General features: G+C 55.2%; 50 protein-coding genes and 1 pseudogene (1 of these 51 only partly in view). 21 read left to right on the top strand and 30 right to left on the bottom strand.

Features of this window, described 5'->3' with window-relative positions; translation table 11 throughout:
• The 12 genes from hyfB to fdhF all read left to right on the top strand — a co-directional run.
• A protein-coding gene (gene hyfB / locus HB631_RS19030; protein ID WP_213992757.1) for a hydrogenase 4 subunit B crosses the window boundary here: on the top strand, positions 1-1,745 show its 3' portion. Its footprint begins 271 nt before the window's first position; only the last 1,745 of its 2,016 coding nucleotides appear in the window; the start codon falls outside the window, past its left edge; the stop codon is at positions 1,743-1,745.
• An 11-nt stretch (positions 1,746-1,756) separates the two neighbouring features.
• A complete protein-coding gene (locus HB631_RS19025) occupies positions 1,757-2,707 on the top strand; it encodes a respiratory chain complex I subunit 1 family protein (protein WP_213992756.1) in 951 nt (316 codons plus the stop codon).
• An 18-nt stretch (positions 2,708-2,725) separates the two neighbouring features.
• Positions 2,726-4,165 carry a hydrogenase 4 subunit D gene (locus HB631_RS19020; RefSeq protein ID WP_213992755.1) on the top strand — a complete coding sequence of 480 codons (1,440 nt, stop codon included), beginning with the start codon at positions 2,726-2,728 and terminating at the stop codon, positions 4,163-4,165.
• A gap of 11 nt (positions 4,166-4,176) precedes the next feature.
• Positions 4,177-4,827, top strand: a complete 651-nt coding sequence (gene hyfE, locus HB631_RS19015; protein WP_213992754.1) for a hydrogenase 4 membrane subunit — start codon at positions 4,177-4,179, stop codon at positions 4,825-4,827.
• Positions 4,828-4,831: 4 nt separating this feature from the next.
• Positions 4,832-6,406, top strand: coding sequence for a hydrogenase 4 subunit F (locus tag HB631_RS19010; protein ID WP_213992753.1), 1,575 nt, complete (start codon positions 4,832-4,834; stop codon positions 6,404-6,406).
• 65 nt (positions 6,407-6,471) lie between these two features.
• Positions 6,472-8,157 carry a hydrogenase large subunit gene (locus tag HB631_RS19005; protein WP_218627055.1) on the top strand — a complete coding sequence of 562 codons (1,686 nt, stop codon included), beginning with the start codon at positions 6,472-6,474 and terminating at the stop codon, positions 8,155-8,157.
• 11 nt (positions 8,158-8,168) lie between these two features.
• Complete coding sequence (gene hyfH, locus HB631_RS19000) at positions 8,169-8,720, top strand: hydrogenase 4 subunit H (RefSeq protein ID WP_213992752.1); 552 nt, start codon at positions 8,169-8,171, stop codon at positions 8,718-8,720.
• Positions 8,717-9,496, top strand: a complete 780-nt coding sequence (locus tag HB631_RS18995; RefSeq protein ID WP_213992751.1) for an NADH-quinone oxidoreductase subunit B family protein — start codon at positions 8,717-8,719, stop codon at positions 9,494-9,496. The genes hyfH and HB631_RS18995 overlap by 4 nt, the downstream gene beginning before the upstream one ends.
• Positions 9,489-9,887, top strand: coding sequence for a formate hydrogenlyase maturation HycH family protein (locus HB631_RS18990; protein ID WP_213992750.1), 399 nt, complete (start codon positions 9,489-9,491; stop codon positions 9,885-9,887). Before HB631_RS18995 ends, HB631_RS18990 begins: the two co-directional genes overlap by 8 nt.
• Before the next feature lie 86 nt (positions 9,888-9,973).
• Entirely contained in the window at positions 9,974-10,477 is a 504-nt protein-coding gene (gene hycI / locus HB631_RS18985; protein ID WP_213992749.1) for a hydrogenase maturation peptidase HycI, read from the top strand.
• A gap of 299 nt (positions 10,478-10,776) precedes the next feature.
• A complete protein-coding gene (locus HB631_RS18980) occupies positions 10,777-11,316 on the top strand; it encodes a 4Fe-4S dicluster domain-containing protein (protein ID WP_213992748.1) in 540 nt (179 codons plus the stop codon).
• Positions 11,317-11,375: 59 nt separating this feature from the next.
• A complete protein-coding gene (gene fdhF, locus HB631_RS18975) occupies positions 11,376-13,547 on the top strand; it encodes a formate dehydrogenase subunit alpha (protein WP_213992747.1) in 2,172 nt (723 codons plus the stop codon).
• A gap of 431 nt (positions 13,548-13,978) precedes the next feature.
• Here the strand turns inward: fdhF and HB631_RS18970 are convergent, their stop codons facing one another.
• From HB631_RS18970 to HB631_RS18935, 8 genes are all read right to left on the bottom strand, one after another.
• Positions 13,979-14,605 carry a LysE family translocator gene (locus HB631_RS18970; protein WP_213992746.1) on the bottom strand — a complete coding sequence of 209 codons (627 nt, stop codon included), beginning with the start codon at positions 14,603-14,605 and terminating at the stop codon, positions 13,979-13,981.
• A gap of 207 nt (positions 14,606-14,812) precedes the next feature.
• Complete coding sequence (locus HB631_RS18965) at positions 14,813-16,816, bottom strand: sigma 54-interacting transcriptional regulator (protein WP_213992745.1); 2,004 nt, start codon at positions 16,814-16,816, stop codon at positions 14,813-14,815.
• A 552-nt stretch (positions 16,817-17,368) separates the two neighbouring features.
• Positions 17,369-18,556, bottom strand: coding sequence for a UxaA family hydrolase (locus HB631_RS18960; protein ID WP_213992744.1), 1,188 nt, complete (start codon positions 18,554-18,556; stop codon positions 17,369-17,371).
• Entirely contained in the window at positions 18,556-18,870 is a 315-nt protein-coding gene (locus tag HB631_RS18955) for a UxaA family hydrolase (protein WP_213992743.1), read from the bottom strand. Before HB631_RS18955 ends, HB631_RS18960 begins: the two co-directional genes overlap by 1 nt.
• A gap of 41 nt (positions 18,871-18,911) precedes the next feature.
• On the bottom strand, positions 18,912-19,676 hold the full coding sequence (locus HB631_RS18950; RefSeq protein ID WP_213992742.1) for an SDR family NAD(P)-dependent oxidoreductase: 765 nt from the start codon (positions 19,674-19,676) through the stop codon (positions 18,912-18,914).
• Positions 19,677-19,690: 14 nt separating this feature from the next.
• Positions 19,691-20,707 carry a zinc-binding alcohol dehydrogenase family protein gene (locus tag HB631_RS18945; RefSeq protein ID WP_213992741.1) on the bottom strand — a complete coding sequence of 339 codons (1,017 nt, stop codon included), beginning with the start codon at positions 20,705-20,707 and terminating at the stop codon, positions 19,691-19,693.
• A gap of 15 nt (positions 20,708-20,722) precedes the next feature.
• On the bottom strand, positions 20,723-22,033 hold the full coding sequence (locus HB631_RS18940; protein ID WP_213992740.1) for an MFS transporter: 1,311 nt from the start codon (positions 22,031-22,033) through the stop codon (positions 20,723-20,725).
• Between the two features lie 83 nt (positions 22,034-22,116).
• Complete coding sequence (locus HB631_RS18935) at positions 22,117-22,803, bottom strand: RraA family protein (RefSeq protein WP_213992739.1); 687 nt, start codon at positions 22,801-22,803, stop codon at positions 22,117-22,119.
• 526 nt (positions 22,804-23,329) lie between these two features.
• Here HB631_RS18935 and HB631_RS18930 point away from each other — a divergent pair.
• The 3 genes from HB631_RS18930 (at position 23,330) to HB631_RS18920 (ending at position 24,927) form a co-directional block, all read left to right on the top strand.
• Positions 23,330-24,070, top strand: a complete 741-nt coding sequence (locus HB631_RS18930) for an FCD domain-containing protein (RefSeq protein WP_213992738.1) — start codon at positions 23,330-23,332, stop codon at positions 24,068-24,070.
• 189 nt (positions 24,071-24,259) lie between these two features.
• On the top strand, positions 24,260-24,562 hold the full coding sequence (locus HB631_RS18925; RefSeq protein WP_213992737.1) for a type II toxin-antitoxin system HigB family toxin: 303 nt from the start codon (positions 24,260-24,262) through the stop codon (positions 24,560-24,562).
• A gap of 5 nt (positions 24,563-24,567) precedes the next feature.
• Complete coding sequence (locus HB631_RS18920) at positions 24,568-24,927, top strand: helix-turn-helix domain-containing protein (protein WP_213992769.1); 360 nt, start codon at positions 24,568-24,570, stop codon at positions 24,925-24,927.
• A gap of 96 nt (positions 24,928-25,023) precedes the next feature.
• Here HB631_RS18920 and larE read toward each other — a convergent pair whose 3' ends face one another.
• The 3 genes from larE to larB are packed head-to-tail and all read right to left on the bottom strand — an operon-like array spanning position 25,024 to position 27,819.
• Positions 25,024-25,851, bottom strand: a complete 828-nt coding sequence (larE, locus tag HB631_RS18915; RefSeq protein ID WP_213992736.1) for an ATP-dependent sacrificial sulfur transferase LarE — start codon at positions 25,849-25,851, stop codon at positions 25,024-25,026.
• 29 nt (positions 25,852-25,880) lie between these two features.
• Positions 25,881-27,143, bottom strand: a complete 1,263-nt coding sequence (larC, locus tag HB631_RS18910) for a nickel pincer cofactor biosynthesis protein LarC (RefSeq protein WP_213992735.1) — start codon at positions 27,141-27,143, stop codon at positions 25,881-25,883.
• Positions 27,124-27,819: a nickel pincer cofactor biosynthesis protein LarB gene (gene larB / locus HB631_RS18905; RefSeq protein WP_213992734.1), complete on the bottom strand. Its 696-nt coding sequence runs from the start codon at positions 27,817-27,819 to the stop codon at positions 27,124-27,126. Before larB ends, larC begins: the two co-directional genes overlap by 20 nt.
• A gap of 355 nt (positions 27,820-28,174) precedes the next feature.
• Here larB and HB631_RS18900 point away from each other — a divergent pair, with 355 nt between their 5' ends.
• Both HB631_RS18900 and HB631_RS18895 read left to right on the top strand, forming a co-directional pair.
• Complete coding sequence (locus tag HB631_RS18900; RefSeq protein ID WP_255557117.1) at positions 28,175-29,482, top strand: MFS transporter; 1,308 nt, start codon at positions 28,175-28,177, stop codon at positions 29,480-29,482.
• A 22-nt stretch (positions 29,483-29,504) separates the two neighbouring features.
• Entirely contained in the window at positions 29,505-30,809 is a 1,305-nt protein-coding gene (locus HB631_RS18895; protein ID WP_213992732.1) for a lactate racemase domain-containing protein, read from the top strand.
• A 130-nt stretch (positions 30,810-30,939) separates the two neighbouring features.
• On the opposite strand, the gene HB631_RS18890 is transcribed toward HB631_RS18895, so the two are convergent.
• From HB631_RS18890 to HB631_RS18835, 12 genes are all read right to left on the bottom strand, one after another.
• The gene (locus tag HB631_RS18890; protein WP_213992731.1) at positions 30,940-31,269 is read right to left on the bottom strand and encodes a type II toxin-antitoxin system RelE/ParE family toxin; all 330 of its coding nucleotides are present in this window, start codon (positions 31,267-31,269) and stop codon (positions 30,940-30,942) included.
• Positions 31,238-31,474, bottom strand: a complete 237-nt coding sequence (locus HB631_RS18885; protein ID WP_213992730.1) for a ParD-like family protein — start codon at positions 31,472-31,474, stop codon at positions 31,238-31,240. Before HB631_RS18885 ends, HB631_RS18890 begins: the two co-directional genes overlap by 32 nt.
• Before the next feature lie 561 nt (positions 31,475-32,035).
• Positions 32,036-33,337 (bottom strand): MFS transporter, encoded by a 1,302-nt coding sequence (locus HB631_RS18880; RefSeq protein WP_213992729.1) that lies wholly within the window; start codon positions 33,335-33,337, stop codon positions 32,036-32,038.
• Positions 33,331-34,491: a mandelate racemase/muconate lactonizing enzyme family protein gene (locus HB631_RS18875; RefSeq protein WP_213992728.1), complete on the bottom strand. Its 1,161-nt coding sequence runs from the start codon at positions 34,489-34,491 to the stop codon at positions 33,331-33,333. Before HB631_RS18875 ends, HB631_RS18880 begins: the two co-directional genes overlap by 7 nt.
• A 516-nt stretch (positions 34,492-35,007) precedes the next feature.
• Complete coding sequence (locus tag HB631_RS18870) at positions 35,008-35,196, bottom strand: hypothetical protein (RefSeq protein ID WP_213992727.1); 189 nt, start codon at positions 35,194-35,196, stop codon at positions 35,008-35,010.
• Positions 35,197-35,354: 158 nt separating this feature from the next.
• On the bottom strand, positions 35,355-36,266 hold the full coding sequence (mak, locus tag HB631_RS18865; RefSeq protein WP_213992726.1) for a fructokinase: 912 nt from the start codon (positions 36,264-36,266) through the stop codon (positions 35,355-35,357).
• A gap of 157 nt (positions 36,267-36,423) precedes the next feature.
• Entirely contained in the window at positions 36,424-37,458 is a 1,035-nt protein-coding gene (locus tag HB631_RS18860) for an ABC transporter permease (protein ID WP_213992725.1), read from the bottom strand.
• Positions 37,455-38,474: an ABC transporter permease gene (locus HB631_RS18855; protein ID WP_213992724.1), complete on the bottom strand. Its 1,020-nt coding sequence runs from the start codon at positions 38,472-38,474 to the stop codon at positions 37,455-37,457. The genes HB631_RS18860 and HB631_RS18855 overlap by 4 nt, the downstream gene beginning before the upstream one ends.
• A 38-nt stretch (positions 38,475-38,512) precedes the next feature.
• The gene (locus HB631_RS18850) at positions 38,513-39,994 is read right to left on the bottom strand and encodes a sugar ABC transporter ATP-binding protein (RefSeq protein ID WP_213992723.1); all 1,482 of its coding nucleotides are present in this window, start codon (positions 39,992-39,994) and stop codon (positions 38,513-38,515) included.
• A 61-nt stretch (positions 39,995-40,055) separates the two neighbouring features.
• The gene (locus HB631_RS18845) at positions 40,056-41,048 is read right to left on the bottom strand and encodes an autoinducer 2 ABC transporter substrate-binding protein (protein WP_213992722.1); all 993 of its coding nucleotides are present in this window, start codon (positions 41,046-41,048) and stop codon (positions 40,056-40,058) included.
• 93 nt (positions 41,049-41,141) lie between these two features.
• Complete coding sequence (locus HB631_RS18840; RefSeq protein ID WP_213992721.1) at positions 41,142-41,615, bottom strand: VOC family protein; 474 nt, start codon at positions 41,613-41,615, stop codon at positions 41,142-41,144.
• Between the two features lie 31 nt (positions 41,616-41,646).
• Positions 41,647-42,219: an SIS domain-containing protein gene (locus HB631_RS18835; RefSeq protein ID WP_213992720.1), complete on the bottom strand. Its 573-nt coding sequence runs from the start codon at positions 42,217-42,219 to the stop codon at positions 41,647-41,649.
• Between the two features lie 837 nt (positions 42,220-43,056).
• Between HB631_RS18835 and HB631_RS18830 the strand changes: the two genes are divergently transcribed.
• Together HB631_RS18830 and HB631_RS18825 are read left to right on the top strand one after the other, a co-directional pair.
• Positions 43,057-44,172 (top strand): GntR family transcriptional regulator, encoded by a 1,116-nt coding sequence (locus HB631_RS18830; RefSeq protein WP_213992719.1) that lies wholly within the window; start codon positions 43,057-43,059, stop codon positions 44,170-44,172.
• 175 nt (positions 44,173-44,347) lie between these two features.
• The gene (locus HB631_RS18825) at positions 44,348-46,753 is read left to right on the top strand and encodes a phosphoketolase family protein (RefSeq protein ID WP_213992718.1); all 2,406 of its coding nucleotides are present in this window, start codon (positions 44,348-44,350) and stop codon (positions 46,751-46,753) included.
• 112 nt (positions 46,754-46,865) lie between these two features.
• Here the strand turns inward: HB631_RS18825 and HB631_RS18820 are convergent, their stop codons facing one another.
• Genes HB631_RS18820 through HB631_RS18810 form a run of 3 tightly spaced genes read right to left on the bottom strand, consistent with a single transcriptional unit; the run spans position 46,866 to position 49,497 of the window.
• The gene (locus HB631_RS18820; protein ID WP_213992717.1) at positions 46,866-47,894 is read right to left on the bottom strand and encodes a LacI family DNA-binding transcriptional regulator; all 1,029 of its coding nucleotides are present in this window, start codon (positions 47,892-47,894) and stop codon (positions 46,866-46,868) included.
• Between the two features lie 21 nt (positions 47,895-47,915).
• On the bottom strand, positions 47,916-48,725 hold the full coding sequence (locus HB631_RS18815; RefSeq protein WP_213992716.1) for an ABC transporter permease: 810 nt from the start codon (positions 48,723-48,725) through the stop codon (positions 47,916-47,918).
• On the bottom strand, positions 48,709-49,497 hold the full coding sequence (locus HB631_RS18810) for an ABC transporter ATP-binding protein (protein WP_213992715.1): 789 nt from the start codon (positions 49,495-49,497) through the stop codon (positions 48,709-48,711). The genes HB631_RS18815 and HB631_RS18810 overlap by 17 nt, the downstream gene beginning before the upstream one ends.
• A 296-nt stretch (positions 49,498-49,793) precedes the next feature.
• Here HB631_RS18810 and HB631_RS18805 point away from each other — a divergent pair, with 296 nt between their 5' ends.
• Complete coding sequence (locus tag HB631_RS18805) at positions 49,794-50,561, top strand: glutamine amidotransferase (protein ID WP_213992714.1); 768 nt, start codon at positions 49,794-49,796, stop codon at positions 50,559-50,561.
• Positions 50,562-50,590: 29 nt separating this feature from the next.
• On the opposite strand, the pseudogene HB631_RS18800 reads toward HB631_RS18805, so the two are convergent.
• A pseudogene (locus tag HB631_RS18800) lies at positions 50,591-50,858 on the bottom strand (transcriptional regulator); the annotation flags it as partial.
• A gap of 211 nt (positions 50,859-51,069) precedes the next feature.
• Between HB631_RS18800 and HB631_RS18795 the strand changes: the two are divergent.
• Positions 51,070-51,876 (top strand): hypothetical protein, encoded by an 807-nt coding sequence (locus HB631_RS18795; RefSeq protein WP_213992713.1) that lies wholly within the window; start codon positions 51,070-51,072, stop codon positions 51,874-51,876.
• A 54-nt stretch (positions 51,877-51,930) separates the two neighbouring features.
• On the opposite strand, the gene HB631_RS18790 is transcribed toward HB631_RS18795, so the two are convergent.
• The 3 genes from HB631_RS18790 to HB631_RS18780 form a co-directional block, all read right to left on the bottom strand.
• Complete coding sequence (locus HB631_RS18790) at positions 51,931-54,087, bottom strand: EAL domain-containing protein (protein WP_213992712.1); 2,157 nt, start codon at positions 54,085-54,087, stop codon at positions 51,931-51,933.
• A gap of 201 nt (positions 54,088-54,288) precedes the next feature.
• Positions 54,289-55,977 (bottom strand): alpha,alpha-trehalase TreA, encoded by a 1,689-nt coding sequence (treA, locus tag HB631_RS18785; protein ID WP_213992711.1) that lies wholly within the window; start codon positions 55,975-55,977, stop codon positions 54,289-54,291.
• A 1,090-nt stretch (positions 55,978-57,067) separates the two neighbouring features.
• A complete protein-coding gene (locus HB631_RS18780) occupies positions 57,068-57,253 on the bottom strand; it encodes a hypothetical protein (protein ID WP_213992710.1) in 186 nt (61 codons plus the stop codon).
• Between the last annotated feature and the right edge of the window lie 418 nt (positions 57,254-57,671).

The raw sequence follows: 57,671 nt of genomic DNA, 5'->3' as shown, positions 1-57,671 counted from the left end.
TGGTGACGGTATGCGCCCTCTACTCCCTGGCCTATGTACGCGAGTATCTGGGAAAAGGGGCGGCGGCGATGGGTTTTTTTATGAACCTGTTCATCGCCTCCATGGCGACCTTGGTGGTCATGGACAATGCCTTCTGGTTCATCATTTTCTTTGAGATGATGTCTCTGGCCTCCTGGTTCCTGGTGATCGCCGATCAGGATGAAGAGTCCATCAATGCCGGTTTGCTGTACTTTTTTATCGCCCACGCCGGATCGGTGCTGATCATGATTGCCTTCTTCCTGATGTACCGTCAGAGCGGCAGTCTGGAGTTCGCATCGTTCCGCACCCTGTCCTTAAGTCCCGCCGGCGCCTCGGTGGTGTTCCTGCTGGCATTTTTCGGCTTCGGCGCCAAGGCGGGCATGCTGCCGTTGCATAGTTGGCTGCCGCGCGCCCACCCCGCCGCGCCGTCCCATGCGTCGGCGCTGATGTCCGGGGTCATGGTGAAAATCGGCATCTTCGGCATCATCAAGGTGGGCATCGATCTGCTGGGAGCCAGCCAACTGTGGTGGGGCATCCTGGTGCTGGCGTTCGGCGCGGTCTCCTCGGTGCTCGGGGTGCTGTATGCCCTGGCGGAGCACGATATCAAACGCCTGCTGGCCTGGCATACGGTGGAAAACATCGGCATCATCCTGATGGGGGTCGGGGTGGGCATGGTGGGCATCGCCACCCATCATCCGGTATTGGCCGCGCTGGGCCTGCTGGGCGCCCTTTATCATCTGCTGAACCACGCGGTTTTCAAAGGACTGCTGTTTCTCGGCGCCGGCGCCATTATCTGGCGGATGCATACTCGGGATATGGAAAAGATGGGGGGCCTCGGCCGCCTGATGCCTTTCACCGCCCTGGCCTTTATCATCGGCTGTATGGCCATCTCCGCCTTGCCGCCCCTCAACGGCTTCGTCAGCGAGTGGTACACCTATCAATCCCTGTTCACCATGAGCCATGACGGCGGCTTTATCCTGCGCCTGAGCGGACCTGTGGCTATTGTCATGCTGGCCATCACCGGCGCGCTGGCGGCGATGTGTTTTGTCAAAGTGTACGGCATCAGTTTCTGCGGCGCGCCACGCAGCGAGAAAGCCGCCCAAGCCCGCGAGGTACCCTGGCAAATGACCGTCGCCATGCTGCTGCTGGCCCTGATGTGCGTGCTGCTGGGCATCGCCGCGCCGGCCATCGCGCCGGTATTGGCCGCGGTGGCCGCCGGCCTCGCCCACGGCCATGAAATTACCGTGGCGCAGGGACTGCTGCTGGTGCCGGATCAGGCCCGGCAGGCCATGCTGTCGCCTTTGATGATCTTCATCCTGCTGCTGGTTTTGCCGCTGATTCCCCTGGGAATTTACCAACTGCGCAAAGGCACCCAGCCAGGCTATCGCCGTCGCGGCGATCCCTGGGCTTGCGGCTATGGTTGGGAAGCGGCCATGTCCATGTCGGCGGCCAGCTTTACCCAACCTCTGCGCGTCATGTTCTCGGCGTTGTACCGTCTGCGCCGCCAGCTCGATCCCTCCCCCGGACTGAAGCGCGCACTGGAGCGGACCACCGAAGGGGCCGGTCGCGTCGAGCCGTTCTGGGACGACAGCATTATCAACCCATTGGTACGTATCACCCAGCGGTTGGGCGGGCAGGTCCAGGTATTACAGGGCGGGGATTTTCGCATCTACTGCCTGTACGTGGTCGCTGCGCTGGTCATTCTGTTGCTTGTCACCGCCGTCTAAGGAGAGAGACCATGTTCATACAACCGACGCCGACGCTGACCCTGGGGCTGTTCGCCCTGATCCAGGCCCTGCTGTTGCTGGCCCTGACCCCGCTGATGACCGGCCTCTCCCGCCAAATCCGCGCCCTGATGCATTCCCGGCGCGGGCCGGGCATCTGGCAGGATTACCGGGATATCGCCAAACTGCTTAAACGGCAGGAAGTGGCGCCGGCCCAGGCCGGACCCGTGTTCCGGCTGATGCCTTATGTGCTGCTCGGCACCATGCTGCTGGTGGCCATGACCCTGCCGGTATTCACTCGGTTCTCGCCGTTCGGCGCGGCGGGGGATCTGATTACCCTGCTCTACCTGTTCGCGCTGTTCCGGTTCTTCTTTTCCCTGGCCGGGCTGGATACCGGCAGCACCTTTGCCGGCATCGGCGCCAGCCGCGAGCTGACCCTGGGCGTCCTGGTGGAACCGACCCTTATCCTGGCGCTGCTGGTGGTGGCCCTGATTACCGGTTCCACCAATATCGGCGCCATCAGCGCTTCCCTTACCGCCGGCTGGATCTCCCCCACCGCCACCTTTTTAGCGCTGCTGGCCTGCGGCTTCGCCACTTTTATCGAAATGGGCAAAATTCCGTTCGACGTGGCGGAAGCGGAGCAGGAGCTACAGGAAGGACCGCTGACCGAATACAGCGGATCCGGCCTGGCGCTGGTGAAGTGGGGTATCGGCCTGAAACAGGTGGTGATGGCGGAACTTTTTCTGGCGGTATTCATCCCCTTCGGCAAGGCGGAGGTGCTTACCGCCCCGTCGCTGCTGTGGGGGCTGATAACCGCCGTCATCAAGCTGGTGGTGGTGTTTATCCTCGCCTCCGTGATGGAAAACAGTCTGGCGCGCGGACGTTTCTTATTGATTCCCCGGGTGACCTGGCTCGGGTTCGGCGTTGCGGCGCTGTCTTTCGTCTTTTACCTCACCGGTCTTTAAGGAGCCAGGAAATTCATTATGGAAAATATAGCCCTTGCGACCGTTCTGGTCCCGTTTGTCGGCGCGCTGCTCACCGCCTGCCTGCCCCAGCGTCTGGCGAAATGGGTCTGCACCTTGTTCGCCCTGCTGGCGACCCTCGGCACGCTCTCGCTGGCCTGGGTGTTTTATACCGGTGGTAAAGTTGATGCCACCTACACTCTGTTGCAGTACGGCAACGCCGCCCTGATGGGGATAACCGTCGATCGCGTCAGTACGCTGATTGTTTTTGCCGTGGTATTCCTGGGGCTGCTGGTAAGCCTCTACTCCACCGGCTATCTCACCACCGGCAACCGGGAACATCCCCATGAAGGCACCAACCGCTATTACGCCTTCCTGCTGGTGTTTATCGGCGCCATGGCGGGGCTGGTGCTCTCGTCCACCCTGCTGGGCCAACTGTTGTTTTTTGAAATTACCGGCGGCTGCTCCTGGGCGCTGATTGGCTATTACCAAACGCCGAAAGCCCAGCGTTCGGCCCTGAAAGCCCTGCTGATTACCCATGTGGCGTCCATCGGCCTCTACCTGGCGGCGGCTACCCTGTTTCTGCATACCGGCACCTTCGCACTCAGCGCCCTGAGCCAGATACAAGGACCGGCGGCGCTGATGGTGTTCGGCGGCATTCTGTTCGCCGCCTGGGGCAAATCCGCCCAGTTGCCGTTACAGGCCTGGCTGCCGGACGCGATGGAGGCGCCGACCCCGGTGAGCGCCTATCTCCATGCGGCGTCCATGGTGAAAGTGGGGGTATATATCTTCGCCCGCGCCATCCTGTCCGCCGGCGATGTGCCGCATATCATCGGCTGGGTCGGCATTGTGATGGCCCTTATCACCATGATTTACGGTTTTATGATGTATCTGCCGCAAAAGGATATGAAACGGCTGCTGGCCTGGTCCACCATTACCCAGCTGGCCTATATCTTTTTCGCTTTGTCCCTGGCGATTTTTGGTTCCAAGCAGGCCTTCCTCGGCGGCATCGCCTACATCTTCAACCACGCCTTCGCCAAGAGCCTGTTTTTCCTGGTGGCCGGTACCCTCAGCTACAGCTGCGGGACCCGAATGCTGCCGCGCCTGCGCGGGGTGCTGGGGAAAATGCCCCTGGCGGGCATCGGTTTTTGTGTCGCGGCGCTGGCTATTACCGGCGTGCCGCCGTTTAACGGCTTCTTCAGCAAGTTCCCGATTTTCGCCGCCGGTTTCGCCCTGTCCCGGCAGTTCTGGGTGCTGACGCCCATGATGATTCTGGTGCTGATTGAATCCGTCGCCAGCTTCGTCTGGCTTATTTACTGGTTCGGGCGGGTGGTGCCCGGCAAGCCCAGCGAGGAGGTGGCGCAGGCCGCCCCGGTTCCGCTGGCCATGAGTGTTGTGCTGGTGGTTCTGATCTGGATGTCGCTGTGTTCCAGCTTTATTGCCGTCGCCTGGCTTGGATAAGGAAGAAGAAGATGACCGGATCTCTTATTGTCAATAACCTGGCGGGACTGATGATGATCACCTCGCTGCTGGTGATCGGCGCCAAACGTCCCGTGGTGTCCTGCTGCTGGTATGCCCTTCAGTCCCTGGTACTGGTGGCGATATTCTTCACCCTGGCGGAAACCCTGCATACGCATCAGCTATTGCTCTGGTCTCTCAGCGCCCTGATCACCAAGGTGATACTGGTGCCGTTGATTATGGCGCGGGCGTTCCACAAGCTGGCAGACCCCGGCGCGGACGGCGGGTTTATCTCCCCCCCGATGCTGATGCTGGCGGCGGCGGTGATTGTGGTGCTGAGCTGGTTCGTGGTGGCCCCGGTGGCGCTGCCGCTGGTGGCCACGCTGAAACCGGCCCTGGCGGTGTCCCTCGGCCACTTCCTGCTCGGTCTGCTCTGCATCGTCAGCCAACGCAATATTCTCAAACAGGTGTTCGGTTATTGCCTGATGGAAAACGGCTCGCACCTGACCCTGGCGTTGCTGGCCAATCGCGCGCCGGAACTGGTGGAAATCGGTATTGCCACCGATGCTATTTTCGCGGTGATCGTCATGGCGGTGATGGCGCGCAAAATCTACCGGACGCTCCATACGCTCGATGTGTCCCAACTGACGGCGCTGAAGGGGTAATGAGATGAGTAATACCGCTATGATGTTCATATTGCTGGTCACACCGCTGATTTTCTCTTTACTGGCCTTCGCCTGCCGGTGGCTGGGTAACGGCGCGCGAGGCACGGTGACCGCCTTGCATAGCCTGGGGATCGTCCTGCTGCTGGCGGAAGTGGCGTGGGTGGTCACGCGGGTGGCCGCGGAAGGAAGCGTATTGGCGGCGCACCAATGGCTCTATCTGGACAGCCTGAGCGCGCTGTTCCTCTCTATTCTCGGTATCATTGGCTTTATCACCGGGATTTACTCCATGGGTTATATGCGCCATGAGGTGGATACCGACGAAATTTCAGTGACCACCCTCTGCCATTATTACGGTTTTTTCCATCTGTTCCTGTTCACCATGCTGCTGGTGGTGAGCAGCAATAACCTGATCCTGATGTGGGCGGCGGTGGAAGCCACCACCCTCAGTTCGGCGTTCCTGGTGGGACTGTACGGCCAGCGTTCGTCCCTGGAAGCGGCCTGGAAATACATCATTATCTGTACCGTCGGCGTCGCTTTCGGCCTGTACGGTACCATTTTGATGTATGCAAACGCCGCCAACGTGATGCCCGATGCCGGTCAGGCGATATTCTGGACCGAGGTGCTGAAACACACCGCCCGTCTCGACCCTACCCTGATGCATCTGTCGTTTGTTTTTGTACTGATTGGTTTTGGCACCAAGACCGGTCTGTTTCCCATGCACGCCTGGCTGCCGGACGCGCACAGCGAAGCCCCCAGCCCCACCAGCGCCCTGCTGTCGGCGGTGCTGCTGAACTGCGCCCTGCTGGTTATCCTGCGTTACTACATTCTGGTAAGCGGCGCCATCGGCCCGCTGTTCCCCAGCCGCCTGCTGCTGGTATTCGGCCTGTTGTCGGTGGCGGTGGCGGCCTTTTTTATCCTGGTGCAGCACGACATCAAACGGCTGCTGGCCTACTCCAGCGTCGAAAACATGGGGCTTATCGCGGTGGCCATCGGCATCGGCGGGCCGTTGGGGGTACTGGCGGCGCTGCTGCACACCCTCAATCACAGCCTGGCGAAAACCCTGCTGTTCTGCGGCTCCGGCAACGTGCTGCTGAAGTACGGCACCCGTGATATGGGCGCGGTGAAAGGCATGCTGCGGGTGGTGCCCTTGACCGCCGTACTGATGGCCGGCGGCGCGCTGGCCCTGGGCGGTATGCCGCCGTTCAATATTTTCCTCAGTGAATTCATGACGGTCACCGCCGGTTTGGCGTCGGGCCATATCCTGCTGACCCTGGTGCTACTGCTGTTGCTCACCGTGGTACTGGGCGGCCTGGTGCGCATGATTGCCCTGACGGTCTTCGGTAGCCAGCCCGACGCCGTCAGCAAAGGAGAACTGGGCTGGCTCACCACGGTGCCCATGGTCGTGCTGCTGGTGCTGATGCTGGGAATGGGCACCTATATTCCCCGACCAGTGATCCACATGCTGGAAAACGCCGCCACCATCGTCCTGCAGCGCGACGCCACGACGTTCAACTGGCCCTGGGCCGTGCCAAATGCCGCCGCCGTTACCCCCCATACCCCGTCTGGAGAAGTAAAGTGACTGATAACATTTCCAATAACCTCACCGATGCTCCTTCCGGTGCCTTTAGCGAAAAGAAAGGCGGCCTGGGTTACCTGGCGCAGGTACATGAAAAATTCCCGGCGGCAATACTGGCTGAGGAGTGGCAAACCGCCAATCAGCTCACCATCACGGTGAAGGTTAACGCCCTGCCGGAGGTGGTGGAGTTTCTTTATTACACTCTGGGCGGCTGGCTGCCCGTGCTGTTCGGCAACGATGAACGCACCCTGTGCGGCGACTATGCCGTCTATTACGTGCTGTCCATGGAACAGGGGGAAAAGTGCTGGATCACGGTGAAAGCACTGGTGAGCGCCATCACCCTGGAGTTCCCGTCCGTCACCCCTCGGGTACCGGCCGCGGTATGGGGCGAGCGTGAAATCCGCGATATGTACGGCCTGATCCCGGTGGGCCTGCCGGACGAACGTCGGCTGGTGCTGCCGGACGATTGGCCGGAAGATCTCTACCCGCTGCGTAAAGACAGCATGGACTATCGCCAGCGGCCGACCCCCGCCAGCGACAGTGAAACCTATCCCTTTGAAAACGCGGCCCCCGGCGAGACCCGGGTGGTGCCCATCGGCCCGCTGCATATCACCTCCGACGAACCGGGCCACTTCCGGCTGTTCGTGGACGGCGAACAAATCGTCGACGCCGATTACCGGCTGTTCTATGTCCATCGCGGCATGGAAAAGCTGGCGGAAACCCGGATGGGTTACAACGAAGTCACCTTCCTGTCCGACCGGGTCTGCGGCATCTGCGGATTCGCCCATAGCGTGGCCTATACCAGCTCGGTGGAAAATGCCCTGGGTATCGTGGTCCCACCCCGCGCCCACGCCATCCGCAGTATCCTGCTGGAGGTGGAGCGTCTGCACAGCCATCTGCTGAATATCGGCCTCTCCAGCCATTTCGTCGGCTTCGATACCGGTTTTATGCAATTTTTCCGCGTGCGGGAAAAATCCATGACCATGGCGGAGCTGCTCACCGGCGCCCGTAAAACCTACGGCATGAACCTGATCGGCGGCGTGCGGCGCGATATCCTCAAGGATCAGCGCCTGAAAACCCAGTTGCTGGTGGCGGAAATGCGCAAAGAGTTCGTTCAGCTGGTGGATATGCTGCTCAGCACGCCGAACATGGCGCAACGCACCCAGGGCATCGGCATATTGGACCGGAAGACCGCCAGGGATTACAGCCCGGTGGGACCGATGATCCGCGCCAGCGGGTTTAACCGCGACCTGCGTTTCGATCATCCTTATGCCAATTACGCCAATCTGCCGAAAACCCTGTTTACCCAGGATAATGGCGATGTCTATTCCCGCCTGATAGTGCGGGTGAAAGAAGTGCTGGACTCCATGTCCATGATCGAATACGGACTGGATAACCTGCCCGGCGGACCGCTGCTCACCGAGGGCTTTACCTATCAGCCGCACAAGTTCGCGCTGGGATTTGTCGAAGCGCCGCGCGGCGAAGACGTGCACTGGAGTATGCTGGGGGATAACCAGAAACTGTTCCGCTGGCGCTGTCGCGCCGCCACCTACGCCAACTGGCCGGTGCTGCGCTATATGCTGCGGGGCAACACCGTTTCCGACGCGCCGCTGATCATCGGCAGCCTCGATCCCTGCTACTCCTGCACCGACCGCGTGACGCTGGTGGATGTGAACAAACGCCGGGCGAAAACCGTGCCCTATCAGGAACTGGAACGCTATGGCATTGAGCGCACCCGTTCGCCGCTTAAGTAGAGGCTTGGACAATGTTTAAACTGTTTAAAACCATCCTGAAAGCCGGTGAGCCCACGGTCAAATACCCGTTCAAGCCGCTGGAGGTCTGTCCCGGCTTTCGCGGTAAACCGAAGTACGACCCCACCCAATGCATTGCCTGTGCCGCCTGTACCAGCGTTTGCCCGGCCAACGCCCTGACCATGGAAACCGATATCGCCAGCGGCGAGCGGCGCTGGCAGCTGTTCCTGGGGCGCTGCATTTTCTGCGGCCGCTGTGAAGAGGTCTGCCCCACCCGCGCCATCGCGCTGTCGGAAGAGTTCGAAATGGCGGTGACGCAAAAAGCGGATCTGTACGTTACCGCCACCTTCGCGTTACAGGCATGCCGGGTCTGCCATCAACCGTTTATCGCGAAAAAATCCGTCGAATACGCCATGGCGTTGCTGGCCCATTCGGGACTGGACGACGGGGCTGTGGAGGCGCTGCGTCCGCAGTTCGAAACCTGTCCGGATTGCAAACGCCATCAAAACCTGCACAGCAACCGTAATCTCCGGTTGCGGCATACTCCGGGGAGAGAGACCCAATGAGCCTGGACATTCCGTTGAATCATCATGTCAGCGTTCCCGTGACCCCCGATGAGCACACTCTGGCGCTGAAAAAGACTCTGCTGAAGGATATCAAGCGTTCGGCCTACGTCTACCGCGTTGACTGCGGCGGCTGCAACGGCTGTGAAATCGAAATTTTCGCCGCCATTACGCCGCTGTTCGACGCCGAGCGATTCGGCATCAAGGTCGTGGCGTCGCCGCGCCATGCCGATATCCTGCTGTTTACCGGCGCGGTCACCCGCGCCATGCGCACCCCGGCCCTGCGCGCTTATGACTCGGCGCCGGATCCGAAAATCTGTATTTCCTACGGCGCCTGCGGCTGCGGCGGCGGTATTTTCCACGATCTCTACTGCGTGTGGAGCGGCAGCGAAAGCATCGTGCCTATTGATGTCTGGATCCCCGGCTGCCCGCCGACCCCGGCGGCCACCATTTACGGATTCGCGGTAGCCCTCGGCCTGCTTGAGCAAAAGCTTAAAGGCGAAACGCATATTGAACAGCCGGGGGAGAAAGCCTCGCTGCTGCTGCCGGATGTACCGCTGCATACCCGGGTGATTATCGAGCGCGAAGCCCGGCAGCTGGCGGGCTATCGGGAAGGCCGAAAAATCAGCGACAACCTGCTCGGCCTGCTGGCGGGAGCCACCGTTCCGTTGTTGGCACAGCGGGTAGAGGAGTGGCTGCGGCGCGAAGACGACCCACGCTTGCGGGAAATCGTGCAGCGACTGCTGCACACATTGCAGGGTGAAATTCATCATGGCTGATGTCTATATCTGGTCGTTGCGCCAGAAGTTCCTCGACAGCGATGACGATATGCCGGCCCAGGCGCAGCAGGTGATGTATTACTCCCTGGCTATCGGCCATCATGTGGGGGTGATCGATTGCCTGAACAAAGAGCTTACCTGCCCCCTCGAGCAGTACCGGCAATGGGTTGAGCTGCTGCCGGAGGGCGAGGCGCGGCGCAAAATGCACGGCCTGATGACCTTCGGCGAAATCATCATCGACAGCAGCCATACCGACCTGCTGGCCAACGCCCTGGCCCCCTTGCAGTCCGATGCGCCGGCGCCGTTTAATGAATGGAGCGCCCGGCTGATGGCGCTGCTGGGGGAAATCTCCCGCGAGCCGGCCATCTATCTTATCGTTAGAAGGGTATAAATTTGTGCGTAAGCATATGAGTATGGTGGCAAAATGCTTGGTCGGGCTTGATGTCATTGCGCCTTCTTCACCATAGGGAGCTGGAAATGAATGCTAATACTACCGATCTCAGCGTCGTGCTGACCGTCGGCAACAGCATGATGGGGGATGACGGCGCCGGCCCGCTGCTGGCGGAACTGATGACCCGACGGCCGGTAGCAGGCTGGACGGTGGTGGATGGCGGCGCCACGCCGGAAAATGTCGTCCACCGCGTACGCGCCTTGCGGCCACAGCGGGTGGTGGTGGTGGATGCCGCCGATATGACGCTGGTGCCGGGAGAGATCCGGCTTATCGATCCGGCGGATATCGCCGGGATGTTTATCATGAGCACCCATAACCTCCCGCTCAGCTTCGTTATCGAGCAACTAAAGGAAGATATCCCTGAGGTCTGGTTTGTCGGCATTCAACCGGATGTGGTGGCCTTTTATTTTCCCATGACCGAACCGGTTACCCAGGCGGTGAACCGTATCCACCAGCGTCTGGAGCAGTGGCAAGGGGACGGCGGTTTCCCGTGGCTGGTACCTGATAGCCCTCTTGATGGCAATGAGTGAACGGCCCCGTGGCATCCGTTTCAATATCAGCAGCTATAGCAGCATCGGCATCGGCATCGGCATCGGCATCGGCACTGTGACGAAGCAGTATCGGCATCGTCAATTTTGTCGATATGACGATAAAGAGCATGATTTTCAAGATATGTTCGTTGCGCCCTATAAAAATTATTATATATATCAATATTTTAAAATAATATCGTTTCCCTTGCAAACTGGCATAAACCCTGCTTTATATATGGATATTAATAGCCTGAGGCGGGCCGAGTAATAACCCGCGTCGGACACTCGAGGAAAAATGAATGAACCGGTTCGTTATTGCTGATCCGCAAAAATGCATTGGCTGCTTTACCTGTGAAGTCGCTTGTGTGGTCGCGCATAACGGCAACCGTCCCGGCGCGCTGACCCCTGAAAACTTTTTGCCCCGGCTAAAAGTGATTAAAGAGTGGAATATCAGTACGCCGGTACTGTGCCGGCAATGCGAAGACGCCCCCTGCGCCAATGCTTGTCCGAACAACGCTATTATTCACGCCAAAGACCATATCCAGGTATTGCAGGAAAAATGTATCGGTTGCAAAACCTGCGCCGTGGCCTGCCCTTATGGCGCCATGGATATCGTGACGCGGCATGTTTACGATGAACGCAATCCATTATCGGGACACAGCATCAAGGCTGAAGCTCAGAAATGCGATTTATGCGAGGGCCGTGCCGAAGGCCAGGCTTGCATTAGCGCCTGCCCCACCGACGCATTGGTATTGATGACCAATGAAGCCGTCGAAAGCATAAAACTGAAAAAACGGCAGCGGGCCGCGTTGGAAGGCTTCGGCGCCAACCTGTTCTGACCGCTGATTAATCAAACACGGGATTTATGAACAAAAAATCCCTCAAGGGGTATGGCATAATGCATAAAGCACTTACCGTATGTCCGTACTGCGGCTCCGGCTGCAAAATCAATCTTTTGGTTGAAAACGGCAGCGTCGTCGGCGCCGAGGCGGCCAACGGTTATACCAATCAGGGCCAACTGTGCCTGAAGGGCTACTACGGCTGGGATTTCCTCAATGACACCCGCCTTTTGACGCCGCGGCTGCGCAGCCCGATGATCCGCCGCGAAAAAGGCGGCAATCTCGAAGAAGTCTCCTGGGATGAGGCGATCGAATTCACCAGCTCGCGCCTGCGCCATATCAAGGAAAAATATGGTCCCAACGCCATAATGCAAACCGGGTCGTCCCGTGGTACCGGCAACGAAACCAACTATGTCATGCAGAAATTCGCCCGTGCGGTCATTGGCAACAACAATGTCGACTGCTGCGCCCGGGTCTGCCACGGACCGTCGGTGTCCGGTTTACAGGTCACCCTGGGTAACGGCGCCATGAGCAATTCGATTTGTGAAATCGAAGATACCAAATGCCTGCTGGTGTTCGGCTACAATGCCGCCGATTCGCACCCCATCGTGGCGCGGCGCATCCTCAAGGCCAAGCAAAAAGGCGCGAAAATCATTGTCTGCGACCCTCGGCGCATTGAAACCGCCCGACTGGCCGACCTGTGGCTGCCGCTGAAAAACGGTTCCAACATGGCGCTGGTGAATGCCTTCGCCAACGTACTGATCAACGAAAATCTGTACGATGCGGATTATGTGGCGCGCCATACCGAAGGCTTCGAAGAATACAAAGCCATCGTCGCCAAATATACCCCCGAATATGTGGAAGAGATTACCGGCCTGCCGGCGCAGCAGATTCGCGAGGCCATACGCATGTATGCCGCAGCGCCCAGCGCGACCATCCTTTGGGGCATGGGCGTCACCCAGTGGGGCCAGGCGGTGGATGTGGTTAAGGGATTGTCCGGACTGGCATTGATGACCGGCAATCTGGGTAAACCCAATGTCGGCGTCGGCCCGGTGCGCGGTCAGAACAACGTACAGGGTGCCTGCGATATGGGCGCGCTGCCGAATATGTTCCCCGGCTATCAGCCGGTCACCGACCCGGCGGCCCGTGAAAAATTCGCCCGCGCCTGGGGGGTTGAATCCCTTCCGGCCGAGCCCGGGTTTACCCTGACCGATGTACCGCACAAAATTCTCAGCGGCGAGATCAAGGCCAACTATGTCATGGGTGAAGACCCATTGCAGACCGAACCGGATTTGTCGGTGATGCGTCAGGCGTTCAGTGAACTGGAACTGCTGATCGTGCAGGACATCTTTATGACCAAAACCGCGTCGGTGGCGGATGTGATACTGCCGTCCACGTCCTGGGGCGAACACGAAGGGGTCTATACCGCCGCCGATCGCGGTTTCCAGCACTTCGAAAAAGCGGTGGAACCGAAGTTCAACGTCAAGACCGACTGGCAGATTATCAGCCTGATGGCCACTGCCTTGGGTTATCCGATGTTTTATAATAATACCAAGGAGATCTGGGACGAACTGCGGGGCCTTTGTCCGTTATATGCCGGCGCCACCTATGAGAAGCTGGCCGGATTCGGTTATGTTCCCTGGCCCTGTACGGAAGAAAGCAGTCCGGGCACGCCGTGGCTGTATGAGGGCAATAAATTCGACCGTCCGGGGGGTAAAGGTTTGCTGTTCGCCGCCGAATGGCGGCCGCCCCTGGATCAGGTGGATGACGCGTTCCCCCTGGTGCTCTGCACCGTACGGGAAGTGGGTCATTACTCCTGCCGTTCAATGACCGGCAACTGTACCGCCCTGGCCACCCTGGCTGATGAACCGGGTTATGTGCAGATCAATCCCAAGGACGCCGAAAAGCTGGGCATCCGCGATCAGCAATTGGTCTGGGTCTCTTCCCGGCGCGGAAAGGTCATTACCCGCGCGGCGGTGAGCGAACGCATTAACCTTGGCGCGGTATACATGACCTATCAATGGTGGATAGGCGCCTGCAATGAGCTGACCATCGACCATCTCGATCCTATTTCCAAGACGCCGGAGTATAAGTATTGCGCGGTGAAACTGGACATGATCGACGATCAGCGCTGGGCGGAAAACTATGTGCAAACCGAATACAGTCATCTAAAGGCCCGGCTGCGTAATGCGGTGGATGACGCCATCACGCCTGTCATCACTCCTGCCTAAAACACCTCTCAGGCCCGAGTGCATCGGGCCTGGTTCCTCGTGGGTAGCGCTCCTTTTAACACGCTTGATTTAAGCTTCATTGATTGCGGGCCTAGCGTGCCGTGTGGCGCTCGGGCGGGCGGAAAAACCACGCCCGCTTCGACCACATCGGCGCGCTCTCCCTTTAACACGCTTGATTTAAGCTTCATTGATTGCGGGCCTAGCGTGCCGTGTGGCGCTCGGGCGGGCGGAAAAACCACGCCCGCTTCGACCACATCGGCGCGCTCTCCCTTTAACACGCTCGGTTTAAGCTTCAGTGATTGCGGGCCTAGCGTGCCGTGTGGCGCTCGGGCGGGCGGAAAAACCACGCCCGCTTCGACCACATCGGCGCGCTCTCCCTTTAACACGCGCTCACTTTTACACACTCGTTGTGACAGTCGGTGACGGCAGTATTATTGATGCTGCGTGGCGACGCTCAGTCCCTGCGTGATAAAAATGGCGCCGACAATTTTGCCCTGCCTGCGGCGCAGCCAGGTGAGACGTTTCACTATGTGGCTCAAGGGGCGGATTGATAACGCGATAAGCGTCGTATAGAGAGAACTGAGCGCGACGAAAATCAGCCCCAGAACGGCGAATTGCATGAGTACCGGCCCTCGTTCGGGATGGATGAATTGCGGCATGAACGCCAGGAAAAACAGGGCGGTCTTGGGATTAAGGACTTCTGCCGGCACCGCCTGCAAATAGGCTTTCATGGGTGTCACGGTGGGCAATTTCATTAACGATGCATCGTGCTGCTTCTCAGCGATGGCCCGGATGCCGAGATAGATAAGATAGGCGGCCCCCACATATTTGACGGTGTTAAAAGCCAGCGCGGAGGTCATCAGCAGTGCCGACAGCCCAGCCGCGGCACATAGCGTATGCACAAAGTCCCCACTCGCGATGCCCAGACCGGTCATGATACCGGTCTTGCGCCCGCCTTGGACAGTCCGACTCAGCACCAGCAGCACAGCCGGGCCGGGAATCAGGAACAGGCCCATGACAACGGCAACAAAGGTGCCCAGCGTGGAAAAATCGAACATCACCTATCCCGTAATATGTCAGGTAACCCATTGGCGAAGTCTAACACGGCCGAAGGGTCCGTTTCGATAAGCACGCTTAACTAAAAGACCGCCAAGCTCGTTTCGATTTGCTTGCGTAATGCACAGACCGGCAGGTTCGTTTCGATTTGCTTAAGCTATTAAAAGCCCCAGGCAACGAGTCCGTTACACCAAGCTTAAGTAAAAAAGTCACCACGCCTGCGGCGAGATACCCAGCCGCTGCATCCTCGACAGCAGCGTTGTGCGTTTAACACCCAACTTCATGGCCGCGCCGCGCGGACCCGCCACGATACCGTTCGCCTCGCGTAAAGCCTGGATAATGCGCTGGCGCTCCGCCTCGTCGTTTTCCACCGGGACGGACTCCGTACGGTGCCTGGACGTCGGCTCGGGGATATGAACGACCGGCGGCAATGCGGCGGGCTGCAATCCATCCAGCTGTAGGTTGAGCGTCGTGCCACGGGTCAAGATCACCGCCCGCTCAATGACATTCTCCAGCTCGCGGACATTACCGGGCCAGGCCAGCTGGCTGAGCCGGCGCAGCGTCTCGCCGGGTATACTGTCGATGGTGCGGTTCATCCGCCGGGCAATCTTCTGGGTGAAAAATTTCGCCAGCAGCGGAATATCTTCCGGCCGCTCACGCAGCGGAGGGATGAGAATCGGGAAGACATTCAGCCGGTAATAGAGATCGCTGCGGTACTGACGCTCCGCCACCATATCCTTGAGATCGCGGTTGGTGGCGGCAATCAGCCGGACATTCACCGGTATCACCTTACTGCCCCCCAACCGTTCGATTTCCCGCTCCTGCAGCACCCGCAGCAGCTTGGGCTGCAACTCCAGCGGCAAATCCCCCACTTCGTCAAGAAACAGCGTTCCTCCTTCCGCCAGCTCAAAGCGGCCGTGACGGGTGGTGGCAGCGCCGGTAAACGCCCCCTTCTCATGGCCGAACAGATCGCTTTCCAGCAAGCCGGAAGGGACCGCGGCGCAATTCATCTTCACCATGGGTTTACCATTGCGTGCGCTGTGTTCGTGAATTGCCCGGGCGATCAATTCTTTGCCGGTGCCGGTCTCACCGAGGATCAGCACCGTGCTATCGCTGTCCGCCACCATTTGCACCTGTTCAAGCAGCGCCCCCATGGCCGCGCTTTTCCAGATAATTTCACCAAAGCTGCCGCTGTTGTACATCTGCTCGTTGAGCCAGATATTTTCATGTTCCAAATTGTCCTTCAGACGGGTAATTTCGTCATAGGCGCGGGCGTTGTCCACCGCGATGGCGATGCGGGCTGTCACCTGGCTCAATAAGCGCAGATTGGCCTCGCTGAAAATATCTTTGTGATGCTGCGACAGCTTCAGGATGCCCAGCGGCTTATGGCCGAACATCATCGGCAACAGGCACAGGGTATGCACCCCTTCCCCCAGCATAGCGGCCAGATGAGGATCTTCCTCCGCCCACTGCGGCTCATCCCGCAAATTAATCACCAAAGGTTCGGTTTGCGCCAACGCTCTCTGGGCCAGTGCATTACCCGCCATGGGCACACGTTTTTGCTCGCGCCGCATGGGTTTGCCGGTTTGATAATGGGTGACATACACATTCAGGCTGGCATTTTCACCGCTGTTTTCCCGCAGAGCCAGGCTGATATAGTCGATGCCGAAAAAACGATGGATCTCCTTCGACACTTCTGACGCCAGCGCGTCCATGTCCAGGCAGGAGAGCACGGAATTGGTCACATCCACCAGAATCCGGTGATGATCCCGTTCGTGTCGCAACCCCTCGTTTTCAAGACGCAAGGTCTCCTGGACGTCGAGATTTTCCAGCGCCACCGCCAGCAGTTGCGCCAGACGGCGTAACAACCCACGTTCATCCTGGCTGTAATGATACCCGTCGGTACGGGTGAAGATGACATCGCCCAACCGGCGGCGGGGAGAAACCACCGGCAGCACGCAGCGGCTGTGATTTTCCGGCAGCTCTTGCTGGAGATCCGGCTCGGGTCCCGCCCGCGGCCCATCACGGTCGCAACCGTAATGACGGCGCGGCAAGGACAGCACCAGGTCGATTAACTGGCAGGGAATCGGCAGCGGCATCAGGGCGGATAATATCGAGGAGACGTCCCGCAGAAAAAAGATTTTTTGCGAGATCCGGATTATCGCTTCCTGCCATTGGCCGTTTATTTCAGTGTCATTCGACGTTTTCAGCATCAGTATTGCTTCGTGGCCATCATCATCATTCCTTGTTTTATTTTAATGGAGTGCGGCGGGAAAGAATATTCGGCCGGTTCATTAATTTGATCTGATGCGGTGTTTCATGACTCATATCTGCCTATGGGCGACATTAGAGCCGCAAAAGCAATTCGCTATATAATTAATTACATAGCGGTTCTCATCTCCTAATCCATTAGCGGTAGATGTAAATAATTCTTATTACATAAGGCGATTTTTTGCCGGCCTTCAGGTTTACCACGAAAAGCAATCAGGAACTTTTCTTTTCAATCTTTTTGGTAGGGGGATGCGGTTTATTTTGATGAGCCGGCTTTTATGTTTCTACTTTATATGAATAAAAGTCCGAATACCGAATTGTAAATAATACTGAATAGGGGGATATGGCGGATTGATGTCTTATTTGGCAATCAGGCGGAATGCTGATATTTAACTGAAAAACCGTGCCGATTATTCAGAGGTTATAACGGCCGCACATCATACGGTCCGGCGTTTGGGATTGACCCAAACACCGTACTGGGTGTCATTCTCATCTCAGGCGATACGGCAACCGGTCTTCTCATAATCAAAGGCTTTATAGGTCAGGACAAATTCGCTGTGTCCCAGCCGTTCGGAACAGCTCAGACCCTGGCCGGCGACATCGCGGATGCATTGCAGAATGTCTTGCGCCACGTCATCCAGGGATGCCCCTTCGCTGATAATGCGCCCGGCGTTGACATCCATATCATCACTGAGGTTGCGGTAAGTCTGCGGGTTATTGCAAATCTTGATAACCGGCGAGATGACCGATCCCACCACCGATCCCCGGCCGGTCGTGAACAGTATAATGTGGCAACCGGTGGCGATGAGCTCGATGATTTCCGAGGTATCGTTAATATTGGGATACCCGAAACGCGGCTCACCGTCGGGCACCACATCCATCAGATACAGGCCCGGCCGCGGGGGGATTTCCGTCGGCAAGATCACGCCGTTGATGGGACTGTCGCCGGACTTGGTGTAAGCGCCGAGGGACTTCTCCTCCTGTGTGGTCAGGCCGCCCACGGCATTGCCGTTGGAAAAGCTGCCAAGCCCCATAGTGGAGTAATAACGTTTGGCCTTGCGCATCGCCAGATCGATTTGTTCGCGGGCCGTTTCGCTGGCCGCCCGCGTCATCATATGATCTTCGCAGCCGATGAGCTCCCCGCTCTCTTCAAACATGCACCTGGCACCCTGGGTCAGCAGGTAATCGAATGCCCGGCCCACCGCCGGATTACCGGTAATACCGCTGGTGCCGTCGGATCCGCCGCAAATGGTGCCGATAATCAAATCGCTGAAGTCGATTTCACGCTTAGGGACCCGGGCAATCTCCTCCAACATATCCGCCACCAGGGCTTTGCCGCGTTTAATGGTTTCCAGAGTGCCGCCGTTCTCCTGGATAACCAGCAGATGACAGGGACGCCCGCTGGCCTGAACGTCCCGGGCCAGCCGATCGCGATCGAAATTCTCGCACCCCAGGGACACAATCAATACCGCGCCGACGTTACTGTGGGTCGCCAGATTCTTTACCAGCCGGTAACCGTAGTCGCTGGGATAGCAGCCGGAAAAACCGAAGAACTGCACGTCCGATCGCTGGAATGATTCGGCGATGTTTTTCGCCACATGGCTGGCGCATTCCACCATAAAGATGACCTGAACCGAGTTGCGAATGCCTACACTACCGTCCGGCCTGATATAGCCTTGCATTATGCGTGCTCCCCCGAGGCCGAATAGCCGGCGTCGTTTTGGTGATAACCTTCGATGTAGTTGCTCTTCAGATTATGGGAATGGATATGGCTGCCCCGGCTGATGGGCTGGGTTGCCGATCCGATGATCGCGCCGTACTTGACGACCTGAGCGCCGGTTTTCATATCGGCTATCGCCAGCTTATGTCCCAGGGTCACGTCATGGAGGGCGGTAAATTCGCCGCCGTCATAATTTACCCCATCCCCCTCGGTGATATCCTCCAGCGCCACCACGCAATTATCTTTCGGGTTTAACAACAGTGCTCTTTTGCTCATGGGATACTCCTGGGTCGGGAAGCTGAGCCCGTCCGGTTAAATCAAAAGCCGATCAGCGCTCCGCCGTCCACCACCAGCACGTGGCCGCTGACAAACGCCGCGGCGTCGGAGGCCAGGTAGGTGGCGGCCCAGCCGATGTCTTGGGGTTTACCGAATTTTTTCATCGGCGTGCGGCCGAGAATTTTATTTTTCCGCTCGTCATCCCCGGCGATGGCCTTACGCAGCATCGGCGTGTCTATCCAGCCTGGGGCGATACCGTTTACCCGGATCCCGGCGCCGGACAGTTCGGTGGCCAGGCTGTGTATCAGCCCGAGATAGGCGGATTTCGCCGCCGCGTAGCCGCTGACATAGGGCTGCCCCAGGAAAGAGGTCATGGAGGCGATAAATATCACGCTGCCGTTGCCATGCTGCTTCATATGGGGAACCAGGGCCTTGGTGAGCGCAAAGGCCCCCACCACATGCACATCCAGCACCGATTCAAACTCCGCCACCGTCATCTCTTCAATGGGCTTTTTGCAGTGGTTGCCCGCATTGTTAACCAGAATATCAATTTGCCCGTGGGTGGTGAGCAGATTGTCCACCCAGTCCTGGGTCTGATCGGTTTCACCGATATCAAACGACGCCCAGGCAGCATCCGGACCAAGGATTTCCGCCGCCTGGCGGGCGGCGTCGCCGTTACGCCCGGCAACGATCACCTTTGCCCCGGCGGCGGTCATGCATTCCGCCATGGCATAACCGAGACCGCTGGCGCCGCCGGTTATAAGGGCGGTTTTGCCGGCCAGGGAGAAGGCATTATTGATTGTCATGGATGTCCACCTCCTTAAAGATCAATCAGGATTTTGGTTACCGCACCGGGATCGGCGGCCCAGTCAACAAAGGCCTTATCCGCCTTTCCCAGCGGATAATGGCCGGTAATCAATAAATCCAACGGATAACGCCGCTGTTCCATTAACGCCAGTACCGCCCGAAAATCCGCCACCGTGGCATTACGCGAGCCGCGGATATCCAGTTCCTTCAGCAAAAAACGCGCGCTGTCAAAGGTCACCGGTTTCTTGGCATAACCGACGTACACCACCCGGCCGGTAAACGCCACCAGATCAACCGCCTGCTCTATGGTGCTGCTCAGGCCCACCGCTTCGATCACTACCGCCGGACCGCGCCCGTCGTCCAAAAGAGACATGGCCGTCGCGATATCGGCCTCGCCGCTGTTGTAAAACCGCTCGGCGCCGCAGGACAACGCCACGTTGCGCTTACGGTTATCGATATCGATGGCCACCACCCTGGCGCCCATGGCGGCGGCGGCGGTAATCGCCCCCAGGCCAATCACCCCGCACCCGATAATCGCCACCCATTCGCCGACGTTTATTTGTGCTCGCCGGGCGGCATGCAGACCAACGGACAAGGGTTCCACCAGCGCCAGCTCATCGTAGCCCAGCTCATTGCATACCAGCACTTTACCTGCCGGAACCGCCAACATCGACAGCATGCCGCCCCGGCGCTGCACGCCGAGGGTCTGGTTATTTTTACAGGCATTGGGCCGATTGTTCAGGCAGGCGCTGCACACACCGCATTCGGTACAAGGCAATGCCACCACCCGATCCCCCGGCCCGCAGTTAGTGACTCCGGCCCCTACCGCCGCCACCCGGCCGCCGATTTCATGACCGGGGATGCAGGGATAAACCGCCAGCGGATTAAACCCGCGCCAGGTATTCAAATCCGAACCGCACAAACCCACCCGCTGCACCTCAATGAGCACCTCACCTTCCTGGCAACCCTCCGGCGGCGGGATATCGGTAAAATGGGTGCGACTTCCTGTATCTATCACTAATGCTTTCATACAGAAATCCTCGGTTTATTTCGACATCGTTTTGATAAGCGAACGCCGCAGAGGTCGCAGCCTGTCTTTATCGGTGGGTATCGGCTTGACGAACAGCGCCACCCCTAACGCCCCCACCACGCCTACCGCCCCCGCCAGGATAAATGCCGCGATAAAGCTGCCGGTATATTGCACGATCACGCCGGTCAGGATCGGCGCGATCATGCCCGAGGTGTTGGCCATCAGGTGGACAAATCCGCCCACGCCGCCGACCTTGTCCGGGGAAATATGCTCGGAAATGATTGACCAGGGCGCGGCGGCGGCGAAGTACATGAAAAAGATCCCCAAGGCCATCAGGCTGACCGCACTGTTCACCGACGTCACGCTGCCGGCGAAACTTAAACAGATAGCCGACAGGATCAGTCCCCCCACCAGCATGATTTTTCTCGAAAACATGAGGTTATGCGTTTTACGGAATATCCAATCGGAGGCGGCGCCGCCAATGGCGATACCGATACTGCCGATAAGCCATGGAATGGCGGAGGCGATGCTGATTTCCTTGATATTCAGACCCCTTTCCATCGATAGATAGCTGGGGAACCAGGTCAAAAAGAAATACAGGATGTAGTTGATTGAAAAGAACGCCAGCCCGGTAAAAAGCACAATGGGCTGGGTGAGGTAGAAACGCAGCGGCAGCTTATGCCTGTCCCCCTGCCCGGCAAGGAGGGTCTGCTGTTCTTCATCATACTTGGACACCTCCTGAGCGGAGGTATGGGGATTGGAATGGGGCCGGTCGGTAAAGGATCGCAGCCAGAAAAATGTCCAGACAAAACCCAGCACCATCAGGATAATGAATGAAATACGCCAGTTCCACATTACGGCGATAACACCCACGATAGGCCCGGCAATGGCTCCGCCCAAGGGATTACCGGCATTGGCGATCCCCACGGCCCGCGATCGCTGGCTCAGCGGCACCCAATTGCTTATGCATTTGTTGATGGTGGTGCTGATGGGCCCTTCGCTCATGCCGAACAGCAGGCGAACGATAAACAGCATGCCATATCCGAACGCCAAACCGGTCAGGCCGCAAAACAACGACCATGACACCATGGCGATGGCAAACACTTTTCTCGGACCGTATATATCCGACAAATGACCGCCGACAAAATTAAACAGGGCATAACCGAAGAAAAAGCTGCTAAGCATCACCCCCACTTCGGTGGGAGAAAGATGGAGATGATCCTTGATATAGGGCATGGCTACCGAGAATGCCGCCCGATCCAGATAATTCACGATGCCGGCGATGAATAACAAAAATATGATTTTTGAATAGTGTTTCTTGAACATTACCTGGTCTCCTTAATACCGGAAATGCACTGTTCCCGGTATGCGGTGAACGCCTGGTGTATTGAGCGCGCCGGCTTTAGGCGCTACATCACGCCGAATTTATCGAATGCTTCCACGGTGCTCATGCCGTCTTTAATGGCGCGACGGACATCGCTTTCTGTGGTCACTTTTTCCAGCGCAAGGGAAATGGCTTCCCCCTCGATTTCCCGCGGGATAATCAACAAACCGTCGCGATCACCGTACACGATATCCCCCGGCTTGACGCCCACGCCGTGAAATTCGATGGGCACCCGGAAGTCGATGACCTTACCCCGTGGCCCCTGATCTTGCGCATAGGTACCCTGGGAAAAGGTCGGCAGACCGAGTTCCAGAATTTCCGCCGAATCGCGAACAAAACCGTCCAGCACCGCCCCGGCGGCATGCAAATGCATGGCACGGGTGGACATCAGTCCACCCCATAACGCATAGCGCAGGGAACTGCCGGTGGTGATATACACTTCATCTTCCTGCAACGAGTCCAGCGCCTCGAACATGATGCCGAAGGGCTTTTCACCGATAGCGGTGCGGCCTGAGGTGGAGCGCTGTTCATACACATCGGCTTCCAGTACCGGCATGGCCCGCCCGGCCACCACCATATCCGGATGCAGGGGTTTGATGGCCGGAGAAACGAACTGATGCAGATAGCCCAGGGTATCGAGGATGTCCCCCACCACGGCGGTAAACAGCCGGGTACGCATCAGTTGAAACAGCTCTTTATCGTTTTTCCACATAACAAGTATCCTGTGCGGTTGTCGGTAACGGTCATCTTCGGGAAGAGACAGGGAGTACGGCGCTGAGAGGAAGAGTATATTTTACGAGGAAACCTGTCAAACAGGTTTACAGGATCGTTAACATATTTGATAATATGATCACACTTTCCATTAACGTTCGCCGCCGGGCCGGCCCCGTTGCATAAGGTTAATGACCGACCGCACCGGGTGGCTGGTGTTTGGCGGGCATTTACCGGACAATAGGGCGCATTGACGCCGGGCGGGAAGAAAACGATGATATCTGAGTTTGACGACAAAGTGCCCGGTCGGTACAGGCTGCTAGATCGTAAACACGCCGTAAACACATCCCTGTGGGCTCGATCCGCGCCGTCCCTGGCGCGGACGGTTTACTCTTCTAGCAGCCTGTACCGCCTTATCGAGTCCCGAGCATGTTTGTCAGCAATCTAATATCGGCACTGTTTTCGGTATTAATCACCGGACTGAGCGGTATGACGCATACCGTTCATCAAGAGGGAATTGAGTCGCCATGACCACTAAAAAGCTGTTGGAACACAATACGCTGTCGAGCCAGGTGCAAAACTACATCCTGGAGCTGATTCCCCGGGAAAACCTCACCGCCGGCATGGCGGTGCCCAGCGAAATGCAGATTATTCAAGACCTGGGGGTTAGCCGCGGCGTGGTGCGGGAATCATACCGATCGCTGTCGGCCCTCGGGGTGCTGGAGATCAAGAGCGGCAAAGTGCCGCGCATCAAACACTTCGACGCCAGCGTTTTACAGCTTATATTCGGTTTCGCTTCCGCCACCGAGCAGGTCACGGCGTCGCAAATTCTGTCGGTGCGCCGCTGGCTGGAAATCGGCTGTGCCGAAATGGCCGCGGTTAACGGCACCGAACAGGATTTCGTCTTATTGCAGCAAGAGATGCGGCTGATTCGCGAGAACTTCCACAATACCGAAAGCTTTGTGGAGCATGACATCCACTTCCACCTGGTGCTTTCCCAGGCCTCAAAAAATCCGCTGTTCATAATTTTGCTGCAGGCCCTCCACGCCCAGCTGAAACAGTCGGTTTATGCCGGGCTGGAGGCGCAAAAAGAGCATTTACAATATGAACAGCGCATCGTTGAGTTGCATCAGAAGATCTGTGACTTTGTCTGCGCACGGGACGCCGAGAATGCCAAAAAAGCCATGATGGAGCATTTCGATACCGCAGTGAATTCACTCATTGAGCAGGGTAGCGAAGTGGCCGGCAAAAGCGCCTCGTCGGTGTAAATGCGGGGGGATATAGACAGGCCAATAGCACAAGTTGGGCACGAAATTTTCAGGCTGCTTAGCTTCGACCCGTCCGCTGCATTCTTTTCGTACCGACATGATGTGTTTTTATGAAATTTTTATTCGCCTTTGTCCCATGATGGGATATACTGCTTGCATACCCCCCAAATTGGGACTATATTTCATCAAATGAAGATCATCGCTATTTCCACATTAAAGCTATTCTGGGGACGTTATCCTGACTCAGAACAGCCATTGAAGGCTTGGGTAGATGAGATAAAAAATGCTGACTGGAAAACACCGGCGGAGATAAAACCACAATACCGTAACGCAACTATTCTTAAAAACAACCGGGTTGTATTTAATATTAAAGGTAATGATTATCGGCTGATTGTGTCAATCTTTTATCCTGCTGGTTGGGTATACGTGAAATTCATTGGTACACATAAGCAATATGATGCCATAGAAGCCAACACTATCGAATTGGAGTAAAAATGATGAACGTTAAACCTATTCGTAATGAACAAGATTATCAGGCAGCTTTAAAAAGCATTTCACCAATGTTTGATAATCAACCTGATATGGGTTCACAAGATTTTGACTATATGGAAGTGATGGTTTTATTAATCGAAGCCTATGAAGCCGAGCATTACCCCATTGCTTCTCCTGACCCTATTGAAGCCATCAAATTTCGTATGGAGCAGCTAGGGCTGACGGCAAAAGATTTAGAACCCGCTATTGGTCGCATAAACCGCGTTTATGAAATTCTCAATGGAACCCGAAACCTGACACTGCCGATGATCCGAAAACTGCATAAACAGTTTGGCATCCCGGCTGAAAGCCTTATCGGGGTTTGATGTGTAGCTACAGTTCAAAAACCTACCAGACTGCGGCTAGATGACATATATTTGGTTGTTTGGCGTTACGCGGCACAGTTCCACGCCAAGATCCTCTTATTCTGCCACACCGGCCTCCCCTTGCGTCACCAGTATCCGGTTCATACTGCCGCTTTGATAACCGCCGAGATCCATCGCCACCCACTTGAAGCCCAGCTCCCGCAGCCGCCAGGATACGGCGTCGTGTTGTGCCAACAATAACGGCATGGCTTCCGGCTCCACCTCGATGCGGGCCATATCGCCGTGGACGCGCACCCGGACCTGTCGGATGCCCAATGAACGGATATAGCGCTCCGATTCCTCGATACGCCGCAGCTTCACCAGGGTGATCTCCTCGCCGTAGACCACCCGCGACGACAGGCAGGCATAAGAGGGTTTATCCCAATTGCTCAAGCCCAGGTGCAAGGCCAGCTCCCTGATCTCGGGTTTATATAAATCCGCTTCCTGCAACGGCGCCCGCAAATGGTACTCCCGCGCCACCTTGACGCCGGGACGGTGTTCCCCCATATCATCGGCAATCAGGCCGAAGGCAAGATGATGATAACCTTGCAGCTCCATCAGCGGCAGGATGTTCACAAACAGGTTCTTTTTACAGAAATAACAGCGATTGGGGGAGTTGTCCGCATAACCGGCGATGGCCAGTTCGGAGGTGGATATCACCTCATGGCGGGCGACCAGCTCGGCGGCCAGCCGTTGCGCCGCCAGCAACTCTTCCCTAGGGTAGGTTTCACTGTCGGCGGTTACCGCCAGCACCCTGTCCCGCCCCAGGGTATCCAGCGCCACTTTCAGCAGCAGGGTGCTGTCCACGCCGCCGGAAAAGGCAATCACCACATCTCCCAGCGCCTGCAACGATTGTTTCAATGCTTCATATTTTTGTTCCAGCATAATGGACTCCTCAAGACCGTCTTAACGCTTTATATTTTTGTAGCAGAATCAGTGACTACCTGGCTGGTTTTCAGACAGGCGGCCGCCCAGTCGGCATTGGCCGATTGCCGGACCGTGCCCCATACCAGGTCAAAAGGCACCCGGTGGTTTTTGGCCGCCAGCCGCACCTGTTCATATTCCGGGGCTGTGTGATAAACCCGCTGGCCGCGAAAGCCAATCTTTACCGCGATATCGCCGTAGGGGGTGGTTACGTACTCGATACGCCGCTGCAGGATGAGTCGACTGTGGCGGGTTTGGCGCACGCCGAAGGTGGAGGTTTCCAACAGCAGGATTTCTTCCAGCATAGCGCTATCCTCCGGTCGGCATAACACCGTCACCAAGGTGCCGGGACGATTTTTTTTCATATAGACCGGCGTGTAATACACATCCAGGGCCTGCTGTTCAAACAGCCGTTCCATGACGTAACCGAGATTCTCGCCGCTGATATCATCCATTTCGCACTGCAACGTCACCACCGTTTCCCGCTCCGGCCGGCTCTCCGCACTCTCGCACACCATCACCCGCAGGATATTGGGATGGCTGAACCGCTTTTTACCGGCGCCATAACCGATGGCGCTGAGGGTCACCGCCGGCAATGCCCGGAATTCGTGCACCAGAGCATTAATAAACGCCGCCCCGGTGGGGGTGGTCAGCTCCCCTTCCACCGGGAAATCCGCCAGGGGAATGCCCAGCAGCAGTTCGGCGGTCGCCGGGGCCGGAATAGGATAACAGCCATGGGCCATTTGCTTCTTACCGCCGCCCACCGCCACCGGCGAGGCGATGATACGGTCAATATCCAGGCTCTCCAGCGCCAGGCAAACGCCGATGATGTCAATAATGGAATCCATCGCCCCTACCTCGTGGAAATGCACCTCATCCGGGGGTATGCCGTGGATTTTGCCTTCGGCCCGGGCCAGAGCGCTGAAGACCGCCGTCGCCCTCTGTTTCACTCTCAGCGGCAACGAACTGCTTTCAATCATCGCGAGTATGGCCGAGGCCCGGCGGTGATGGAGATGCCGCCCCGGCGCGCTCAAAGGCGTCGGTCCGGTATCGGCGAGCGGGAAAAAAAGCTGCAGAGTTTTGGCCTGAATGCCGTGCTGATTAACCGTTGAAACCCCCAACACAAAGGGATCCACCGGCAGGCCGTTTAAATGGCTGATGACGTAGTTAATATCCGCCCCGGCGTCGATAAGGGCTGACAGCGCCATATCCCCGGCAATACCGTATTGGCAATCAAGATAGAGCAGCGGCATGCAGGCTCCCCTCATAAACCAGCTTCATGATCAACGCCGCCTGATAGGCGGCGCCAAAACCATTATCGATATTCACCACGCTCACCCCGGCGGCGCAGGACGTGAGCATGGTCAGCAACGGCGCTACCCCCTGGAAGTGCGCGCCATAACCCACCGATGTGGGCACGGCAATAACCGGAGAGCCGGTAAGGCCGCCTACCACGCTTGGCAAAGCGCCTTCCATGCCGGCAACCACAATCAACACGCTGGCCTGAGCGATTTCGTCGCGATAGGCCAATAGCCGATCGATGCCCGCCACGCCCACATCGTAGCGGCGGCGGACCCGACACCCCATCCATTCGGCGGTGAGCGCCGCCTCCTCCGCCACCGGAAGATCCGCGGTTCCGGCACATAACACCATCACCTCCCCGGCAAAGCGGATTTTGGCGCCGCCCTGGCAAAGAATGCGCGCCCCGGCGTCGTAGCGCGCCTGGGGAAAGGCCGCCATCACCTGCGGCGCCTTGCTTTCGTCAAGACGGGTCACCATGGCTTTGCCATGATGGCTTAGTAAGCGATCAAAAATACCCACTATCTGAGCGATGGTTTTGCCCTGGCCGAAAATGACCTCTGGAAAACCGGTCCGGCTTTCGCGGTCGACATCCACTTTGCAATAACCCAGGTCTTCAAATGTTTTCATAACGGCTCACTCGATGCTTTTGTGATTAGTTTCGCAATTCAAGAAAACAGCGGACGTTAACCTCACAACCTGTTTGACAGGATTACAGGTTATTCATAATCTCATTAACAGACAAGACATCTTTCATTAAAAAATTATTATCAATGAGAGACAGTTCACAAAATCCGCAGTGAGTATCAAAGGGCTAACTGCTGCGGGTGATGAAAGCGCAAAGAGACCTAAAAAGAGCCAAAGAAATACAGTGACGATAGCGAAGTTAATAGATTGAAAATTAATGACAATCAGTCCGTTGAAGTATGGCGAGTCAATAACAATAAACGACAGTCGCGAACCAAACCTAATGAGAGGCAATGCTATGCTCAATGATCCGCACGTTATTCCCAACAAAAGATGGGTCAGGATCCTGCCGCCGATACTTCTGGTCTATATCGTCGCCCTGATGGATCGAGTGAATATCGGTTTTGCCATCGCCGGCGGCATGGATAAAGACCTGGGCTTATCAACCACCTTTGCCGGACTGGTGGCGGGTATCTTCTTTATCGGTTACCTGCTGCTGCAAATACCCGGAGGACTGATTGCCGCCCGGGGCAGTGCCAAAAAATTCATCGCCTATACCATAGTAGGTTGGGGCGCCACCTCGATTCTGATGGGTTTTGTGGAAAAAGATTGGCAGGTCCTGACGTTGCGCTTCATTTTAGGGGTGGCGGAAGGCGGCGTCTTTCCAGCGCTGCTGATCATTATCTCCAACTGGTTTCCCAACGCCGAACGCGCCCGGGCCAATGCGATCTTTATCGGCGGCATTGTCTTTATCGCCAACTTTGTCAACGGCCCCATTGCCGGCTGGATTATCGGCCGCTGGAGCTGGCGTGAATTATTTATTATCGAAGGGGTAATGTCGCTGTTATTGCTGTTTATCTGGTTCCCGATTATCAGCAATCGGCCGGACGACGCCGAGTGGATAAGCGAAGATGAACGCAATTATATTAACAACAAAATCAAAGAAGAGCAGGAAGCAAGCATTCACACCGGCTCGCTGATGGAAATCTTAAAACAAAACAGCCTGTGGAAACTGGTGGTGATTTATTTTTGTTATCAGACCGGCATTTACGGCTTCAGCTTCTGGCTGCCGACGATGATTAAAAATCTCACCGCCATGGGCATCGGCGCGGTGGGTTTTTTATCCACATTACCCTATGTCGCCATGCTCATCGGCACCTATGCTATTTCGTCGCTGTCGGATAAAAGAAACAACCGCAAATTTTTCATCGCGCTATCCCTATTGGGATTTGCGCTGTTTTTGATCTGTTCGGCACAATTCAGCCACTATATCTGGGTGTCATTTACCTTTCTGGTGCTGTGCGGACTGTTTTATGAATCTGCTTCCAGCGTGTTTTGGACCATACCGCCGGTGTTGTTTCCCCATCATCTGGCCGGCGGCGCGCGCGGGGTAATTAACGCCCTGGGTAACCTGGGGGGGTTTGTCGGCCCGTTCATGATTGGCTGGATGACATCGCAATACAGCCTTTCCACCGGCATTTATTGCCTGGCGGGGATATTGCTGGTGGGATTTTTAACCACATTAACACTGCCGGGGCGCCTTACCCACCCAAAGTCGCCTGAAGCCGCCGTCGGGTTACCTAAAGCGACGAACACCAGCCGTTAAACCGGAACATAAGGTGAGGTTCATGTTTGAGAACACCGAAATAAAACTGCAGGACGGCTTCGATATCGCCTGGCCGCGATTGCACCGGGTGAAACAGAAATTTGACGCCGCCCGGGTGGAAGATATCCCCGCTAAAGTGGCGGCGGAATTTGCCAAACCCGCCGTTAACGCTAAAATCCGGCCGGGGATGCGGGTGGCCCTGACCGCGGGCAGCCGGGGTATCGCCAATTTACGTGAAATCATTACCGCTGTCGTGCACGAAGTAAAACTACGGGGCGGAATTCCGTTTGTGGTTCCCGCCATGGGCAGCCATGGCGGCGCGACCGCCGATGGCCAGCGGCAGGTCATCGCCGGCTTCGGTATTACTGAAAGCAACGTCGGCTGCCCCATTATCTCCGACATGGACACGGTGGAACTGGGACAGTTGGAAAACGGGCTACGGATTTGGTTTGATAAAAATGCCTATGAAAGCGATGCGGTAATCGCCATCGGGCGCGTGAAACCCCATACCGATTTTAAAGGTCCGGTGGAAAGCGGCATTCAGAAGATGATGGTTATCGGTCTGGGTAAACATAAAGGCGCCAGCTCCATACATCGCCATGAGATTCCCTCCTTCGGCCGGTTGATGCCCATTGCCGCGAAACTGGTGATGGAAAAGGCGCCTATAGCCATTGGCATCGGCCTGGTGGAAAATGCTTACGACCAGACCTGCGATATCGTCGCGCTGCCGGTGGAAGACATCGCGGCGGAAGAACCGGCTATCCTGGCCCGGGCCAAGACCCGCCTGCCAAAACTGCTGCTGGAAAGTATTGATGTGCTGGTGGTGGAACGGTTCGGCAAAGAGGTCAGCGGCGCAGGGATGGATCCCAATGTCACCGGCCGAAATTCCACCAATGTGAAAGAAGGATTTATCGCGCCCCCCATCCAGAAAATCTGGGTACGCGACCTGACGGACGAGTCCCATGGCAATGCCGCCTGTATCAACAACGCCGATATCATTACCAGCGCGTTTTTTAATAAAATCGACTTCTCGGCGTTTTACACCAATGTGATTACCTCCTCCAATCTAAACGCTGGCAAGCTGCCGCTGATCCTGCCCAACGATCGCATTGCGCTGGCGGTGGCGATCAAAACCTGCAACCGCATTGAATTCGATAGGGCCAAGGTGGTGTGGATCAAAGACACCCTTCATCTGGAATATATCTATGTTTCAGAGTCATGCCTGGCGGAATTGAAAAAGCGCGAAGACGTGGAGATAACCGGCGAAACGGTGAAGTTAAGCTTCAATAACCGGGAAGAGGTGAATACCCGGTTTGATTTTGGCTAATAGTGGCTTTATTGATGCTTCCCTGCCATGCAAACCAGCTGTGACAGCTTATTGCTGGTTTGCATTCCACGATGTCAGATTATTTCCCCACTAATGACAAAAACGACGCTAGGGAACTGAGATTGATTCACTATTCAATCAACTTGAGATCAGCCTTTCGGTGAAGTTTTTGCTGAAGATAAAAATTTTCATGGGTACCCAGACTCAGCAGGTAAAGCTCCAGTTTGTTCTCTAACCAGCTATAGCCAATAAGCATTAATTGGGTATTTAATGAAAACTTATGCACCCTGAGGAAGCGCAAATCCCCTTTTTTCTGTTCGCCGATGCTGGGATCGGCGATGATTGCATCAATCTCGTCCTCAATGACTTTAAGCACATCTCGGGGCAGCTTTGCCAACGCCTTGGTGAAGCGGCGCGTCTCGTAAACATCAATCCTTTGACCGGTTTGTCCTTCTGGCATAGCGGGTTACCTTATTGTTTTCAACTTCACTTTGCGCGAGCAATGTTTCAACGATAAAGCTGTAGGGCAAATCAGGGTTATCTTCCGCGATACGACCTATTTTGGCCCAATGCTCAATTTGCTTGGGTATGCTTCGGCTTGCCGCCTCAGCATGAACCTTGATGTCGCTAACAAAATCATCGTCTAAACGTACACTGGTTGACATGACGTAAGCCTCTTTCGGAATAGATTATTGCCTGCGTCGGAGGAACGCAAACTTCAGATTGCGGCATTCGATCCGCGTCGCATCGTCGCATAAACTAAAATGCCACATTAGGTCGCGTTATGCAATCTAATGCGTCATTTTTTGCCATTGCGGTCTTGTGATATCGGCTCTGCGGCGACAGTCAACAGATTTAAGCGAAGCTTGAACCGAGCCGTGTTAAAGGGAGAGCGCGCCAATGGGGTCGAAGCGGGCGTGGTTTTTCCGCCCGCCGGAGTACCCCATGGTGCGGTAGGCCCGCGATCACCGAAGCTTGAACCGAGCCCTGTTAAAGGGAGAGCGCGCCAATGGGGTCGAAGCGGGCGTGGTTTTTCCGCCCGCCGGAGTACCCCATGGTGCGGTAGGCCCGCGATCACCGAAGCTTGAACCAGGCCCTGTTAAAGGGAGAGCGCGCCAATGGGGTCGAAGCGGGCGTGGTTTTTCCGCCCGCCGGAGTACCCCATGGTGCGGTAGGCCCGCGATCACCGAAGCTTGAACCAGGCCCTGTTAAAGGGAGAACACTTCTCAGGCGGCCTGCAATCGGATGCTGTCCACCTTGCGCTGACGGACAAACAGCAGCATCACCACAATGCCCGCCACCGCCAAAATGCTGGACAGGATAAACGCCGATTGATAGCCACCGCCGTACTGAATCAGAAAACCGGTGATGCTTGGCGACAGGATACCCGCCAGATTCGCCAGCAGATGCACAAAGCCGCCGGCGGAGCCGATACGGGAGGCAGGGACGATATCCTGCAACAGCGACCAGCAGGCCTGCGGCGTCATATAGGCAAAAAGACTGGCGACGGTAATCAGCGCCACCGCCGACCCCAGCGTGGCGGCATAAGCGGTCATCAGCACACAGACCGCGGCAATGGCCAGGCCGCAAATAATCACCACCTTGCGGGACAGCAGGAAATTATTGGTTTTTTTGAATAAGGCGTCACACACCAGACCGCCGCCCACAAAGCCCAGAGTAGCCCCCAGCCAAGGCAACACGCCGATGATGCTCATGCTTTTGATATCCAGATGTTGAAAATCCGTCAGATAGCTGGGCAGCCAGGAGAGAAAAAAGAACTGGATATAATTGAAACAGAAAAAAGCTGCCGCCACACCCAGCACCGGCATCGATAATACATAAAACAGGATGCCATGTTTTTTCTGCCGTGACAGGTCGGAGGGCAGCACCGGCGCGGCCGGATTCGCCGGGCGATCGGCGGTGATCAGCGCCACTTCCTCTGCTGAAACCCGGCGGTGTTGTTCAGGCCGATCGCGGAAAAAAATCAGCCAACAGCCCAGCCAGATAAATCCCAGCAGGGCAATCACCAAAAATGAAATGCGCCAACCGAAGTTAAGCCCCACCAGCCCGACAATCGGCGCGGAGATAGCCGCGCCCAGCGGTTGGCCGGCATTGGTAAAACCCACCGCCCGCCCCACTTCCTTACGGGGAAACCAGTTGGAAATGGATTTATTGGTGGTGGTGCCCATCGGGCCTTCGCCAATGCCGAACAGGATACGCACGATCATCAAATAGCCAAAGCCGGTGGCAAGAGCAGTGGCGCCGCAGAAAAGAGACCAGACGCCGGCCGCCCAGGCATAAACCCGCCGCGGGCCGAATTTATCCGCGCCCCATCCGCCGATAAAACAGAACAGGCAATAACCCACAAAGAAAAAGCTGAACACAATACCCATTTGCGCATCGCCGATGTGCAAATCCTTTTTAATCAGCGGCGCCATGACCGACAGCGCCGACCGGTCCAGGTAATTCAGCATACCGGCGAAAAACAGCAACAGCGCCACCACCAAACGATATTTATGTTTCAGCATGAGGTCATCTCCGACGATAGGGTGCGATGGGCAATACAATAACGGCGCAGGATATCTTCAGCGGGCCGGAAGCCCAAACCGGGGGTATCCGCCAGGCGCAGGCGCGGCTGGAAATCAAGTTCGGGATACAGCGGCTCGGGCCACTGCAGATAAGGCACTTCCAGCGCCACGTCTTCCTGCAGAGTGGCCACCAGATGCGCGGTGGCCATCAGCGCCGCACCGTAATAAAAGCAGTGCGGCACCACGTTTACCCGATACTGCTGCGCCAGACGATAAACCTCCAGCGCGGCGCTGATACCGCCGATTTTCGCCACGCTGGGCTGCGCGACGCTTACGGCACCGGCTTCAAACAGTTGCCTGAAACCCTCGACTCCCTGGGCATTTTCCCCGGCGGCCACCGGTGTGCCACATGCCTTGACCGCTGCCAGTCCGGTTGCATCGTCCGGCGGCCAAACCGGCTCTTCCAGCCAGGCCAGCTCCAGTTCGTTTAGCATCCGGGCTTGCCGGCACGCTTCCTCCACCGTCCAAGGGCAATTGACATCCACCATTAACCGCGCGTCCGCCGGTAATGCATCACGGGCCGCCGCGATGGCCCGGTACTCGGTTTCATGGAGTTTAATGGCCCTAAAGCCTTTATCGTAAGCGCGCATGGCATGGTCAGCCACCTGCGCGGGATCGTTACCGTAGCTCACCAGGCTGGCGTAGACGCCGATCTCCCGGCGAGGTGCCCCCAGCAACTGCCAGAGCGGTACGCCCGCCGATTGTGCGCACAGATCCCACAACGCGATATCCAGTGCCGACAGGGCGAATTGCACCGGTCCACTGCGGCCAAAGGCGTGAAAAGCGCGTTGCGCCCCATCCATTAGCCGCGCTATTCCCTCCGGCGTGTCCGAAAATGTTTGTCCGAGGAAATAACGTCCCACCGGTCCCTCCAGCGCGGCAAAGGTTACCGGGTTGGAGAGATGACCGAAACCCTCTCCCCACCCCTGCAAACCGCCGTCGGTTGTCAGCCGCACCAGCAGGGTTTCCATACGGGTCAGCTCCGGAGAGGCGGCGTTATAGGCATCCTCCACCGCGCCATCTTGCCGATCGCTGCTTCTACCGGAAGTAAAAGGCATCGCCAGGCGCATCACTTCGATTTGAGTAATTTTCATCACGGGTGCCTCATGGTAAAAATCCTTTGGGCAATCATTTCAGGATGGGCTCAACCCGGTCTTTGGACCAGGGTTTATATTAAGAATGTTAACGCATTGTCATATGAGTGATTATAGATGGCGGGAATTGAGGCGACACCGGTCAAGGGCACAGCATTAAAGCGGGCGCGGGCAATTTCTTTGTGCAAATGTACGATACGAAGAGAGCTAAATCACGAAATGACCAGAGGCGCCGCCAGTGGGCAAACAGGCGTTGCCCAGGGGACTCACAGGCGTTCAGTCAGGGGGAAACCAACGTGAGCCGGGACTACTCCGTCATCGGCAAGGGGGTAAAACAGGCCGGACCGCGAATATTCGGCCGAACCGGTCAAGAAACGCTGCCCGGCGTAGCGGCCCAGATGCATTCTTCACTAAATAACTGGAGCTCGTTGACAAACTATCCGGTCGGGATCCTTCCCGCCTTTTGACTTCCAATACGCTTATAAACAGTCTGAAATCCGTTTTCGGCTCTATCGGTCATTCATCCTGATGATTGTTGTGCGCATCCTGGCTCTCTTTGGCAGCTGCCCTGGCCTTATCCGCCATGGCATCCTCCTGTTCCGGCGTAAGCAGCGCGTCCGCTTCGAGAATTTTTGCCAGGCCTTCGCTAATGGTCACATCTTCGGGCTTTTGATCGGCCGGCACGGGTTTATTTGGGGTTGTCATAAAACGTTACTCCCTACTTATCATGATGTGCTAAGCATAGCCTTAATTTTGGTAATGGCTTTAGTTATTATGGCCCCTTCCCCAAGTAGGGCCGAACGATCGGCCCATTAAGAATAGGCTCGTATGAATGGGTCCATAAAGAATCGGCCTATTAAGAATCAGCCCATCAATTTCGGCAACCAGGCTGCGCCACGTACACCGCTTGAATCGCCGTGTTTCGCTTTATGGATCGGGGTGGAAAATTCCCCGCCGAAAATCCACTGCGGCATCAGCTTCGGCAGGGTGGTGTATAATCTGTCCACATTGCTCATGCCGCCCCCCAGTACGATAACCCCCGGGTCGACAATATTCACCACCCCGGCCAGCGCCTTTGCCAGCCGCATTTCATACTGCCGCAGCGCCTGTTCGGCGGCGGCATCGCCGGCATCGGCCAGGCGCGCCACCTCTTCTCCCGGCAGGGATTTGCCGCTGATACGCCGGTACGCGGTGGTGAAACCGGTGCCGGAAATGAAGGTTTCGTTGCACCCCACCTTGCCGCAGTAGCAGGGCACTTCGCGCTGGTACACCAATTCCACTTCGTCGGGCCAGGGCAAGGGATTGTGTCCCCATTCACCGGCGATGCCGCTGTGTCCCTGATAAACGCGGGTATTGATGGCCAATCCTCCGCCGCAGCCGGTGCCGATAATGACCGCGAACACGATTTCCACCCCGGCTCCGGCGCCATCGGTGGCCTCCGAGATCGCCAGGCAGTTGGCATCATTGGCTACCTTGAACGGTCGCTGCAGCAGCGCGGTTAAATCCTGCTGGAAAAAGCGACCGTTCAGCCATACCGAATTGGCATTTTTAATTTTTCCGGTTAACTGCGAAACCGTACCGGGAATACCAATACCGATGGTGCCCTGCCGTCCCGTCTCCCGTTCCGCCAACAGGATAAGATCCCGAATCGCCATAAGCGTTTGGTCATAATCGTTGCGCGGCGTCGGCACCCGGTGCCGGTAAAGCTCCCGCCCGTCCGCGTCAAGAGCGATGACCTCCGTTTTGGTACCCCCCAAATCAATACCGATATACATAGATAAGCCTTTATTTTTATACGCCGTTTGCGGCAGATAATAACGATGCGCCGGGACAGTGACAACCGATACCCTACCGGGGTGTTTACAACCGGTGGTATCGAAGATGCCCCCCCGATACCATCACGAGGAGATGACAACCGATGTCACGGCGGTGTTAAACCCGGCGGCGCAGTTTCATTCGCCGGATGAGTGTGGAGAACAGCCCGCGGCACAGCACGATAATAATAATGATACCGCCCCAGGTTGCCGTGATCATAAACGGATCCAGGCGTAGCAGATTCAGGCCGCTGGAGATCAATTGCAAAATGATCACCGCCAGCACCACGCCGGATACCCGGCCAAATCCGCCAAACGGGCTGACCTTGCCTAGAAACGCCGCCAAAACCGCCACCAGCAGGTAGGAATCGGCATAACTGGCCTTGACTGAATTCAATTGGCCGATCATCACCAGTGCGGTAAGCGCGGCAAAACAGGACGACAGCACATACTGGATAATCGTGACCTTGAGGATGCTGATATTGGAAAAACGTGCCGCCACCGGATTGGAACCCATCATATAGAGGTTAAAACCAAACCGGGTCTTATTCAGGATCACCGACGCGACAATGGCGGCGACCACAAACAGGAACAGTGAATTGGGTACGCCGAAACTTTGGCCGTTGCCGATATTCACCAGTGCCGCGGGAAAGCCGGTGATGGTATAACCTTTGGTGAAAACCACGTTCAAACCTGAAATCAGGGTCATGGTGCCCAACGTCACCAAAATATCCGGTATTTTCAACAAGGCGATCAGTAAACCGTTAATCACCCCCACCACCACGCAGGCCGCCAGTCCAAGCGCAATCGCCACGGCAATCATTTCCCCCGATGCCAGCTTCATGCCCTGGGGGGCAAAGGATTGCAAAAACAAGGCGATCACAATGCCGTTAAGGTTGGTGGTGGCGATAATCGACAGGTTTATCCCTCCCGACAACATGGAAATCATCATCCCCAGCGACAAAAAACCGACGATGGGCAATTGATACGCCATGGAACTGAAATTCTGTACGCTTAAAAACTTGGCGCCGTTCAGGAAATACATCAAAACAAATACCGCCGCCAACACCAGATACAAGGAGGCGTTTTCACGGATAATCGGCGACAACGGCACTTTACCCGATTGTTTTTTTCCAACTGCTATCGCTTTCATGAGGGCTCCTTGATATCCACCAGCACCCGCACGCGGGAGCGCCGTTGCCTGATAACCTGCAATGCGTTGATGGCAACGCTGAATAAAATCACCAGGCCGGTAAACACGTTGTAGTAATACGGCGATATTTTCATCAGGGTCAGGCTGTTACTGAGAATGGCGAACAGCAGCACCCCCAGCAGAGTACCCGCCACGCTGCCGCGGCCGCCGGTGACCGACGCCCCGCCCAATACCACGGCGGCGATCACCTGTAATTCCGAACCGACGATGGAATTGGGAATGACCGTTTGCACAATCGATACCTGGACAATACTGGCAAAGCCGGAAATGGCGCCCACCAGGGTGTAGATAAACAGCGTGGTTTTTTTCAGGTTGAAACCCACCCGCTCCGCCGAGACGGGATTACCGCCGATGGCGTACACGCTGCGTCCCAGCACGGTATGTCGCAGGAATAAATGCATGCCAAGCGCCAGCAGGAACCACAGGCAGGTGACAAAACTGATACCGTACAATGCGCCGTTGGCGGCATGCAGCGGGAAAATTTTCAGCTCCGCCAAACCCAGGAACGACGGCGGGATATCGTAGATCAAATCACCCTGGGTCACGACGTATAACAGACCGTAAAACAGGCTGTTGGTGGCAATGGTGACAATAATCGCGGTAATCTTGAAATAGTAAATAATCACGCCATTGAGCGATCCCATTACCGCGCCGATAATGATACTGCACAATATCGCCAGATAGATGTTATCCAGATTGGCCTGCAGGAAGTAATAGACCACGGCGTACTGCACCACCTGGGCGATGGCGGTAAATGAGACGTCGAATCCGCCGGAAATCAATACCAGCAATACGCCGAGGGCAAAAATGCCCAGTACGGTATTGGCTTTAAGTAAATCGGCAATATTATCCAACGACATGAATGCCGGATTGATATAGGTAATGGCAATGGAGAATACAATAATCAGCAGAAGCAACAGCAATTCCCGCGATTTGAAAATCTTGGACATATCCATAATAAAATAACCTCACCCGCTTCTTTACACTGACAACATCAGACGTTTTCTATTTCTTGCTGCAGCGTTTCATTATCAATGGCGTCGGTGGCATATTCCTTACCGAATCGGCCCCGGTTCATCATGATAATCCGGTCGCAATTAGCCAACAGCTCGGGCAGTTCGTCGGAAATAAACAAGATACCCATGCCCTCGGCGGCCTTCTGCTTCACCGTTTGGTAAATATAACTTTTAGCCCCCACGTCAATACCCACCGTCGGGCTGTCCAGAATGAAAATACGCGGATGGGTGGCAAGCCATTTCGCCAACACCACTTTTTGCTGGTTGCCGCCGGAAAGCATTCTGATCTCTTTATCCATACTGTCGTATTTCACCTGCATGCCTTTCAGCAGGCCGCTCACCGCCCTGCGCATCTTGCCGCCGTCCAGCAGCCCCAGCGGATTGAGGTATGATTTCAACGAGCAGAGTGCGGTGTTGGCGGCGATACTTTGCTGCATAATCAGACCCTGCAGCAATCGGTCTTCCGGAACATAGGCGATGCCGTTGGCCACCGCGGTGCCGACATTACCGATGGTCACCGGCCGGTTCTCGATAAAGATTTGTCCCTTTTGCGCCGGCTCGATGCCGAACAGCGCCAAAGCAAGTTCGGTGCGGCCGGCCCCCAATAGCCCGGCGATGCCCAATACCTCGCCCTTATGTAAATCGAAGCTTATCTCCTGAAAGCTGTTCTTCTTGCACAGGCCGCGCACGCTAAGCAACACATCAGACGTGGCATGGGATTGCCGTGGGGGAAAGGTCAGCTCATAACCCAACATCAAGGCTTCGATTTTCGCGGTGGTGGCTTCGCTGCCGGCCACCGTGTCGATTAATTTGCCGTCGCGCATGACGGTGATGCGATCGCAGATTTCCAGCAGCTCATTAAGCTTGTGGCTGATAAAAATAAACGAAATTCCCTGCGTTCGCAGGCGATTGAGGAGGGCAAACAGATGCTTGATTTCGGTACGGGTCAGCGCCGTGGTGGGTTCGTCCAGAATAATAAGCCTGGAGTCATTGACCAGCGCCCGGGCAATGGCCACCAACTGCTGTTTGGCGATGGGCAAATCGTCCACATCCGCCTCAAGATCGATATTGATACCCAACTGCTGGATAATGGCGTTAACCTTGTCTTTATAGGCGGCTGAAAATACCAGCGTTTTATTATCATTCACCATCTGGCTGATATAAATATTTTCCAATACCGTCAGGTTGGGAAACAACGATAAATCCTGGTAGATGATGCCGATTCCCTGTTTTACCGCCTCGATGGCGGAATATTTATCCATTTGGCGGCCGTTGATACGCAGGGTGCCGCGATGGAAATCCAGCACGCCGGCGACGATTTTCATCAGAGTGGATTTGCCGCAGCCGTTTTCTCCCACCAAACCGTGAATTTCCCCCACGTTGATGTCAAAACTGACATCATTAAGGGCGGTCACCCCGTCGAAGGTCTTGGTAATATGCTCAACGGCAAGAAATTGCATTGTATGTCCTCCGGCAGTGAACAGGGGCGCCGGCGCTGTCAGCCCCTGTTCGGTATCCCGATTAGAAATCGTATTTGCTGTAGTTGTCTTTGGTGACGGTGAGCGGTTTATCAAAAATAATGTTTTTACCGTTGATATCCGGTTTGCCTATCCCGGGGATTTCCAGCCCGTTTTTAATCTGGTCGCGCTTGCCTTCAACGATCATTTTAGCGATATAGGTCATGGAATACGCGGCATCCCCCGGACTCCACAGAATCAGCTCGGTCAAAGAACCGTCCTTCAGGAATGACGCCCCCTCTTTCGGCGAGGTGGTGCCCATGACGGTCAGTTTGCCCACCAGTCCCTTCTCGCGCAGCGCTTGCGCCGCTCCTGGCCCGCCCTGGCTGCCGAATGAAATCACCCCTTTCAGGTCAGGATAGGTGGATAACAGTTCGAGGGTCTTCTGGCGAGAGGCGTTGCGATCCTCGCTCACCGGGAAACGATCGGCCACCAGCTTCAGATTGGGGTATTTCGCCTTCGCTTCCTTTATCGCCGCATCCGCCCAGGTATTATGGGCGGGCACGGTTAACGAACCGACATAGATGGCGTATTCGCCGCTGCCGTTCACATGCTGGGCAAACTGATCCATCATGTATTTGCCGAATTTTTCATTTTCGATCATTTCCACGTCAAAATCGGCGTTGGCCTGATTCACCGACTCATGGGTAATGACCACAATGCCTTTATCATGGGCGCGGGCGAAAACCGGTTCGCAGGAACTGGCGTTATTCGGCACCACCAGTACCGCATTCACACCCTGGCTGATGGAGTCTTCGATAATGCGGACCTGTTGCGCTTCATCCGGCGACGCGGGCGCCTGCTGGTAAACATTGACGCCAAAATCCTTGCCGGCTTTTTTCAGCCCTTTTTCATAATCGTTAAACCAGGCGGAACGTAATTTCGGAATGCCCACCATGGTTAATTGCTGATCGGCGGCGGCATTGGCGATAATCGGGTAAGTATTAATGGCGGCGCCAAGCCACAGGCACAGCGCAACCGCGTTGAAATTTTTCATGATTATTCCTCATCATTAACAATATATTATGCCCTTAATATTTCGAGCCGCAGGAAAGCCAACGCACCTGAAACTGGAATTATGACGGGTATATCAGGCGGGATACCGGCTTTCTGGTTCAGGTATGGCACCGGCGTTGCCCAATTCGATCACCGCGCCCTGGAACCGCTCTTCGGTATCAAGATAATAAAAAACATCGTCACCGATATTGCCGCTTTGCACCACCTGGTAGCCGCGCTTTTCATATTCGGCTATCGCCTCTCGGCAATCTTTAAAATAAAGTTTCATATGGTGCAAACCATAACCGTGTTTTTCGATATATTCGTCATAGATGCTATATCCACTTATAGGCTGCATGAGTTCCATTTGAACGCCGTTAACCCAGCATACGGCGATTTTATAAATATGTTCCGCCGGTTTACCACGATAAAGAGAGTTTTTGATATTATGCGGTCCATAGGTATATACGTCCCATGGGCCGATATGACAAACATGATAATAATGCTCCATCGCGTCATCCAGGCTTGAAACAAGATGAGCAATTTGTATTATGTCACCATCTTTCATAATCGGGCCTTTTGGCTAAATAAATTCAATGTTAGGCAAATTTGTGCGGTAACCCTTCCAGATTAGTGTGACGCTTTTTCATCTCATCGAGGGATATACCGGTTTTTTCAATCAACAGCATGGTAATAATATCAACAAACAAAAATAACGATTGTTCCAGCAAAGACGACATGGGTTGAATGGATGCCACTTCCTCGGCGCCGCCAAAAATCTGGCCCGGCACTCTTACCGTCAAGTCGGCATAACCGCCGTGTTCGTTTTCCGGATGCGCGGTGAGCAAAGCGATGCGGGCACCGGCTTCCTTGGCCAGTTTAATGACATTGAGTTCGACATTGGTTACCGCGCAATGGCCGATGAGCAGGTCTCCCGCCCCGATACAGGGCGTGGTGGTGTCATAGACCACATAGCTGTCAAATCCCATATGTTTCAGCCGCATAGCAAAAGCGCGCACGGAAAGTTGCATTCTACCCATAGCATACAACTGAATTGTTTTTGCTTTACATATTTCATCCATGAGCTGGTTGATTTCAGTTTCATCCACCGCCAGTAGCGTCGTTTTGTTTTCAGCTATAACCTGTTCAACGAGGTTCTTGTAGGTATACATCAAAAAAATCCTCTGTTTAAAATTATATCGGCATGGGCGAATTAACTTTACATATTGACAAATTTGTAAAATTAATTAGTTAATATGTGCATACAACATACGATAAATTTGCAGCTTAACCTTCGATATTGATCACATATTCTTTGCAAATTTGTTAAAAATATTCACTATTTCGTCATTAAAGTGATCACGCTCACATTAATAATTCAAATGCATTACAGCCTCCTCGTTTCGCCGCGGCGAACCACACATGGGACGAAGAATAGATAAAATAATGTTTTAAAACAATATGTTATAAAAATAACATTGGAAGAAGGCAAAACCACTGAGTGAGAGTACTTATCCCATCACGGCATTCCCGACCACCCGGTGCGGGTCATAGCCCTTTCCTGTTTATCTGACGGCCCAGATACGCCCGAAGAAGGCTGATTACAACAAGGAGAGGACTAAAATGAGGCGGAACGGCTAATAGCGGCCGGCGACTTGCCAAGGTTTATCCCATAGCGTGGCAACCGTCACCAGGATCAAACCATTGAAGAGAAAGCCCTAAGGGAATGGGAATCAGATTGTGACCACACTCGTGTTAAAGAAAAAAATCTTCATTTAGTGTGCGCGGGATGGGTTTATTTTTATTCCCTGCACGATAATCCCATTAGCAGCGCGAAGATCGGGTGGCATAAATTTTGACCAATTTACCCGCTTGATTTTACAACTTTTATCATTTATGGTGTTTTTAAATATTGGCTGGTTCAGGTTATATCATGTCGGTGTTATTTCCCGGCCCTTGGATAGTTTTGGGTGACCTAATTAATTTTGGAACAGGCGAAAAAAATCATCATGACAAAAAGAGGTAAACTGGACGCGGTATTTTTGACGATAAAACAGCGTATCCTTGACGGGATCTACGAAGAAGATCAACGTTTACCCTCGGAAAAAATTTTATGTGATGAATTTTTCGTCTCCAGACCCACAATATCCAAAGCCTTGGCCAAATTAAGAGAAATGGGCCTGATTAGCAGTACCCAAGGCTCCGGTCATTACGTCTGTGTTCAACACCAGGAATCTCTCGTCACGCCGCAAGAACTGACTCTGGGTATATTATCCCCCCGTCTGGAAGCCAATGAAAGCGGCTTCCTGTTCGAGCAGATATTCAAATCCATGGCGTCATTATCGCAACAGTTTAATTTCTCCCTGGTCTGGAACGGTGTCGTCACCATGGGTTCGGATGCCAGTAAACAGAAAATCATCATTACCGTTGAAAAGATCATCGATCGTTATATCAAAAATAACGTTCATGGCATATTTTTTATTCCTATTGAATTTCACCCCTTTGCGGATGAAATCAACGATCTTATTCTTCATAAACTCTCACAGTGCAATATCAAAGTGGTGCTGGTGGACAGCGATTTGGCCGCCTATCCCAACAGAAGCGCCTATGATCTGGTGGGTATAGATAACATTGCCGCCGGTTATTCTGTGACCCACCATTTGTTGAAGAACAAAACGCGGCGCGTTGATTTTCTGTGTGAAAACTACTCGGCGCATACGGTTTCCATGCGCATCATGGGATATAGGCTGGCGTTGCTGGAAGCCTCCCTGCCCGCCATGGGCGAGTGGGTGCATGAGGGTGCGGTGGGGGATAAGGAGTTCATTAACCGGATACTCGATTCCGGCGCCACCAATATTGTATGCGCCAATGATTTCACCGCCATGAAGCTGTTATCCGTCTGCACTCAAATCAACCGCAAAGTGAACGTCGTCGGCTTTGACGATAATGAATATTCGGCTTTGCTCGGGATTCCCTTGACCACCTATAAACAACCCTTTGGCGATATCGCCGAAAGCGCTATTTTCCTGATGCTTAACCGCATACAGTTTCCTCAGGTGGCCCCCCGTCATATACAGCTGCGCGGCGAGCTGATTATCCGATCTTCCTGTGGGACGAGGGGCTGAGGGGGCATTAACCGATAAGGAGTCCATCCATCAGGAATTGAATAATCAGGATTCGGCTTATGAAAAGAAATGCACTCGGCGTACCTGCCTGGGCCCCCCTACTCGGGCATAGAGGGAGATACCGGTCTAGACTTGTGCTATTCCGTATCACCTATGTATGCCGAGGAGACTTCATATGGAAACCACCGTTGTTGGGTCCGTTCCTTCCACACCCGATGCTCATGAACTGGCGCTGATGGACCGCTATTGGCGGGCGGCAAACTATCTGTCGGTGGGACAAATCTATCTTATGGACAATCCCCTGCTGCGTCAGCCGCTGCTTCCTGAACATATCAAGCCTCGCCTGCTCGGCCACTGGGGCACCACGCCCGGTCTCAATTTCATCTATACCCATCTCAACCGCATCATCCGCAACCGCGACGTGGATATGATGTTTATTTGTGGCCCGGGACACGGCGGACCAGGCATGGTGGCCAACACCTGGCTTGAAGGCACTTACAGCGAAATTTATCCCGACGTCAATGAAAACGCCGAGGGCATGCGCCATTTATTCCGCCAATTTTCGTTCCCCGGCGGCATCCCGAGCCATGCGGCGGCACAGACTCCCGGCTCCATCAATGAGGGCGGCGAACTGGGCTACTCCCTGGTGCACGCCTACGGCGCGGTATTCGACAACCCCGGTCTTATCGCCGCCTGTGTCATCGGCGACGGCGAAGCGGAAACCGGTCCGCTGGCCGCCAGCTGGCACGGCAATAAATTTATTAATCCGGCACGCGACGGCGCCGTCCTGCCGATCCTGCACCTCAATGGCTACAAAATAGCCAATCCTACTCTGCTGGGGCGATGCAGCGATGAAGATCTGCAACAGCTGTTTCAAGGCTATGGTTATCAGCCGATTTTTGTCGAAGGCGATCAACCCTTGGATATGCACCGCAAAACGATCGCCGCTTTCGATCGGGCCTTCGACGCCATCCATCGGATACAACAGGACGCCGTCGCCGGCAGCGCACCCGGGCATAGGGTGCCCCATTGGCCGCTGATTATTTTTCGCAGCCCGAAAGGCTGGACCGGCCCCAAGGACGTGGACGGTAAAAAGGTGGAAGGCTTCTGGCGCGCCCATCAGGTGCCGGTGTCAGGCTGCCGTGAAAACGATGCTCACCGGCGGATTTTGGAGCAGTGGATGCGCAGTTATGATCCGGATGATTTATTCGACGCCGAAGGCAGGCTTAAAGACGAATTGCGTCGGCTGGCGCCCGAGGGCGCCCGGCGCATGGGGGCCAATCCCCATGCCAACGGCGGTCTGCTCAGAAAGACCCTGCACACACCGGACATCGGCGACTACCGAGTGGCGATAACACAACGGGGGGGGATCCAGGCGGAATCCACCAAGATCTTCAGCGAGTATTTGCGGGATATCTTCCGGCTGAATGCGGATAATGCCAATTTTCGCTTGTTCGGCCCCGACGAGACGGCATCCAATCGGCTAAGCGCGGTATTTGAAGCCACCAATCGGGTCTGGATGGAGGAGACCAAGCCTTACGACGAGCAGTTGGCAATGGACGGCCGCGTGATGGAGGTCCTGAGCGAACATCTTTGCCAGGGCTGGCTGGAGGGCTATCTGCTCACCGGCCGGCACGGATTATTTACCTGCTATGAAGCCTTTATACATATTGTCGACTCCATGTTCAACCAGCACGCCAAGTGGCTGAAAGTCTCCCGTGCCCTGCCGTGGCGCCGCCCCATATCCTCCCTGAACTATTTATTGTCCTCCCATGTCTGGCGGCAGGATCACAACGGCTACAGCCACCAGGATCCGGGTTTTGTGGATCTGGTGGCCAACAAGAAAGCCGATATCGTGCGTATCTATCTGCCCCCCGATGCCAACACCCTGCTGTGGGTTGGCGATCACTGCCTGAATACCTACGATCGCATCAATGTCATCGTGGCGGGCAAACAGCCGGAGCCGCAGTGGCTGTCCATGGACGAAGCGGTCAAGCACTGCAAGGCAGGCATGGGCATCTGGCACTGGGCGGGCAACGAAGACGGCAAAACGCCGCCGGATGTGGTTATGGCCTGCGCCGGAGATGTGCCCACCCTGGAGACATTGGCGGCGGCTGAACTGCTGCGCCGCCATGTGCCGGCCCTGCGTATCCGGGTGGTAAACGTGGTGGACCTGCTGGCGCTGCAATCACCTGATCAGCATCCCCATGGCCATTCCGATGAAGATTTCGACGCGCTGTTCACCCCGGATCGACCGGTGATTTTCGCTTTTCACGGTTATCCGGTCCTGATCCATCGCCTGACCTATCAACGCAAAAACCATGACAACATCCACGTACATGGTTTCATGGAAGAAGGCACCACCACCACGCCGTTCGATATGGCGGTGCTCAATCAGCTGGACAGATTTCACCTGGCCATCGCCGCCATAGAGCGCTTAGCGGGGCTGAAAGCGCAACACCCGGCCGCCGCCGCCCTGGATCTGTTCCGCGCCAAGCTGGACGAACACTATCATTATGTTCGGGAACACGGCGACGACCTGCCGGAAGTGCGGGATTGGCAGTGGCAAAACGCCGGATAATTGGCCTAACCCACCAAAAAGTCCGGGATTGGCAATGGCAAAAAATTGGCCGACCGGACTAAACCCACCGGGAAATCCGGGAGGGTCGCGGGGAAAAGATCGCCGGCCAGAGTCAATCCACTGAACGGCGGATACAGAGCTCGGTGGGAAAATCGCATTGACCTGGCGCATCCGGGATGGCGCCGATACGGTGCAATAACAGAGATGCGGCGGCGCGGCCCATTTCCCGTCCCGGTTGGCGCACGGTAGTCAGTTCGGGATTCAGCAGACGCGCTTCGGGAATATCATCGAAGCCGGTGACGCTGATATCTTCCGGTACCCGTACATGCAGCTCCAGGCAGCGGCGGATAAAACCAATGGCCATCAGGTCATTGGCGCACAGCACCGCCGTGGGCCGCACCGCCATTGCCAGAATCTCATCCGCCGCCCGGCGTCCTGCCTGCTCGGTGTAATCGCCGCGTACGATCGGCACGCTGTCCGGCGGAATGCCGGCCCCGGCAAAAGCCTCGCGAAATCCCGCCTGGCGTTGCTCGCTGGTCCATAACCCCCGTGGACCGGTCACCACCGCCAGGCGGCGGTGGTGCTTTGCCAGGACATATTGCCCAAGGGCGCGGGCGCCGATAAGATTTTGCGAACTGATAAACGGCACGTCCAGTCCGGGCAGGTATTCATCCACAAACACCACCGACCCTTTTTGCGCCAGGGCAATAAGCGACGGACTGGGCAAGCCGGTGCCGGAGAGATAAATCACCCCATTGAGCCGCTGGGTCCGCAACACCTGGGCGTAATACTCTTCCCGTCGGGTATTCGACCAGGTCATACACAGCACCAGCAGGCAATCGACGGTATCCAGCACGCTCTGGATGCCCTGGGCCACATCGACAAAAAACCCATTGCCCAAATCCGGCACGACAAAACCGATGGATGAGATGCGTTGATGCTTAAGGCTTCTGGCGGCGCTGTTCGGCTCGAAATTCAGCTCGGCGATGCAGCGCAGCACGTGGTCCCGGGTACCTTCCGCCACCGGCCGGGCGCTATTGTTGATAACAGCGCTGACGGTGCCGATTGAAACCCCGGCCAGCCGCGCCACGTCACGAATGGTGGGCCGTAATGCCCGGGTGGTTTTGAGGCTGTCATCCATGTTAAGCAAACCTATGCAAGGTTAGGGGGTACGGCGCCAGTAGCGCCGCGACCAGCGGCGGGCCTTGGACGAGGCGAGCCACGGCGTCGCCAGGTACTCAAGCAGGATCACCAGCAGGAAACTGAGCACGCCCAATAACGCCAGGAAACCGATGGCGGAAAATGTCCCGGCGGTGTTTAACCGCGAGTTGGCCTGTAACAGATAGGCCCCCAGGCCGCCGCTGGTGGAGGCGGTCCATTCGCCGATGACCGCGCCGGTCACGCTGAAGGTGGCGGAAAGTTTCAAGGCGGAAAATAACGGCGTGTAGGTGGCCGGCAGCTTGACATAGCGGAAGATGCTCCAGCCGGAGCCGCCCATGGACCGCACCAGATTCAGCATATCGCGATCAACGGAGTTCAGGCCGTCCAGCACGTTAACCACCACCGGAAAAAACACCACCAGCGCCACGATAACCAGCTTGGGCGCCAGGCCGAATCCCAGCCAGATAGTCAGCGCGGCGGAAATGGCAATCACCGGCACCGCCTGGCTGGCAATGAGAATTGGATAGAGCACGCTGCGGATCCAGCGGGTGGAATCCATGATCACCGCAAACATGAAACCGGCGCCGGCACCGAGGATAAACCCCAGCAAAAAGGTGGTGAACGTACTTTGAAAACCCACCCATAACACCGACCAGTCCGACAAAACGTGCCGCCAGGTCATTTCCGGCGAGGGCAGCACATAGGGAGGAATGTGGTAGAAACGCACCGCCATATCCCAAATCAGCAACACCAGCAGCAACGCCGCCAAAGGTCCCCCGAGGGGCAACAGTACTTTACGAACGCGTTTCATCGGCGGGCAGGTCCTGTTGAAGGTTTTCACTGTAAATAAGGCTCAGGATCCGGCGTTTTAATCGGATGAATTCCTCACCGGTCAGGCAGGACAGCGGCCGCGGCCGGGGGATATTCACGGTAAATATCTCCTGGATGCGGCCGGGCCGCGGCGTCATCACCACCACCCGATCCGCCAGGTACACCGCCTCGTCGATATCATGGGTAACAAAGACCACCGTCCGCCGCTGCTCCGCCCACACGGTTAATAGCCACCGCTGCATGGATAAGCGTGTTTGCGAATCCAGCGCGCCGAAGGGTTCATCCAATAACATCACGTCATGCTCCATCGCCAGAGTCCGCATCAGCGCCACCCGTTGCCGCATTCCGCCGGACAGGGCCGCCGGATAGTGATTGATAAATTCCCCCAGGCCGTAACGTTCCGCCAGCGCCGCGCCCGCCGCCCGCTGCCCCCGGCTGGCGCCGCCTTTGATAATGGCGCCGAGCACGATATTGTCGATAACCGTCATCCAGGGCAACAGCAAATCCTTTTGCAGCATATACCCCACGTGGCCGCTGTGGCCGGTAACATCATGGTCATCAATGAAAATAGCGCCGCTGTCCACCGGCAATACGCCGGAAATGAGGTTGAACAAGGTGCTTTTACCACAGCCGGACGGCCCCACCACGCAGACGAATTCCCCCGGCGCGATATCCAGATCCGTGGGCGCCAGCGCCGTTATGGCGCCAAAGCGCCGGCTGACCTGACGAATCGATAACTTGGCGGTTGTCATGGCTTGGCCCCTTTTCTATCCTGATGTCATAGGATAATGCAATCAACCACTTCCATTGAACTAACAGTATTTCACAACCCTCGCCGCCGAACCAGAGCAAACCGAAGGATAAAATGAAAATTGAAACGGTTCAATAATTTATGAAAAAAATACATTAAAATATTTATTTTAACTTGATTTATAATTATTAAAATGACAATTTTTATAATTGAACCGGTTCAACTTTAATTCATCATTGCAGATCAAAAAAATGCCGGTCGGCTTTTTTATTTACCATGCTCGAGGAGGGCTTCACAATGAGTCGGAAAAAAGTACTGTTGGTGGGTGAGACATGGGTCACCTCGGCCACGCATTTCAAGGGTTTTGATCAGTTCGGCAGCGTGACCTTTCACTCCGGCGCCAAAGGGATGATAGCCGCTCTGGCCGACACGGAGTTTGAGCTCACCCATATGCCCGCGCACCAGGCGGTGGAAGATTTCCCTTTTACCCTGGACGGACTCGGCGTTTACGACGCGGTCCTGCTCTCGGATATCGGCGCCAATTCCCTGCTGCTGCACCCCGATGTGTGGCTGAACGGTAAAACCGTGGCCAACCGTCTGGCGCTGTTACGGGACTGGACAGCACAAGGCGGCGCCCTGGGAATGTTCGGCGGTTACCTGAGTTTCCAGGGTATAGACGGTAAAGCGCGCTGGCATCGCACTCCGGTGGAACAAGCCTTGCCGGTGGAGTGTTTGCCCTATGACGATCGTGTGGAAATTCCCGAAGGATTTCGTCCGGAAATCGAGCCGGCGCATCAGGGCCATGCCATGTTCCGGCATATTACCGGCGAATGGCCGGTGCTGCTGGGGATAAACGAAGTGATCGTCAAACCCGGCAGCGAGGTGCTGGCGCGGCTGCCGCAAGCCGCCGGAGGGTATCCGCTTCTGGTGACCGGCCGCTATCAGCAAGGACGGACCCTGGTATGGACGTCGGATATCAGCCCGCACTGGCTGCCGCAGAGCTTTATGGATTGGCCCGGCTATAAGCAGTTGTTGATCAACATGCTGTCCTGGATGACGCAATAACGATCCACCACCGCCGGTGGGATAAAATATCAGACAATGATCACCTCAATGCCCCGCTGTTCCAGATCAACCCGATCTTTGTCATTAATGCCGTCATCAGTGATCAAGGTATGAATTTTATCGATGGGCAACACCAGATTAAAGCCATTGCGGCCGAACTTGCTGGAATCCAGCACCGCGACCACTTTTTTAGCCGCGTTCGCCATCACACAGCTGATGGCGAAAGGTCCCACCGCAGAGCACCAGTGTGATCTCCTGATTGCCCGATAACGCCAGGGCGGCGGGAAGATTATTGGTCAACCGGATGGCAGGGATGTGTTAATGACGATTCTATTAAAACAACGGCTAAGAGGAGGGTTCAGCTGGATATCCGTTGCCGCAGGCCAAATCCGTACAACGGAAGATAAATAGTTTCAATGCTATTTAAAAAAGTCAAAAAACTTGTTGAGTGGCTGCACAATTGCATTATGATACTGCAAAAAAATAAAGGAATTATTAGGGGCCTCTAATGAACACGACGCTGTCAATGAATGAAATGACAGGAGTTTTTACTAACCATTCAGCAGAAGAAAGACCAAAAACCTTAGTAAATAATAATATTATTTTTTTTAATTTTAATAAAAACCATCAACTCATCAATATTTCAAACAGTGGTAAATCGCCTAAAAAAACAACGGCCTTAGCTTACGGTGAATCAACTTCATCATGCCCACATTTGCAAAAGAGCAGACCCGAGATGCAGCAAAAATTAGCTATGCCAATAAAAGAGCGACAGAATATATTTACTATTCCACACGATGACTTATCAAAAGGACAGTGCCCTAACCATTCAGCCATAACAAATCCAAAAACAGCAAAACAAAAAGCACCATCCTCAACCGCGCAGGCTGATTTTGCACCATTGAAAAGACGCAGGATATATAATAAAAATATCGAGCGGCTCTGCGTCGAAAAAGTTTTAGATGAAAATCAGTCTGTACGTACAGTGGCGCAGAGCTACGACGTCCCAATGTGGAAAATCTATCATTGGTTAAGTAAAATTCCTCTTTGGAAAGGATTACATGACGACGCCGACAAGATATCAGAGAAGTTTCATCAAAAGGTGGTTGAGGCCAACCGCGGCTTATTGCCCGCACAACGGGTACAAAATGTTGCCGTTGATAGTCCCGCTAAAGCTCTCCGGGATGTCCAGGCAGAAAGTCTCCGCGATAGAATAGCGGAGCATATCCATCACCAACCCGCCCAACCGGTACTGCATAATCGGCCGGCCGCCGAAGGAATAGTACAGCGTCAACCTTTTTGGCGGCCATGGTAAGAGAGTCCGACTCAGCCCGGAAATAAACCCCCGGGCCTGAAAATCCCATCGGCATTAATGCCCCAATCCCAATCGCAGGGTAAACTCCGCCGCGGTCATGGGTCTGCCGAACAGATAGCCTTGGGCTTCCAGGCAGCCTTTTTTACGCAGACGTTCGCATTGTTCCACCGTTTCAACGCCTTCAGCGATAACCTCCAGTTTAAAACTGCTGCCTAAATACAGTATCGCCCTGACAATAGCCGCATCCGGCGGGGATTCGCACATGGCGCGGACAAATGTCTGATCGACCTTGAGCCGGGTGACCGGATAGTGTTTAAGCATGCTGAGAGAGGCATAACCGGTTCCATAATCATCAAACGCGATCCCCACGCCGTCCCGGCATAATTCCCGCAGCGGGAGCAACATGGTTTCATCATGGCGCAGGATAATATTTTCGGTAATTTCCATTTCCAGCGCCTTGGGCGGCAGCCCGGTTTCAGCCAAAATGGCGCGCACCTGCCGCGCCAGATTGCCGGTCCTGAACTGCGCGCTGAACAAATTGACGCCGATACGGAAATTTTCCACGCCGGCGCCGCGCCATAACGCCGTCTGCCGGCAGGCGGTCTTTATCACCCACTCCCCTACCCGCTCCGCCCAGGGACCTGATTCCAGCGCCGGCAAAAAAGCGGCTGGGCCAAGCAATCCTTTTTCCGGATGCCGCCAGCGCAGCAAAGCCTCCGCGCCGACAATCGCCTCGTCGGACAAACGAACCTGAGGCTGATAGAACAATTCAAATTCATTTTGCTCGTAGGCGCGGCCGAGTTCGGTCTGGTAAGAGCGTTTGGCCTGCGATAATTCACGCAGTTCGCGGGTAAAAAAACGGCGGCAGTGACGCCCCTCAGCCTTAGCCTGGTAAAGCGCCAGATCGGCGCTGGTGAGCAATTCCTGGATGGTCAAGCCGTGGATGGGATAAATCACGATACCGACGCTGGCGCCGATGTTCACCGGCTGTCCGTCGACGGTAAAAATTTTCGATATTTCATCGATAATCTGATCGGCGATTTCCGCCGCCCGCTGCGGATCCGACAGGCCCGGCAGCAGCATGGCGAACTCATCGCCGCCCATACGGGCCACGACATCGCCGGATCGCACGCAGTGTCGAAGTTTATCGCCCACAGCCACCAATACCATGTCGCCGCCGGCATGGCCCAGGTTATCGTTGACATCTTTGAAACCGTCCAAATCCACCAGCATGATGATGGCGGCGGCTTCATTCCTCAGCACCTGCTCGAGACTCGAGGTCAGCAGGGTCCGGTTGGCCAGGCCGGTAAGATGATCCATATGCGCCAGCTGAAACAAGCGTTCCTCATTGCGGCGCCGTTCGGTAATGTCCCGCAGGATGGCGCCAAAGCTGACATGCTGGTGGTCAACCCACATCGAGGCGGAAAGCTCCACCGGAATCCAGGAACCATCCGCCGCCCGGACCTTCAGTTCCAGCGTCCCGCCGTGCTGCAACGTCTCTTTATCGGCCACCAGACGATGTAATCGCGCCACCAGGCCGTCCGGTACCAATATATTGATACTCTGTCCGAGGATATCCTTGTTGTCATAACCCAATAATTTGCGGGCGGCGGTATTCCAAAAAGTAATGGTGCCGATTTCGTCGGCACAGATAATCGCATCCGGCGATGTGTGCGCAATATTTTCAAAACGGCCCTGGCTGGCGGAGCGCGCTCTTTCCAAACGGCGCATTTCCAGTTTATCCATTACCAGCGCCGCCAGATCCTGCATATTCTGCTTGTCGCCGCCGCTGAGATCCGGTCGCGGCACCCGATCGATAATGCACAGCGAGCCGATGGCGTACCCGGTTTGTGTAAATAAGGGAATACCGGCATAAAAACGAATGAAGGGCTCGCCGGTGACCAGCGGATTATCTTCAAACAACGGATCCGCCAGAGTGTCCGTTATCACCAGGATATTTCGTCCTTGGATAGTATGCGCGCAAAAGGAAATGTCCCGTGGCGTTTCACAGGTGGCGATGCCGATACTGGCGGCAAACAGCTGACGCTCCGCTTCGATGAGGGAAATCAATACGATGGGAACATTAAAAATATTGGCTGTTAAATGAATGATACGATTAAAGCCCATATCCGTTATTGGCTCATGAATGCCATACTCTTCAAGAGTTGCTAAACGCTGTTCTTCATCCTGACCCAACGGCGGATAATTCATATATGCCTCTACATATTTATATAAATAATAATTGACAATTTTTGGAAGAATTATGCCCGTTAAGTATAGTCACCAGCGCGGGGAAGGGAAGATAATCAATAATGTGAATTATTACGTTCAAGACGCGGGAGTCAATATTACCGACCCCCGGCGCCAATCCGTTATTGCGAGGCTGTCAATTCGTTAAGCTGTTACCCTGTGCTATTGCGTGACAGTAGCTTCTTTTACACCTTCGCCGGTCTTCTGCTTATCCACGCAGCCCGGCGTTTTATCACAATACAAATCCAGTAATTTCAGCGTGACGCCATTGGTCCAGCCAAAACCATCCTGCAATGGGTATTCGCCCCCGCCGCCGCCGCCAAGGCCGCTACCTTCAACTACATATTTCTCCACCAGCTTATGTTGGTTATTATAAAGCCGTTGCACATTGCCTAAAAATCGAGTGGCAATATCTTCCGCCAAAGCATCATCGCCGTAATTGCGCAGTCCTTCAACCGCAACCCATTGCAGCGGCGCCCATCCATTGGGGGCATCCCACTGCTGCCCGGTGGTATGCGTAGTGGTGGTCAAACCGCCTTGCTTGAGCAATTGCGCCCGAATGGTTTGCGCGGTGCGGTTGGCGCGATCCATCGGCGCGATTTTTGCGTATAACGGAAACACGGTAGCGGCGGTCAGTTGTTCACTCAACTTGCCCTGCTGCCAGTTGTAGTCGGCATAATATCCCTCTTGCTCGTTCCACAGGTGCTGGTTGATTGCCAGCTTTCGCCGCTCGGCCCGCTGGCTGTAATCGTTGGCGGCCTGCTGATCCTTGGCCAGCAAACTGGCATTGGCCAGGGTATGTTCCAGGTGATACAGCAACGCGTTCAGATCCACCGGCAGGAACGACGTGGTGCGGATCGACGATAACTCGAGCGGGTTGTCGAACCAGCGCGAACTATAGTCCCAGCCGGAAGCGGCACCGGCCCGCAAATCCCGGTAAACTTCCGCCGGCGGCCGGTCCTTGGCCTCACTGGCGGTCAATATATCTTCCATATAGGATTCCGTACGCGGCGTATCCAGATCATCCCAATACCGATTCAGCAACGAACCGTCCGGCAAACGCACCACCCGTTTGTTGGCTTCGCCATTTTCAAGACCGTCACTGCCGGCCATCCAATAGTCGTACTCTTTTTTCAGCTGCGGCAGGTATTTCAGGTAAACTCCCTCACCATCGTGGGCCGCCAGCAGGTCAATCATCAGCGAGAAGAACGGCGGCTGCGAGCGGCTCAGGTAGTAGCTGCGATTGCCGTTGGGGATATGTCCGTATTTTTCAATTTCATGGGCAAAGTTGTTGGTCATATCTCTGACCAGCTCCCATTTGCCGCTTTCCGCCAGCCCAAGCATGGTAAAGTAGCTGTCCCAATAATAGACCTCGCGAAAGCGTCCTCCCGGCACCACATAATCATTGGGCAGGGGCAGCAGCGAGTCGTAAGGCCGCACGGTTGAGGTATTACGGGTCAATACCGGCCACAGGGTATTAATATGTTCACGTAGCGTCTGGCCGGTGGGCGGTACATATTTCACCCGGTCCGGGGGAAATATAAAATTCTTGTCGACAAACGTACGCAGGTCGAACTTCTTACGCCGTTTTTTTACCTGGTAATCAGCCACAATCGCCGCCGGGGTCCGGCGCGGCACCGCATCGGCAAAGGTTTTTTGGTCAGGAAATAATTTCGCCGTTTGCACGTCGATATAGAGCTGACCTAACAATATATCCGGTCCCAGCAACGAGGGGATGTTGGTTTTATTTTTAGTCGTACCCGTGGAAAGGGCCAGGCCTGAAGCTGCTCCCAGCGCCATGCCTAATGTCAGAAATCTTTTCCAGGTCCACCTGAAAGAGCGTGTAATCATAGGTTTTTCTCCTTTTTTATACGCCATCTGGCTAATCTGGCCGCGGCCGAAAATTCGTAGCAGATTTATAACTATAGCTACTGATGGCATATTCAGGGACATCCGGGCCATGCCCGGACCGGTTCCCCTCCCCACGGAAAGAACCCGATAATGGCCACTGTGGCCCCGGGACACGCCGTGCCGGAGAGCGTAATACCCACTCAACATGCCGCTTATCCCGGCCGGCGACAGAATAGAAAGATGATTTCTAATAATTTTATTAGCATAAAATCAATAGGTAACAATGAGTTTGCAGGTTAAATTCTCCCTTTACCCTCCGTATTTATCCCCAGAGCTCTGGCGGTTCACCTTGACTTCTTTCCCTCGGGCCGAGGGATGTTTTCGGGCAAAACCAGCGGCGGAAATCTGATACGGGCCCGCTTCGGCGGAGAGATTCGGATTTATCGCAACAGCTAAAACCTTTGTTGCGGCTCTTGTTCGGTCCCTCTCTGTCCACCATGAGGCGCGCATTTTCATCTCAAATGCAATCACATTAAATACTATCATTTTGCAACAATAACAAAACAAAAACATATATAGATGAAAATTATAAATTCGAAGTTGTTACATGGTGTTAATTATTATTAATATTACATTAGCCAGCTAATAAATACGTTACAGCTCAAGTCAGGTGAAAATCGGCAACTATTTCATCACTTGATGGCGGTTTATTTTCATGGCGAGACGGTTATAATTCCGGCGGCGGCTGGGAATCTAAAAATAGGTTCCCTCCGAACGCCATTAAAATATCGCCCCTTCATGACGTGCTTGGGTGGGGGAAACCGACGGGGGATGGCGGATGGGGCGGGTACATGGCACGGCACATCCGCTGGGGCCTTTTACCAAACGCCCCATGGCATCGCCTGTGCAATTTTATTGCGCGATTTTGGAATACACGTGAAGACGGAATACAACGCGATGATGGATATAACGCGGCTTACCGTGGGAAAAACTCAGGGATATGCAGAGACTACGCCGTCATTAACCCCACGTCATTTACCATATAGCGTCGAGGCGCGGCTATACACCGCCAGAGGCCGCGCCCGATGCCTCAAACCCGATGCTGGTCATACTCCATATCGCTGACCCGCTGCCATACTTCCGCCGGCATATAGACCGGCATATGATCGCAACCCATGGCGCTGAACAACGCATCGGTTTCGGAACAGGCTGCCCTATCGACGCTAGGTTCTTCCGGTAAGACAAGAAATAAACGCTTTAAATGTTCAATAATCATCTCGATGCTCCTGGCCTGAAAATCAAGGCCTGTTGGTCGGGTGTATTGGCAGCGTACCGCCCGGATATAGCGGTAATACAGTTATAAACGCAAACCGCCCCTGCGGGAAAGCTTTTTTTTGTATCCATGGAGTTCCAACCTGCCTTGTGAACCGCCATTATTCGCCGCGTCGTTTCAAAGCGTCTGAAATGAAAGATAATAAATATTCCGCGCCGATGGCGGCCGAGGTATGGAACTGTCGATAGGATAATCATATGGTTAAAATGAAATCATTATAATCAAAAATAATTAGCTTTTTTTTCATGGTATAGGTTATTGGTATAAGTCAATTACCGCCGGCCCTATTTTAATGAATTCAAAGAGATGCTGGATGGGCAGACGGTTATGCCCAAGGCATTATCGCTGTTATTTGACATTA

The organism is Sodalis sp. dw_96 (assembly GCF_018449575.1).
Taxonomy (GTDB): Bacteria; Pseudomonadota; Gammaproteobacteria; order Enterobacterales; family Enterobacteriaceae; genus Acerihabitans.
This window is presented reverse-complemented; position numbering and strand designations above follow the sequence as displayed.

Coding starts and splice junctions, on each gene's coding strand:
- HB631_RS18995 (WP_213992751.1), top strand. CDS start 8,717: ATGAGCCTGGACATTCCGTTGAATCATCATGTCAGCGTTCCCGTGACC.
- HB631_RS18835 (WP_213992720.1), bottom strand. CDS start 42,219: ATGTATACCTACAAGAACCTCGTTGAACAGGTTATAGCTGAAAACAAA.
- HB631_RS19010 (WP_213992753.1), top strand. CDS start 4,832: ATGAGTAATACCGCTATGATGTTCATATTGCTGGTCACACCGCTGATT.
- HB631_RS18820 (WP_213992717.1), bottom strand. CDS start 47,894: ATGGATGACAGCCTCAAAACCACCCGGGCATTACGGCCCACCATTCGT.
- mak (WP_213992726.1), bottom strand. CDS start 36,266: ATGTATATCGGTATTGATTTGGGGGGTACCAAAACGGAGGTCATCGCT.
- HB631_RS18920 (WP_213992769.1), top strand. CDS start 24,568: ATGAACGTTAAACCTATTCGTAATGAACAAGATTATCAGGCAGCTTTA.
- treA (WP_213992711.1), bottom strand. CDS start 55,977: ATGATTACACGCTCTTTCAGGTGGACCTGGAAAAGATTTCTGACATTA.
- HB631_RS18945 (WP_213992741.1), bottom strand. CDS start 20,707: ATGAAAGCATTAGTGATAGATACAGGAAGTCGCACCCATTTTACCGAT.
- HB631_RS18960 (WP_213992744.1), bottom strand. CDS start 18,556: ATGCAAGGCTATATCAGGCCGGACGGTAGTGTAGGCATTCGCAACTCG.
- HB631_RS18935 (WP_213992739.1), bottom strand. CDS start 22,803: ATGTGGAAAAACGATAAAGAGCTGTTTCAACTGATGCGTACCCGGCTG.
- HB631_RS18860 (WP_213992725.1), bottom strand. CDS start 37,458: ATGAAAGCGATAGCAGTTGGAAAAAAACAATCGGGTAAAGTGCCGTTG.
- HB631_RS18780 (WP_213992710.1), bottom strand. CDS start 57,253: ATGATTATTGAACATTTAAAGCGTTTATTTCTTGTCTTACCGGAAGAA.
- HB631_RS18815 (WP_213992716.1), bottom strand. CDS start 48,725: ATGAAACGCGTTCGTAAAGTACTGTTGCCCCTCGGGGGACCTTTGGCG.
- HB631_RS18900 (WP_255557117.1), top strand. CDS start 28,175: ATGCTCAATGATCCGCACGTTATTCCCAACAAAAGATGGGTCAGGATC.
- HB631_RS18940 (WP_213992740.1), bottom strand. CDS start 22,033: ATGTTCAAGAAACACTATTCAAAAATCATATTTTTGTTATTCATCGCC.
- HB631_RS18895 (WP_213992732.1), top strand. CDS start 29,505: ATGTTTGAGAACACCGAAATAAAACTGCAGGACGGCTTCGATATCGCC.
- HB631_RS18955 (WP_213992743.1), bottom strand. CDS start 18,870: ATGAGCAAAAGAGCACTGTTGTTAAACCCGAAAGATAATTGCGTGGTG.
- HB631_RS18805 (WP_213992714.1), top strand. CDS start 49,794: ATGAGTCGGAAAAAAGTACTGTTGGTGGGTGAGACATGGGTCACCTCG.
- HB631_RS18970 (WP_213992746.1), bottom strand. CDS start 14,605: ATGTTCGATTTTTCCACGCTGGGCACCTTTGTTGCCGTTGTCATGGGC.
- HB631_RS19025 (WP_213992756.1), top strand. CDS start 1,757: ATGTTCATACAACCGACGCCGACGCTGACCCTGGGGCTGTTCGCCCTG.
- HB631_RS19020 (WP_213992755.1), top strand. CDS start 2,726: ATGGAAAATATAGCCCTTGCGACCGTTCTGGTCCCGTTTGTCGGCGCG.
- larB (WP_213992734.1), bottom strand. CDS start 27,819: ATGAAAACATTTGAAGACCTGGGTTATTGCAAAGTGGATGTCGACCGC.
- HB631_RS18990 (WP_213992750.1), top strand. CDS start 9,489: ATGGCTGATGTCTATATCTGGTCGTTGCGCCAGAAGTTCCTCGACAGC.
- HB631_RS18810 (WP_213992715.1), bottom strand. CDS start 49,497: ATGACAACCGCCAAGTTATCGATTCGTCAGGTCAGCCGGCGCTTTGGC.
- HB631_RS18965 (WP_213992745.1), bottom strand. CDS start 16,816: ATGCTGAAAACGTCGAATGACACTGAAATAAACGGCCAATGGCAGGAA.
- HB631_RS18825 (WP_213992718.1), top strand. CDS start 44,348: ATGGAAACCACCGTTGTTGGGTCCGTTCCTTCCACACCCGATGCTCAT.
- HB631_RS18980 (WP_213992748.1), top strand. CDS start 10,777: ATGAACCGGTTCGTTATTGCTGATCCGCAAAAATGCATTGGCTGCTTT.
- HB631_RS18790 (WP_213992712.1), bottom strand. CDS start 54,087: ATGAATTATCCGCCGTTGGGTCAGGATGAAGAACAGCGTTTAGCAACT.
- larC (WP_213992735.1), bottom strand. CDS start 27,143: ATGCCGCTGCTCTATCTTGATTGCCAATACGGTATTGCCGGGGATATG.
- larE (WP_213992736.1), bottom strand. CDS start 25,851: ATGCTGGAACAAAAATATGAAGCATTGAAACAATCGTTGCAGGCGCTG.
- HB631_RS18850 (WP_213992723.1), bottom strand. CDS start 39,994: ATGCAATTTCTTGCCGTTGAGCATATTACCAAGACCTTCGACGGGGTG.
- hyfH (WP_213992752.1), top strand. CDS start 8,169: ATGTTTAAACTGTTTAAAACCATCCTGAAAGCCGGTGAGCCCACGGTC.
- HB631_RS18795 (WP_213992713.1), top strand. CDS start 51,070: ATGAACACGACGCTGTCAATGAATGAAATGACAGGAGTTTTTACTAAC.
- HB631_RS18885 (WP_213992730.1), bottom strand. CDS start 31,474: ATGTCAACCAGTGTACGTTTAGACGATGATTTTGTTAGCGACATCAAG.
- fdhF (WP_213992747.1), top strand. CDS start 11,376: ATGCATAAAGCACTTACCGTATGTCCGTACTGCGGCTCCGGCTGCAAA.
- HB631_RS18830 (WP_213992719.1), top strand. CDS start 43,057: ATGACAAAAAGAGGTAAACTGGACGCGGTATTTTTGACGATAAAACAG.
- HB631_RS18930 (WP_213992738.1), top strand. CDS start 23,330: ATGACCACTAAAAAGCTGTTGGAACACAATACGCTGTCGAGCCAGGTG.
- hycI (WP_213992749.1), top strand. CDS start 9,974: ATGAATGCTAATACTACCGATCTCAGCGTCGTGCTGACCGTCGGCAAC.
- HB631_RS18845 (WP_213992722.1), bottom strand. CDS start 41,048: ATGAAAAATTTCAACGCGGTTGCGCTGTGCCTGTGGCTTGGCGCCGCC.
- HB631_RS18840 (WP_213992721.1), bottom strand. CDS start 41,615: ATGAAAGATGGTGACATAATACAAATTGCTCATCTTGTTTCAAGCCTG.
- HB631_RS18925 (WP_213992737.1), top strand. CDS start 24,260: ATGAAGATCATCGCTATTTCCACATTAAAGCTATTCTGGGGACGTTAT.
- hyfE (WP_213992754.1), top strand. CDS start 4,177: ATGACCGGATCTCTTATTGTCAATAACCTGGCGGGACTGATGATGATC.
- HB631_RS18855 (WP_213992724.1), bottom strand. CDS start 38,474: ATGGATATGTCCAAGATTTTCAAATCGCGGGAATTGCTGTTGCTTCTG.
- HB631_RS18875 (WP_213992728.1), bottom strand. CDS start 34,491: ATGAAAATTACTCAAATCGAAGTGATGCGCCTGGCGATGCCTTTTACT.
- HB631_RS18870 (WP_213992727.1), bottom strand. CDS start 35,196: ATGACAACCCCAAATAAACCCGTGCCGGCCGATCAAAAGCCCGAAGAT.
- HB631_RS18950 (WP_213992742.1), bottom strand. CDS start 19,676: ATGACAATCAATAATGCCTTCTCCCTGGCCGGCAAAACCGCCCTTATA.
- HB631_RS18890 (WP_213992731.1), bottom strand. CDS start 31,269: ATGCCAGAAGGACAAACCGGTCAAAGGATTGATGTTTACGAGACGCGC.
- HB631_RS18880 (WP_213992729.1), bottom strand. CDS start 33,337: ATGCTGAAACATAAATATCGTTTGGTGGTGGCGCTGTTGCTGTTTTTC.